We start from the raw sequence: 57,671 nt of genomic DNA on the forward strand, positions 1-57,671 counted from the left end.
TCTAGCAGGTCAATTCAAGTAATCTTGAAGAACACAAGCTAATGACTCTGCAAACAGGAAGTATTGGACTTTACGCTCCATTAGGAGCTAGTCCAATGCTTCTTTGTTTTGTTCTATTCACGAAGTTATGCGCCTTCACCTTGCCATTGCTCCGTGTACAGATTCGTGTACTTCTCATAATAATATAGAACACGCTGCACGTAATGACGCGTTTCCCCGAATGGGATATCACGGATGTTGTCTTCTGAACCGTCCCATACATGACTGTTTTTCCATTTATTCACATTACCTTGACCCGCATTATACGCTGCTATGGCATAGATTAGATTCCCATTATAATGCTTAATTAACCAATTCAGATACCATGCTCCCAAATAAATATTAATATCGACGCGAAGCAGATCTTCTTGTGTATGAGGACCTAAATTCGAGGATTGGGCAATCCAATCCGCGGTGTCTGGCATCAATTGCATAAGCCCTACAGCGCCTTTGCTTGATTCTAAATGATATTTATAATTCGTTTCGACGCGAATAATGGCAGCAATAAGAAAAGGATCTATATTGTGTTTCGCCGCGCTCTGCTTAATCTCCTGCTGATAGTAGATGGGATATAGCTTTCTGCCTATAATTGCGCTATTCATGAAGAGAATCATGACAAAAGCGATAAGCAGAAGAGCAAACATTCGTTTTTTTCGAAAGAACGTCATGCCAATCCCTTCCCCACCCAGAACAGCTCCACCCTCATGTTGGTTTCTTCCCAAGTTCCGCTATTATCAATTACGATATCGGCTAACTTTCGTTTCTCCTCAATTGACATCTGAGCATCGAGTCGAAGCTGGGCCGTCTCTTCTGACAAGCCATCTCGCTGCATCAGACGTTGCAATTGCATGTGACGCGGAATATAAACTACCATGATCTCCTCAAACATCGAGACCAGATTCGATTCTATGAGTAAAGGAACATCGACCACCACCAGCTTGGTGGGGTAGTCCCGTTCATACAAAGTCATTAGTTCGCGCATTCTCGCCCGAATAGGGGGATGCAGTAAGCCTTCGAGTTGCTTTCTCGCTTCAGGCGATCCGAAGATCATTTCACCAAGCTTCTTACGCTGCAAAGATCCGTCGGGGCCAATCACCGCTTGTCCAAAATGAGCAGCAACCTGTTCAAGAACAGGGCTGCCAGGCTCCACGACATCACGTGCTATCTGATCGGCATCGATTAAAAGGGCACCACGGCTAACCAGCATTCGGCTAACCGTACTTTTTCCACAGGCAATACCTCCTGTTAAGCCGATATTCATAAGTGCTTCTCTCCTAAAGGTTCATTGTGAGTGAACTATAGCATTTTCAAAAGTCCCATGACAATAAGTACACAGCCTGGAAGAATAGATAACTTCTTCATCCAGTCCATTTCGGCATAACGGAAACCAATCCGTAAGCCAACAGCAAGCAAAGATCCACTTGAAATTGAAATGACAGAAGCCGTCAATAACGGCACGAAACCGATAAGCGCAGCCCCAATTCCCGCTCCGAAGGCATCCAAGGAGAGCGCTAAGCCAAGCAATGTAGCCTCTGAGGCCGAAATATTGCCGGACTTATCTACATCCGCTATAGATGGCGTTCGTAGTATTTGAATCACAAGCCCAAACCGCTTCAACTCAATACTGAGGATCTCCTTGGTCCGCTGCAACGTATCGAACGTCACCGGTTCCAAGTAACCCGAGTTACGAATCTCTTCGTAGGGCATAGAGCTAACCATGGCTTGATCAGCCGCAGGGGCTGATTGTTCTTGTTGCGTTTGGTTTTTCTGCCCTTGTCTCATCTGTACAAGAGCCCATACGCCAATACCGATTAAGATGATTGCCCCGATACGTTTGGCAACCTCAGGTGACATGAAGGAAGACATCAAAACGCCGATCTGCATCGATGTAAAAATAATGATACCAGACCAAAGCGATATAATTCCAATTGAGAGAAGTGGAATGCGGATTTTGCGTAACCCATACATCACACCAACACCGAAACCGTCCAAAGAAACTGCGAATGCCAAAATGAGCAGAGATATGACAGGAAGCATACAAACCCTCCTAAGCGTTTTACCCAACTAACAGGCCTAATGGGCTGTTACCTAGGCTAAGTACTCCATATCATATGGGGAGGGTACGCTTCTCGTGCCTATTTCTCAGACTTCTTTCGCGACCGCTTGGGCTTCAAAGGTTGACAGGTGAGACATAGGTGTGTCCCTCTGCCTCCCACGACGGTCTTCACAATCTCCTGTCCGCACGTTTTGCACGGCTGTGATTGCCTGCCATAAATGTTCAATTGGTGCTGGAAAAGTCCGATTTCACCTTGTCCATTCACATAAGATTTAATCGATGATCCACCAACCTCAACAGAATCTTGAAGTGTACGAATAATCGCCTCATGCAGCAAACCAAGCTCTATCTTACTCAGCGAAGATGCTTCCCGTTCAGGATGAATCCCCGCCAAGAAGAGGGACTCGTCTACATAAATATTCCCAATACCCACGATATATGCTTGATTGAGCAGTAGCGGCTTGATCTTCGTAGCTCGATGCCCAATCACCTTGCGAAATGCTTCAAGGGTGAAGGCTTCATCGAGCGGCTCAAGACCTAGCTTCACCAGAGGCGGCTGCGTGAGCTCTTCGCCCTTGGGGAATAGATGCATCGTGCCGAATTGCCGCACATCCTTGTACCGCAGCTCACTCCCATCCGTAAATCGGAACAACACATGGGTATGCAATTCGAGAGGATCATCACCTGCGTACAAGCCATAGCGGCCTTCCATGCGCAAATGGGAAACCATCACATAGTCTGTGAGCACGAATCGCAGAAACTTCCCTCGACGTTCAATCGTTTCAACGGTTTGCCCTTGCAAGAGCGTTTCAAACTGCTGAATATCGTCAGGTTTCTGGATGATACGAGGCAGCCTTACCTCAACACGGGCGATCGTTTTCCCTGTAATGAGCTCATTTAGTGTTCGTTTGACGGTTTCGACCTCGGGTAGCTCAGGCAAGGTGTTCACCTCCTTCTTGAAATTGGAAGCGGCAATTCATGCCGCTCCCCACTTGCTACTTGGCATCATACCAAGTTAAACCGAAATCAACGTCCGCACGTAAAGGAACGTCCAGCTTCAATGCAGATGCCATGACTTCAGGCACGAGCTCCTTCATCGTTTCCAGCTCATCGGCTGGTACTTCGAAGACAAGCTCATCGTGTACTTGCAGCAGCATGCGGCTCTTCAGTCCTTCTTTCGCTAATCTGTCAGCCATTTGAACCATAGCTAGCTTGATAATATCTGCTGCGGTCCCTTGAATCGGTGTATTCATTGCAGTACGCTCTGCGAATGAACGTATATTAAAGTTTGAATGTGTAATCTCAGGTAATAAACGTCGACGTTGAAGCAACGTAGTGACATATCCATCACGACGAGCATCCTTGACGATGTCATCCATATAGCGACGAACCCCTTGGAACACCGCGAAATACTGTTCAATGAACTGAGCGGCTTCCCGGCGGGTAATATCCAGGTTCTGAGAAAGGCCATAGTCGCTTATGCCGTATACGATTCCGAAGTTAACGGCTTTCGCTTGACGGCGCATATTGCTGTCAACCGCACTTTCCTCCACGCCGAAGACGTCCATCGCCGTCTTCGTGTGAATGTCCATATTCTGAAGGAACGCTTCCTTCAGCTTCTCATCCTGCGAGATGTGCGCTAGTACACGCAACTCGATCTGAGAGTAATCCGCTGCAAGCATGTACCATCCAGGCTCGGATGGAACGAAGACCTTGCGGATCTTGCGGCCCTCCTCCAGACGAATCGGAATGTTCTGGAGGTTCGGGAATTGAGAGCTGAGGCGTCCCGTCGCGGCAATCGTCTGCCGGTAATACGTATGCACCTTGCCGGTTTCCGGCCGCACCTCTTTGAGCAGCCCTTCGACGTACGTCGACTGCAGCTTCGCTAGCGAGCGGTAGTGCAAGATCTGCCCCACAACTTCGTTGTAAGGGGCCAGACGTTCCAGCACCTCGGCATCCGTCGAGTAGCCGGTCTTGGTCTTCTTCGAAGCTGGCAGCCCCAGCTTCTCGAACAGAACCTCACCGAGCTGCTTCGGTGAGTTGATGTTGAACTCGACGCCGGCGAGCTTGTAGATGCTGGACATGATCGTGTCCAGCTGCTTGCCAAGCTCCACGCCGAGCGTTTTAAGCCCTTCGGCATCGACAGCGATGCCGCGCATCTCCATCTCCGCCAAAACGGCGGAGAGGGGCAGTTCAAGCTCGTAGAAGAGGCGATGCATCTCGCCCTTCTCTAATTCATCGCGCAGCACGGGAACCATGCGCGCCATCGCCATCGCTTTACGACCCACGTGGTCGCTAAGCGCAGCGAGTTCCGGCAGGCGAAACTTCGCGCCTTTGCCGAACACATCCTCGTCTGCCTTCACAGATGGCAGTCCGTACTTCACCGACAGGGCGCTTAAGCTGAGATTCGAATCCGTCGGATCGAGGAGGTAAGCGGCCAGCAGCACATCGAAATCCACCCCTGCAAGGTGGATGCCCTGCCAAGCGAGCGCGAGCTGCGCGCGATGCAGGTCGAAGAGCTGCTTCTTCTTGGAAGCATCGCTGAGCCAGTCCCGCAGCGGTTTGCCTGCATCGCTTTGCAGCAGTGCAAACGGCACGTAATACGAGGTGTTGTCAGCTCCATCATCAATAAACCAGACAACCCCAACCATCACAGCTTGATGCGGATTCTCCCCAATTGCTTCCACATGAATGGCCGCGTGGTCATCTAATTGCTCAATCAACTTACCGATATTCGCTTCTGTTACCGCAACAGCTTCCAAACTCTCGACAACGAGATCTTCGGCCTCAGCGCTAACTGCACCGAAATCTAACTTCTCTAACAGCGATTTGAATTCTAGCTTGCGAAACATCGTGGACAATGCTTGTCCATCAAAGCCATCATAGCGGAACGAATCCCATTCGGTTTCCATCGGAACCTCACGATAGATGGTCGCTAGCTCTTTACTCATAAGAGCGCTCTTCGCATGCTCCTCCACTTTCTCTTTCATCTTGCCTTTCAGGCTTGCTGTGTTAGCCAATACTTCTTCCACAGTGCCGAAATCATGCAGCATTTTGAGTGCAGTCTTCTCGCCTACGCCGGGAATCCCCGGAATATTATCGGACGTATCGCCCATTAGACCTTTCAAATCAATGATTTGATGCGGCGTAAGCCCGTATTTCTCTTTAATAGCTTCCGGATCAAAGCGATCCATTTCGCTGATTCCCTTGCGGGTAATCGCAACAGTAACCTGCTCAGAAGCAAGTTGGAGCATATCTTTATCCCCAGACACGAGGAGCACTTTCTCTCCTCTTGCATCTGCCGCTTTCGTCAACGTTCCGATAATATCATCCGCTTCATAGCCGGACAGCTCGAATTGCGGGATTTTGAAAGCCTTCAACAAATCTTTAATTAACGGGAATTGTTCAGAAAGCTCTGATGGCGTTTTCTGACGACCACCTTTGTACTCGCTATATTCTGTATGCCGAAACGTAATTTTCCCGGCATCAAATGCAACAAGAAAATGAGTTGGTTTTTCTTCTTCAATCAATTTCAACAGCATGGTCGTAAAGCCGTATACCGCATTGGTATGTAAACCACTTGAATTGCTGAGCAGCGGCAACGCATAGAAAGCACGAAACGCGATTGAGTTCCCATCAATAATTATAAGCTTATCCATAAGTTCACCCCAATTTTAGACATACTTCCATAATCATAGCATACGAAATTAAAATAAAAAAACGGTTCCCTACATAAACATGTAAGGAGCCGAATTTTTAAAAAGTCAGGACGGTCAGGTCTTCAGAGGGAGGTTCTCCGTATGAGTCCTTTTTTCTCACCCACACGTAAAAAGCTTATTTTTTTTGATATGAATAATACGATTCTAGATCGCAGACAATGCTTCGATTCCGCTTTTCTTGAAGTTATGCAGGATTTCACGGCACGGTGGGAAACAGAGGATTCGAAACTGACCGCGCAAGAAGCGCTGCTTAGCTATAAGGCTGAGTGGAGCCGTCATCGCAAAACACCTATTCGAAGTCCCATCTCGCCAGATGAGTTGCGGCATATTTGTTTAATTAAAGCACTCCATCCCTATCCGATGAGAGTAAGTACAGCGTTCACGCGAACCTTTTTCCATCAAATCGAAGAGAAAGAAGATGGTTTCGTCGCTTTATTTCCAGGGGTAGAAGATACACTAGAGGTGCTGTCACGTCAATATAAGCTGGCCATTATCAGTAACGGGAATCGCAATCGACTGCAGCGTAATTTGGAGAAAATGAAGTTAACTTCCTGGTTCGACCAAGAACGTTTGTTTACAACAGAAAATGATGGACCACGAAAGCCGCATCCTGCGATTTTTGAGGGAGCCCTGAAATCGATGAACACGGCTGCGAGCCAGAGTGTGATGGTTGGTAATTCGTGGCGTAACGATGTGGTAGGAGCGGCTTCTACCGGGATGGATGCGGTCTGGATTCACCCTGCCAATATTAAGAAAATCTCTGAGAGGCGCATCGGGAAGCAGAAAGTAATTATCGTTCGTTCCTTTAAACAATTAATCTATACGTTCTGAAGCTTATCTGAAATCTGATACCAAGAAGATTAACCGATTGTTTGAAAACAATAAATACTGCCTTGATGCGCTTTGGCTTTCTTTTTGAGCCCAGCCGCCGTTTGAGAAATATAGTCTAGTGAAATAGGGGACTCACAGCTGCAGATGACTAAGGATAAGGACACCGTGACCCCTTCGCTTTTCACTTGTTGACCGCCTCGATCCACGACATACTCCCATTCTTCGCCTTCATAGAACATACGGACTCCGTCTTCAAACCGATGGATGATTTCCTCACATAGGCGTTTCGGCGACAGTGAAGAGGATATCGCAATAAAATCATCGCCGCCGACATGTCCGACAAAATCGGTTGGAGTTCCATAGAACGCGATCGCTTGCTGCATTAAATCCGCCATATATTGAATTAATTGATCTCCTTTTTGAAACCCAAAGCGATCATTGTACCATTTAAAATAATCCAAATCTGCATAGATCACATGGAAAGGTACTCGTGCCGTTATTCGTTTGTTCAATTCCCGATTAATTTGCAAATTCCCCGGAAGACCTGTTAACGGATTCGCGACGCGAGCTGACTCCATCTTTACATTCGTAATACTCTCTAATATCGCTCGTATGGAAGCTGCTCCTGCCATTTTCCCCTTACTTGTAATAATGACAAGATCGTATAAATGATGAATCGCACGTGAAGTTGCTAACTGAGACACCTGCTCCACAGGCGTTAACTCGTCGACGATTAGGGGGGACGCGTCCATTACACTATCAATTGTCCGGTTCCAGTACAGCGAATAGGCATATTGACCCGCTAAATGCTGGAATAAGCGCTCTCGCATCATAAGGCCGCGAGGTTCATCATCATGGACAATGACAACCCCGACAGCCTCTTGATTCCTTTTGAAAAACTCGGCAATTTCCGATATTTGCACTTTCGTATGAAACACCCCAACAGGTGCTTTCAGCTCGCCTATATGCCAAGTCATCGTGCCTCCCTGTACGTTGCGATGCTGCCATATGGTCATTTTATATGTGTCTTGCACTGTCGCAGTGGCTGTTGATGGTCTTCCCAGTAAAAAACCTTGCGCATAATGTACACCCATTTGAGTGACTTTGGCTAACTCCTCGACTAATTCAATGCCCTCAGCGATCAACGAAATGTTCATTTTCTGAGCAAACGTAACGAAGGTTTCAAGAATATAGGCTTTTACTTTATTCACGTGAATATTTTCAATCAATGAACGATCGATTTTGATAAAATCAGGCTGCAGCTCGGCAATCGCTTGAAGCGAAGAATATCCCGCTCCCGCATCATCAATCGCAATCCGATAACCTTGTGTCCGATAATGAGCTAGAATTTTCTTCGCCAACGTGAAGTCCTCGATGGAGCTTCTTTCCGTAATTTCGAACACGACATTGCTCGGACGAAGTCCATATTTCTGCAGAATCTCAAGTGTTTTACCAGGAATAAAGCTAGGATCCTCTAGGACGTGTGACGAGATATTAATAAATAACATTTGCTGTCCGTGTTCCAATATAGAGCCTTGAATGGCTTTCTCACGCGCTAGACTCTCTAGGCGATATAGCTCCCCTTGCATCTCCGCATATTGAAACATCGCCAGCGGCGAATGAAAAGGACCGTCTACCGGACCGCGAGTTAACGCTTCATACCCCATCACTTGCCCATCTTGCAAGGATACAATAGGTTGATATACGGAAGAAATCCGTTGTTCTTCTATCAATTTACGAAACTGTATCGCGACTTCTGACTGAGTAAGCATGTCCATCATCCTTATCTTTTTCTACATTACTTCAAGTCTACCAGATCAAATGATAGGTAAGATTAACCATATGTAAAATGTGTGTAAAGACTTTAAGAAAAAAAGAGGGAATTACACTTTTTCCTCGAAAAGGTGAGATATGGATTGTAGGTGCGTATAGCAGATCTTGTGCGGAAAGGACAACCGATGGAACAACAAGTAAAAATCTTGGCGGTAGATGATCGCTATGAGAACTTGCTGGCTCTGAATAGCATTCTGGCCTCTTCTTCCTACGACGTTATTTCATTACAATCAGGGGAGGAAGCACTTCGCTATTTATTAAAAGAACCCGCTGACCATATTGCGGTAATTTTGATGGATGTGCAGATGCCAGGGCTTAGCGGTTTTGAAACCGTTGAATTAATAAAGCAACGTAAGGCCTGTCAGGATATCCCTATTATTTTCTTAACAGCTCTAAGCACCTCGATAGAGCATGTATTACGTGGGTATCATGTGGGATCAATTGATTACTTATTTAAACCTGTTCATCCCAAAATGCTGCGCATGAAGGTAGATGGTTTCGTCAATATGCATCTAAACCATCAGAAGCTGAAAGCTCAAAGCGAGCTTTTACATAAACGCACATTAGATCTAGAAGAAACGAATCGCAAGCTCGCAGAAGCTGAGGAGAAATTAATCGAGCAAAACTTACTTCTCGAGAATTGGGTTGAAGAACGCACATCGGAGCTCGTTGATGCCCACGAGAAACTTATGAACTCGCAGGAACATTTCAAAAAAATGTTTATCCTCTCACCGTCCTTAATGGCCATTCGCCGACTGCCTGAACTCACCTATCTGGATGTTAATGAAAGCTGGAAGCAACATACGGGCTATGGAGACGAAGTTATTGGCACTGCCTTGAATATCATGCGGGATGATGCCAATAACCCAGCCAACTATGGCGATATTGTCCGCAATGAGAAGGTTCGCTATGTTACCAAATCTGGCGATATTCGAACTGCGCTTCTTTCCACAGAAATTATCGATATTGAGGATGAAAAATGCTTGCTGCATGTCGCCGTTGATATTACGGAAAGTCTTCGATTCGAAACCGAAATGGCACGCCTTGCTCAATTAAACCTAGTCGGCGAAATGGCCGCGGGGATTGCGCACGAAATTCGGAATCCGATGACGACCATCCGCGGCTTTCTCCAACTCTTCCAAGAAAATGATCGGCATATGCAGAAAGAATATATCCCCATCATGTTGGAAGAATTGGATCGGGCGAACGATATTATTACGGAATATCTTTCCCTTGCCAAAAATAAGCAATCCTATCAACGTCCTGAGAATATCAACCGTATCATTGAAAGCTTATTGCCTCTCATCCAAGCAGAAGCTGTTATGTCAGGCAAGCATGTGAATGGTCAATTCGGCTATTGTCCGGAGATCCAGCTGGATGACAAAGAGATGCGTCAGCTTATTCTGAACATGTGTATGAATGGTCTTGAATCCATGAACATTGGTGGAACATTAACCATTGAAACCTATCAGGATCCGGAACACGTTGTTCTCTTGATTGCTGACGAAGGCAGCGGCATTCGGACAGAGCATTTAGAGAAGCTTGGTCGCCCCTTCTTCACGACGAAGGATGAGGGAACTGGACTTGGATTAGCTATTTGCTATAGTATTGCTGCCAGACATCACGCTACGATTGAAGTGAGTTCTACCCCGAATGGGACAACCTTCTTAATTCGCTTCCCGCTTCATTCCACATGAGAAAGGGCCATCTCCTGAAGTCGATGCTTCTAGAGACGGCCCTTATTTATATCACTTACACGTTGAGGTCTTTACGTTTTCCTGTAACCATATAGATGACGCCTTCACCGATATTCGTCGTATGATCTGCCACACGCTCTAAGAAGTGCGCAACAAATAGCAGGTGGGTCAATTGACGATTTCTATGATAATCCGTTCCCATCAACCCCATCAGTTCCTGCATCACCATACTGAATAACTTATCAACTCGGTCATCCTTCTCAGCTAACGATGCTGCACGATGTACATCGCGTTCCGTATAGGATAGAAGGCTCTCATGCAGCATTTCTATAGCAATTTCTGCCATTTGCGGAATGACTTCAAGCGGCTTCACCAGTTCTTCACCTGCGAAACGAATCGTGATCTTCGCAATATCAACCGCATGATCCGCGATACGTTCTAAGTCTGTCGCAATCTTAAGCGCGGTTCCAATAATACGCAGGTCACTAGCCATCGGTTGTTGAAGTGCAATCAATCGTAGGCATAGCTCATCTATGGTCGTTAAATAGTCATCAATGAGATCGTCCTTCTGGATGACTTGCAGTGCGGCTTTCTCATCCAGCTTGGCAAGGGACTCTACGGATTTGTAAATTAAATCCTCCACACTTTCTCCCATTTGCTGTAATTCTTTCTGCAATAGTGCTAGTGACTGATGAAACCCTGGTCTTGCATCCATGTCGATCTCTCCCTTTATTTGTTTTAACCGAAACGTCCGGTAATGTAATCTTCTGTACGTTGATCATTTGGATTCGTGAAGATCTTATCGGTTTGATCGGTTTCAACTAAATAACCGTTCAGGAAGAAAGAGGTTCGATCTGAGATTCTCGCTGCTTGCTGCATGTTGTGGGTCACGATGATGATCGTATATTTCTCTTTTAAGGTTTGTGTTAGTTCTTCTACCTTCAGGGTTGAAATGGGATCCAATGCCGAAGTCGGCTCATCCATTAACAGTACATCTGGCTCTACAGCGAGTAGACGGGCGATACATAAACGTTGCTGTTGTCCACCGGATAATCCCATCGCAGACTTATTCAGCCGATCCTTGACTTCGTCCCAAAGCGCAGCTTGTATAAGACTGCGTTCCACAATCTCGTCCAACACAGCCTTTTTCTTAATGCCATGAATCCGCGGGCCATAAGCGATGTTATCATAGATACTCATTGGGAATGGATTGGGACGTTGGAATACCATGCCTACACGCTTACGGAGCGAAACAACGTCAGAATCTTGACCATAGATATTGTGTCCGTCCACAGCTACATTCCCCGTAATACGTACACTATCAATAAGATCATTCATGCGGTTTAAGGTACGTAGGAAAGTTGATTTCCCACAACCGGAAGGTCCGATTAACGCAGCAATTGTTCCTGTTTCAATACTTAAATCTACATTATGAAGCGCCTGATTATCTCCATAGAATAAATTTAATTTCTCTGCTTTAATTTTATACTTCGTCGCAATAGCCATATGTTATTTCCCCCCGGAAAGTCTTTTTTGTAAGATTCGACTTGGTATCGAAACCAGCAGATTAAAGATTAATACAACGATTAATAGAAGAGCAGCACTGCCTTTAGCAATTTCTTTCGCATCTGGAACAAGCGATTCTGCACCGATATACCAGAGATGAACGGAGAGCGTCTCTCCCATTTTGAGCGGATTGAAATCAGGGAAAAAGCGTGAAACGGACAACCCGGCTGTGTAGATGAGAATAGCAGATTCACCAAGTGCACGACCGGCAATCAAGGTGATCCCGGTAATTAAGTTAGGTAATGCTGCTGGAATGAGCACCTTACGGATCGCCTGCCATTTGGTTGAGCCCAGTGCCAAGCTTGCTTCCCAGTAGGAGTCAGGCACAGTGCGGATGGCTTCTTCTGTAACCCTTACCATGACGGGTAGATTCAACAGTGCCACGGTGGCCGCGCCACCAATGATTGAAAATTTGAGCCCCAGTAAATTAGCGAATAAGAGGAATCCGAAAAGACCAAAAACGATGGACGGTACGGAAGAAAGGGCCTCAACCGATATTCTGACGAGATCAGTGAACCAGTTTTTTTGTGCATAAATCGCTAAGTAAATGCCTGAGAACAAGCCGATAGGAATTGAAATTACGAGCGATAAGAACAGAACGTAGAAGGAATTGAAGAGCTGTGGTCCTACCCCGCCGCCAGCTTTAATTTCTTCCGGTTGACCGAAAATGAAATGCCAGGAGAGGTAAGGCAGGCCATCACCTAATATGCGAACGAGAAACCATGCCAGAATCCCGATAATGATAATACCCGATGCCCAGAAGTATAGGGTGGCGATCCGATCCGTTGTTTTACTTGTCATTTGAGTTCACTCCTCTTAGCTACGATACGAATAATAAGAATGAGAGATAAGGAGATGACAAGGAGAAGCAGCGCCATCAGATAAAGCGCGTTGTTCCAAGTTGATCCGTAATTCGTATTTCCCATATCTTTCACGATCGCTGTTGTTAATACCGTCGTGGAGTCAAGCAGCGATTTGGGCATTTGAGGCGAGTTCCCAATAACCATGAATACGGCCATCGTTTCACCAATTGCGCGGCCCATCCCAAGGATGATTGCTGTTAGAATACCAGGTCTTGCCGCTGGCAAGAGTACACGCCACATCGTTTGCCACCGAGTTGCTCCCAGTGCCAGTGAAGCTTCTTCCAAACGACCAGGAAGCGAACGAATGGCATCTTCGGAAATGGACAGAATAGTAGGGAGAATCATAATGGCTAAGATGATAGAGGCTGGTAAAATACCGTAAGCCACATTACCTGTCATTCTGCCTAATGCCGGCACAATGACGGTCATTCCGATCAAACCATAGACAACGGATGGAATGCCGACGAACAAGTCTGTTGCAGGGCGCATGATCTCACGCATCCATTTGGGAGCGATTTTCGCCATAAACAACGCGCCAGATAAGGCAAGCGGAACGGAGATAACGACCGCCACAACTGTCATAAGCAATGTGCTGTACAGAAATGGAAATGCACCGAATTTATTTTGACCAGGCGTCCAGTCGGTTGAGAAGAAAAACTCGAGAGGACTCACACCTTGAAAGGTCTTGATCCCTTGCATACCAACAAAAACAATGATAGAGAAAATGATGGCAGAAACCAATGCAGCACTACCTACAAACAACCATCTCATTATCCTATCCTGTCTATGCTGTCTTTGGGTCCATTTGGTGATGACTGGACGATTCCTAGCGTCCGCTTTGGCGCTGGTTAATTGATCTACTATGGAATTCACTTCGTGATTCCCCTTTCTCTGCATTAACACAAGACTTACTATTATCATAGAATATGAATGTCATTGGATCGTAAATGATTTGTTAAGGGAATGTAAAAGTTTCGCGGTGCGAATTCGACATAGAAAAAGAGCGCCCGCATGTATATGCAGACGCTCTTGATGAGATATCTTATTTTTTCAACAGGTCAGCTGGCAAGAACTTCAAATCACGCACTTGTTTAGCTTGGAATTCTTTGCTTTGAATATAAGCGATGAATGCTTTCGCAGGATCTTTCGCTTCGCCTTTTGTGTACATATGCTCTACGCCAAACAATTTATAAGTGCCGTTCTTGATGTTGTCTTCTGTGAAAGCTACGCCATCAATTTTCAATGCTTTAACAGTATCATCGATGTAAGGTGTATCTACATAACCAATGGAACCGGATTGACCTACTACTGCTGTTTTCATTGCACCACTGTTTTCTTGTGTGATACCGTCTTTCGTGAATTCTTTGCCATCCAAAATAATTTGTTTAACAAGTGTACGGGAACCTGAACTATCCGGACGGTGAACAAGAACGATTTTCAAATCATTACCGCCAACATCTTTCCAGTTCGTGATTTTACCCATGTAGATGTCAGTCGCTTGTGCTTTTGTCAGGTTGTCTACTTTCACATCTTTGTTCACGATGAAAGCAAAAGGTGCGATAGCAACTTGATGGTCCACAAGACCTTTATCTTTATATTCAGCAGCAGGTTCTACGTCGGAGTTACCGATATCGGATGTTCCGTCTGCTACGTTTTTAATTCCTGTACCTGAACCACCAGCAGTAACGTTAACCGTTACTTTTGGGTTCTTTTCCATAAATTCTGTTGCTGCTTGTTTAACCAATGGAAGAAGTGCGCTGGAACCGGAAGCTGTTATTGTACCGCTCAACTCTGTTTTAGGTGCATCCGTCGGCTTAGCAGAAGCTGAAGCTGCTGTCGTTGCTGCCGTTGTTGCTGCTGCGTTGTTCGTCTCTGTTTTTGCGCCGCAACCAACCAAAGTCCCCATCATTAATACCGCGGATAGTGTAAATGTAATTCCTTTTTTCGACATGAAGTTAAACATAGTTAACATGTCCTCCTTTGAATGTATGTGCTGGATTTGGTTAAGTTCGATCCCCATCTTCTTGTGTGTCGAACGACCTTACTTCCCTATGGTAACAAGCGAATGTAAATTACAAACCCACGAAACGTTAACGTAATGTAAAACTTTTAATTTACAAATCGTTTACATAGTTCGACGCTTTAGTTAATAGAAGTCCCCTATATTAATAAGTAATTAGACGCATGGTGTGTCTGAGCTATTTATAGGAGGTATACATATGGGTAAAATGTTGTTGTCCAACTTCTCTATGCGTGCAAAATTAATTGCAAGCTTCAGCGGCGTGTTGTTCATTTTCTTGGCCGTGGCCCTGTTCAATCTACATCAAGTGACGCAAATTAAGCAGCATATGACCGATCAGAACAATAAAGTTGATCTCAAGGTGATGGCCCTAGAGCTTAAGAATCTGGTTCAGGAAATGAACATCATTGCTTCTGGTCTGGAAATCTCCAAGAAACCGGAATTCATTGAGAAGTACAATGCTAAACGACAACCCTACAATGACTTCATTAAGAAGATAGGCGATACGGCAAGCACTCCTGATCAGCAAAAATGGCGAAGCCAGTTAATTCAAGCATCAGTCGATTACATAAACAATTTCGATTCCGCAGCTAAAATGGTTCAAGACACGAGCATCAAGCCAAACGATCTCCAGATTAACCTGTTGTACTTATATAGTGAATCGCAAGAGTTGAAGGATAACATCTTTGGATTAGTTGATAAATTCTACATCACCTATGCTGACGGCGCAGCAGCTGCAATTGCAGACTCCTCCAAGGCACTCAATAATAGCCGTACCATCATGTTAATTGCTTCTGCTTTCGTTTTCTTTCTTACCTTGACTATCGCTTTTCTCATTATTACCTCATTCACACGTCCGATTTCGGTTCTACAAAGAGCCGTTGCTCGCATTGCATCTGGAGATTTAACCCACACTATTAATTCCTCTGCCAAAGATGAGCTAGGGCAATTGAGTAATAGCTTTGACCAGATGATACGGCAAGTTCGCCTCATGCTTGGTGCAACTAAGGGCATCGCTTCATCACTATCTGCTCACTCGCATGAATTTCATCGCTTCTCCCAACTGACGGCTTCGGCGAATTCCGATATTCTCAAAGCGATTCATGAGATATCAACGGGCGCGGATGAACAAGCGATGAAAACAGAGAGCAGCTCGATGCTCATTGCCGAACTAGAAGAAGAGATCCGCGATATCAACGCGTATACCCATGAAATGAAACGCAGCAGCGACGCGGCTGCCTTCGATACGCAGCAAGGTACTGCCTCCGTGCAGGCGCTCAAAGCGTCAACTGCGCAGTCGCAGCTCCTGCTGGAGAAGGTCGATGCGGCGATGCAGACGCTCAGCGCCAGCTCCAAGCAGATCGGCGCGATCGTGCGCTCGATCATGGAAATCTCAACGCAGACAAATGTCCTAGCGTTGAATGCCGCGATCGAAGCGGCAAGAGCCGGCGTGCACGGCCGCGGCTTCTCCGTGATCGCGGAAGAAGTGCGCGAGCTGTCTCTGCAAACGAACGGATCGTCGAAGACGATCAGCGGTATCATCGGGACGCTGCAAGGGCAAATCCAGGAACTGCAGCTTTCATTGGTCGATGCGCGTGAGTCTGCTCTGACGCAAAGCAGCCACGTAGAGATGACCTTCGGTTCTTTCCATCGAATTGAGCAATCGACCTTAGTCATCCGTGAGCAGATTGAACAGATTCATCAGAAAATCGAACAAGCCCAATCCAAAAACGATCATCTCGTCGATTCCGTTCAGTTCGTTGCTGCGATTGCGCAAGAGACCGCCGCAGGCGTGGAAGAAGTGAACTCAACCAGCATTGAGCAGGACGCTTCGATCCGTCGAATTGCTGAAGAGTCTGATGATATATTGGAGCTGGCTCAGCAGCTTTTTGAGGAAATTAGTAAGTTTCAGATTGCGGAGGTTATTCGGGAGGATGAAATCGTAGAAGTAGAAGTCCCTGCTGCTGAAGATCCAATCGTGGAACAAATTGTGGAACAAATAGCAGCAATTGAACAGGAATTGAACGTAGAGCACGCAGTTGAACCAAAACGTGACGTCGCTCAACAACAACCGGAGCATAAAGACGAGGAACAGCGTCAAGAAAAGAAAGAGTTAGTCGGGGTTAAGTAACTAATACATATAAGGAATAGCTGTTGCAACGTAACACTGCTTGCTGCTTGCCGCGATTGAGATCGTTTCACCCTTGTAAGTCGATTTTTTCGACTTACGGGTGCCTTTTCGCTCCGCCGGGGCTCTGTAAGTCGATTTTTTCGACTTACAGGTGCCCTTTCGCTCTGTTCGAGCTCTGTAAGTCGATTTTTTCGACTTACGGGTGCCTTTTCGCTCCGCCGGGCTCTGTAAGTCGATTTTTTCGACTTACGGGTGCCCTTTCGCTCCGCCGGAGCTCTGTAAGTCGATTTTTCCGACTTACAGGTGCCCTTTCGCTCTGCTCGAGCTCTGTAAGTCGATTTTTTCGACTTACGGGTGCCTTTTCGCTCCGCCGGGGCTCTGTAAGTCGATATTTTCGACTTACGGGTGCCCTTTCGCTCCGCCGGAGCTCTGTAAGTCGATTTTTCCGACTTACAGGTGCCCTTTCGCTCTCCTCGAGCTCTGTAAGTCGATTTTTTCGACTTACGGGTGCCTTTTCGCTCCGCCGGAGCTCTGTAAGTCGATTTTTTCGACTTACGGGTGCCCTTTCGCTCCGCTCGAGCTCTGTAAGTCGATTTTTTCGACTTACGGGTGCCTTTTCGCTCCGCTGGAGCTCTGTAAGTCGATATTTTCAACTTACGGGTGCCTTTTCGCTCCGCTGGAGCTCTGTAAGTCGATTTTTTCGACTTACGGGTGCCTTTTCGCTCCGCTGGAGCTCTGTAAGTCGATTTTTTCGACTTACGGGTGCCTTTTCGCTCCGCCGGGGCTCTGTAAGTCGATTTTTCCGACTTACGGGTGCCTTTTCGCTCCGCTGGAGCTCTGTAAGTCGATATTTTCGACTTACGGGTCCCTTTTCGCTCCGCCGGGGCTCTGCTGGGGCTCTGTAAGTCGATATTTTCGACTTACGGGTGCACACCGCATCGCATGGAATCAAACAATAAGAGCTAAGCGCTTACCAAGCCGCTTAGCTCTTTTCATTTACAATCCATCGTTTATTTCGCTATCTCATCCGTTGCTTTTATATTGCGTAGGATGCTCACTTCTACACGGCGATTCGTGGCCCGGCCTTCAGTTGTAGCATTATCAACGATAGGGCGATACTCGCCATAGCCAACGGAGGAATATGAGGCTGGTTGAATCTTAGTATTGACGAGCAGCAATTTCATAAAGTTCACGGCACGCTTGGCACTCAAATCCCAATTCGTCTCGAAATCTGCCCGGTGAATCGGAATATTATCCGTATGTCCAGCAACCTCGACTTGATAGCCAGGATATTCCCCCAATAGATTCGACATGGATGTGGCGAGTTTCTGAGACTCCTGCTTGATGGTAGCCGATCCGGAATCGAACAGTGCTCGATCACTAATGGTAATCGTCAACTTTTCATTATCCAATTTGGTCGTCAGCTGCTCACTCATGTTATTCTCTTTGATGAACGCATCCATGCTTTTCTTCAATTCTTCCAGATCCTTCTCTTCCTTCTGAAGCTTAGCGGCCAGCTGGCTCTCGATTTTGTTCTCTTCTTTAGTAGGAGGATTCTGGTTCTTAAAGTTATTTTTAGTTGAACTCGCAGCATCATCAATTGGAATTAAATTTGACATAGCGAATGGCGCTTCGCCACCTGTGAAAGCATTATTTAACGATCGCATAATGGAGTCGTATTTCTTCGAGTCAAGTTGACTTGATGCAAATAAAATGATAAAAAGGGCCAGTAGTAAAGTCAATAAATCCGCATAGGGAATCAGCCAGGATTCATCGACATGTTCTTCATGATCCTCATGCTTCTTTTTTTTACTCACTGTGCAGCTGCCCCCTCCGCACCTTCTTCATAAGACGCTCGATCTTTATTCGCAACAAAGATCATCATCTTCTGCTTCACAGAATTGGCAGACACACCAGACTGGATGGAAAGTAACCCTTCTACCACCATCAGTTTAATTTCAACTTCTTTCTTGGACTTCTGTTTCAGCTTGTTAGCAAACGGGTGAAAAATAACGTAACCCAAGAAAATACCGAACATCGTTGCAACGAAGGCAGCTGAAATCAAGTGTCCCAACTTCTCGACTTCACTCAAATTACCAAGTGCAGCAATAAGTCCGACAACCGCGCCAAGTACCCCTAATGTAGGCGCATATGTACCTGCTTGTGTAAATATACTCGCATATTTCTTATGTCTCGTTTCCATTTCAGCAATATCTTCAAGAAGTACATCGCGCACGAAGTCAGGGTCATTCCCATCAATAATGAGTCGCATGCCACTTTTCATGAAAGGATCAGAAAGCTCTTCAGCTTGCTTCTCCAAAGATAGCAGTCCTTCCCGACGTGTGATGCTCACCCAGTTAATAAACGTCTCAATCAATTCTTTCTTAGGCATTAGTTTCTGTTCGGTAAAAATAATTTTTAATAAGGCCGGAATCTTCTTGATCTCATCCATCGAGAAGGCTATGAACAGTGCTGAAGCTGTTCCTCCGAAAATGATTAATGCAGCCGCCGGATTCAATAAAGCCGCTAGACTTGCACCTTTGAGCACCATACCAAAGCCAATGGATACTGCAGCCAGCACGATTCCAATAATTGACGATTTTTCCATCCTTCATGCACCTCTTCAAGTAATCGATTTATGTATTTCAGCTTGTTTGACCAAGCTTTCGACAATAACTGAGCCCTATATTCATAATAAGATTAATTGCGATTTACCACAATCCTTTTTCCGTAAATATATTGGGCCGAAAGACCCAATTGTTCATCATTTCGAAGCAATTTGGTCGAATTCTGACGAAGAACTTCTCCTCCTTTAATTATATGGAGGTGCATTGGATTCCTTCTTAAATCGCTCTCTTTCGAAATTCAACACTTGTAGTAAAATTGGTATGTCTTGGCATCCATTTTGGGAACGATAGGATTGAATAACTTCAGCATGCCACTGTAGGAGGAATGATTGGATTGGAACAACGACCTTTTGGCCAGACGGGAGCCCATTTCCCAATACTAAGCTTTGGTGCACAACGTATTGTCGATGAACATAATTGCACGGAGGATGAAGCGATCCACATTGTGAATCGTGCGATTGACGAAGGGATTACTTACTATGACACAGCCCCGAGCTACTCGAAAGGGCAGTCTGAAGAGCGATTAGGCAAAGCACTGGCGCTCCATAATCGTCGCAACGACGTATGGATTGCAACCAAAACCAATGACCGTACGCGAGACGGTTCCTTGCGACTGCTCGAAGACAGCCTGAAACGGCTGCAGACAGATCATGTTGAAGAATGGCGCTTACATAACATTATGAAAATGGAAGAGCTTGATCAGTGCTTTGCCAAAGGCGGCGCACTCGAAGCATTAATTGAAGCCAAGGAACAAGGCATGATCAAGCATATTTCGATCAGTGGGCATACGAATCCGCATGTCCAATTGGAAGCGATTGATCGCTTTCCTTTCGATAGCGCACTTGTTGCTCTATCCGCTGCCGATCACCTCGTCTATAGCTTCGCTCACGAGTTTCTGCCCGCAGCCAATGAAAAGGGCATCGCAGTCATCGGTATGAAAGTTATGGCGCTTGGCCAATTGGCACCATGGTACGAGAAAGCTTTGCGTTACACATTGTCTTTACCGATTTCTACGGCTATCGTTGGTATGGAGTCTATGGAACAACTTGAGCAGAATCTGGCGATAGCCAAAAACTTCAAGCCGATGACCGATCTCGAGCAACTCGATTTCCTGAAGGAAATCATGCATTTGGCCAATCCGGATGTGCTGAAGTGGAAATCGACAGACTGGGTGTCTGGCGAGTGGTATGTCCGGTAGAAACTGAAACAAGGGGCTTACCCCAAGTAGAATCACCTACTTGTGGCGTAGCCCCTTGTTTAAATGTTTATGTAGACTTGAAACAATTCTAGGTATTACTCTTTGGAGTCGAAGTAGAAATGCTCCGCCTTCCATTGCTCCCCTAACTGGAGAATGCCATACGAGTAGCGAGGCTGTCTTCTTTTATCCGTAGGCGAACCTGGGTTAAACATCATCGTTCCTTGAACAATTTGAAGAAACGGAATATGTGAGTGTCCAAAGATCACCATGTCGGGCCGCTCAGCCTCGAACGCCTCCCGTGCTCTTTCTTCGGTCGTTTTCCGGAAACCATCCCCATGGATAAGCCCTATTCGGAAATTACCGAAGGTTAACAGTTTCTTTTTCCCGAATCGCTCTACAATATCTTCCCCATCGTTATTCCCAGCCACAGACTCACATGGTGCGATCTGCTCGACAAGTTCAATAACATGCTCACTCACCCAATCTCCTGCATGAAGGATAAGATCGACACCTTGCAGCCCTGCTACAAGCGCATCGGGCAGCTTCGTGGCACGGTAGGATAAATGCGTATCTGCTATAACCCCTATTCGCATCCCTTATACTCCTTCCCATTTCAACTAGTTATTAAGGATATACTAATCAGGAAAAAGTAGGAATGCAACTATATGTTGGGAGCGACACGACATCCCATGCATTTCACTTTACTGCGTAACCACAGCATCATCAAAGCTAGCAGTAGAAGAAGCCATGCGGTAACCAACTTTGCCTGTGCTCAGCTCCGTTGTTCCATTCGTATAGTTAATCAGCTGCGTACCATTCACCGAGCCGAGGATATTATTCCCGGTTACCTTCACCTTGAGGTCATACCATGTGTTAATTGTTGAGCTGAAAGAAACACTCGATAGCAAGGTCAATGTCCCGCTTACCTTTTTATATAAATCAAGGGCATTCGTGCTGTTGTTGATGCGCAGCATATAGTAGTTGTTTGCATCTGTGACACGGAAAAGCAGTCCTGCGTTAGCAAAAGCATTATTTAGTTTCACCTTCGAAGAATAGGTGTAGTTCGTCCAAGCGCTCCCAGCAAAAGCAAGAGCCTCACCAGTAACCAAGGACTGATTAAACACTTTACTGCCGTCCGTGATTACGCTCCACGTACCGCCGCTTGTCGTCCAACTACTGGAACCACTTTCAAAATTATCACTAAACACAGTAACCACTGGCGGGGAACCGATCCCCACACCTTCGTATGCCCCACGATCTGTTACACTGCCCGCCAGTACTGCACTGCCCCAATAATCCTTACCACCGTTGCTGCTAATTGCAACACCGCTATCGATGGCAGGTGAACCCGTCTGCAGCTTATAGCCATCCACACCTATTAGACTCGTCCCCGTTCCAGGACTAACTAGAAGCGGATTCGTTGTAAGCTTGTTCGCATCGCTAGGCTCAGAACTAGGGTGATTGCCATAAAAAACATTAGAATCAAAGACCGTATTCGTACTGCTTCCCATGATATATCCGCCGCTGCCTAGGTTGTAGATAATATTATTTTTAAAAGACGTATTGCTCGCATACCCTCCCCAATCGTTGATTAATAGAATATGGGTACCTGCTCCCGCGCCAATATAGATCGTATTGTTATAAATACTCGTATTGGTGACTGGACCTGCCAGTTGAAAAATACGAGTACCATCGTTCTGACTGATGTTATATCGCACAATCGTGCCATTGTTGAAATTACTTGTGCCGTTATTACAAATCAGAACGAAACCGCCTTCGTTGTCATGGCTATAGTTATATTGAATGATCGTTCGATTGGAGTCATAATCGGAGTCAAATCCTTGACCGTCCAGACTCCCATGCGTGCTATAGGCTTCATTGTATTGCACAAGTGCATCGTCTGTATTGAACGGCCAGATGGCGACCCCCTCAGCACCAGAACGCACATTCGCATGATGAACAACATTGTACTGGATAACGGGTGCCGAACTTACTCTAACCAGAATGCCATCACGTCCGATATCATACACGGTGTTATATTGAATAAGCACGTTCGTAAAGCCCGACCAAGGACCAGAATCAACCATACCGCCCCTGTTCATCCAGCGGGAGTGCGTCTGAATACCGGTTGAATCCACCGTGTAGACCGTATTTCCTTCGATGCGCACGTCATTCCACTTCGTCGATACGGAAGTTCCTAATGCCTGCACAGCGATGCCGCCGTTTTTCTTATCCGTATTGATCCCATTCACATCGTGCACAGTAAGGTTGGAAATATGAATGTAGTTGGCCGTTCCATAATCCGAAGCAACCACATTGACGCCTAAACGTTTGGCAGCAGTCGCTCCCTTATTCGTCACTTCTAGGTTCTTAATTTCCCAGTACTCTTGATTGTACAAATAGACAGCCGATCCGCCACTGCCATCCGCATTCATCGTTAGCCCGTTCCCATTAATAAGCGGTTTACTTCCGCTGCCGTAGCTGGAAATGACGATCGGGCTGCCAGACACACCTGATCCCTTCGGATATAACTGCCCTGTCCACGTACCGCCTGATTTAAAAAGGATCTGGTCGCCAGCTGCGAACGTTGTCGCATTCACCTTGGTCAAACTTTTCCAAGCTGTCGCTGCGCTTTTCCCATCTCCACTGTCATCCGATCTCGAAGAATCCACATAATAAATAGTACCCGCAGCCATAACGGCTTTAGGTATTGCTCCTAAGAAGGAGAGCATGATAACAATAGCAGCGAAAATAGTGAATAACTTTTTAGCCAAATACATGAATCATTCCCCTTTGCATGTTAAATTACAATTCTTGTTAACGCTTTCAATAATTTTCATTCCAAAACTACGTTTCTTTCACTTGAACATTCATCACTACAGGCAGTTCACCTAATGAAGCTATGTCTGTCATCAGGTAAGTTTCACTTTTTCACGCAAATGCGGCTCTCTCACCTCCCTTCAAGTATCCTCGAAATCGTAGAGACTGGAAACCAGCCTTTGCCGATCTTCGATTTCATATGTTATTACAAATGCCCAGAGATCGCTGCGTATAGCCGCTGAGCAATCTGCTCCATTCCTGCCTGAGACGGATGTACCAAATCGAGCGTTTGGTTCTCTGGTTCCAATAAATCCCTGCCAGGAATACCTATCATACCCGAATGATTTCGCATACTGACGGCTTGTTGAACAATAGCTCGAAATAGATCAGCCTTCGGATCCCCAGATGCGTCCATGGCAAACCAGAACATGTCCGTGACGAATACCTTGCGCTCGCCAAGACCAGCGACTAATCTGTTTAGAAACATATCAAGCGCATCGCGAAACGCTTCTGCCGTCCAGTCATACACCACATTGATCCCAAGCTCGACAGTAGCGATCTCCCAGCCTTTCAGCTCCATCAAATAGTCCGCCATTTGCGGTTCAAGCTTTGCGCCGCCTGCTAACCCGAAATTACGTAATTCCAAACCAAGCAATTGGGCCAACCGGAACGCATACGTTCCGGTCGGCGACCACGCTGAAGCTCCATGAGTAATGGAGGAGCCGTACGCTAGATAGCTACTGCCAGGGATCTTCAAGCTGTACGGTGGCTCTACTTCACCTTCTACAGAAGAGAGATACACCTTCCCTTGATAGGGAAGCACGAGTCGGTACAGCTGCCTATCGTAGGCAGTCTGTAGGGGAATCATTTCTAACTCCGGTAGTAACTCATATCTCTTGATGACGATTCGGTTATATCCCCTCTGTACATAATAAATCTCAGCCTGCAAATCACCTATAACAAGGGATGCCATTGTCGTAATCGGGGTTTCAAGATGCGGCTCCCACCATAGCCCGATCTCTGCGCGATCGCCGATCATGCGGAATCGGATTTCAGAGCCCGCAGTGCTCTGAGCGTTTCGCTGAGCAAATTCATTCAGCGTCAGCCGCAGCTTCTCTGGAATCCGGCATAATCGCAGCCCTTTGATTTCGTCTTCCACCCCTTCGGTTACATGGTGAAGTTCCACCTTGGGTTCCTTAAGCGGATATAGCATCGTTGCCCTCCTAACGATCAACCTTTAACCCCTGACATCGCAACACCTTGAACAAAGTATTTTTGGGCAAAAATAAACAGAATGATCGTAGGCAGCACAGCTACAGCAGCTCCGGCCATTTGCAGCGCATAGTCAGCGCCCGCTTCAGTCTGGAAGTAGGATAAGCCTACCGTTAGCAACTGCTTCTTCATGTCCGTTATGAATACAAAAGGCGAAGCGAAATCGTTCCACGTCCACAAAAAGGTAAACAATACCATTGTGACAAGCGCCGGTTTAGCCAGTGGTAAAATAATCCGATAATATACTTTATAATGCGAACAACCATCGACAATGGCCGCTTCGGATATTTCTTTGGGAATACTAATGAAGAATTGTCTAAGCAAGAACAGGAAGAAGACATCAAATGCCGCCGGTAAAATAATCGCCCAATGTGTATTATTCAAATGAAGGTACTTATACAACAAGAACCTCGCTACAATGGTCGTATCGGATGGAATCATCATCTTGGCGATCAAGATCATGAAAATGACATTTTTAAAGCGAAATTCAAGCCTTGCGAAGGCATAAGCCGCCATGGTTACGAGCAGCCCCCTTAACAGAAGAACGCCCAGTACGACTTTAATGGAGTTCAAATACCAGATGAAATAGGTTTTGTGCTTGAAGATGGTTTCGAAATTGCCCATAAACGGATCGCTGATCAGAAGAGAGGCCGGATGCTGTGTCATCTCAAGCGGTGTTTTCAGTGAAAAGGAAATCATAAACAGAAACGGGATGATCATCACAATGCCGATGAGAAGCATCACGCAGGTAAGCACTAATTTCGGTTTTAATAATGCACCCATTTTTTTTGCCCCCTCCATTGAATGATTGTAATAACAAGAATGATGGCGAACAAAAGAATCGCTTGAGCGGAGGCAAAGCTGTATTTGTTGTAAGCAAAGGCTTCTTCGTAAATATTCAATGAAATAACGCGCGACGAAGTACCTGGACCGCCATTGGTCAAGTTACGGAAAATCGCATAGTTTTGAAAAGATCCGATAATATTGGTAATCACCAGGAAGAAGGTCGTTGGTGAAATCAGAGGCAGTGTCACGCTCATAAACTTCTTAAATCGTCCTGCCCCGTCAAGTTCCGCTGATTCGTACAAATCTTTGGGCACTCCTTGCAGCGCCGCTAAGTACACGATGGTTGGGAAAGCGACTGAATGCCAAACTTCAACGCCAGCAATCGTTGGCAGCGAGGTGTGAATGCCTCCCAACCACAATGGGGGATGTTCCACGCCTACAGCTACGAGCAGTTTGTTCACAACGCCATCATAGGGATTAAGCAAAATAGAAAACACAATCGCGATCGCCACTACGTTCGTTACATATGGCAGCATAATCAACGTCCGTGCTAATGTTCTTAAGTGAAAGGTCGCATTAAACAACATAGAGAGCAGCAACGCTGCAATAATCACACCCGGTACATAACAAATCATGAACAGGAAGCTTCTCCCAAATGAACTTATAGCAATGGGATCCTTCAAGACAGCGATATAGTTCGAAAGCCCGGCAAAGTGCAAGTCCGATAAGCTTTTAAAGCTGTTGTAATCTAATACGCTGATGACGAAAGCGTAAAGCGTAGGCAGTAAATAAAAAAGTGCAAATCCCGCCACGAAAGGCGTAACAAACCAGAAAGCAACTTTTTCTTCATTCGTAATCCGCAGCATGCTCCATTCTCCTCTTGTTAGGAAGGAGGACACCACTAGGATGTCCTCCTCCAACACATCTCATTTATTGTTTGCTAGCCGCTTGAATCGCTTGGTCTTCTCTTTGTTTAATGGATTTAACGGCATCGTCCACTGATTTCTGTCCAGCAAAGTACAATTCGGATTCCTGCATAATAATATTGCTATACTCACTCATCGCACTACCTAGCAATTTCTCTTGCGTGAAGCCAAGTCCGTTATCCAGCAAGGCTTTGCGAAGGTCATCAGCAGTTACACTGCCTTGTGATTTATCAGCAATATTTTTCAGTACCGCATTCATTTCATCCTTGCTCAAATTTTTCTGTGCAGGGAATTCGCCTCTTTCTTTATAGCTATTCTCAGCAAAGAACGATAGGAAATCGAATGATTCTTTCGGATGCGCAGATTTTTTATTAATCGCAAGCGCAGAGGTAACCCCGATATTGTTATTGCCTTTGCCATCATCAGGTGTAGGAGGTTGAACAACGCCCCATTTCCAGTCACGCGGATATTTCTCGAAATTGTTCAATGAACCCAAGTACCATGTTCCGATAAAATGCATGGCATACTTGCCTTCTAAGAATCCAAGATTAGATAACTTTTTCGTCTTAAACTCAATCCACGACGGCTGAATTTTGTGAACTGCACTCAGATCGTTGTACCATTTAAGGGCATCTTTAAATGCAGGATCATCATAGTTGGAAGTGCCATCTGCTTTGTAACCTGACACATTTTTTTGTCTGGATTGCAAGTACAAGTAGTTATCAAAGGTAAGCATGTAGGAACCGTAGACACCTTTTTCCGGCTTTGTTAATTTCTTCGCTGTTTCAATGTACTGGCTCCATGTCCAGTTTCCTGTAGGGTAAGGAACACCTGCTTCATCAAATAGCTTTTTATTATAAAAGACAGCCCACATCGATAAATTCATCGGCAAATAGTACACTTCATCTTTGTATTTCGTGAGTGAGTCCCCATATATTTTGTCAATATCGTAATTAGCCTGTTTCGCTAAATCTTTCATCGGATACAAGAAATCTCTGGATGCATACTTGTTCTGATCGATTGGATTCGAAAGGCCAATAATATCCGTCTTGTCGCCAGAGAGCATCGCAATGTCGATTTTCTTCATGGCTTCATCCAATGTACCTGGTAAAATGTTAAGTTCAAGCTTGTTCCCTGTTTTGGTCTCCCATTGCTTCTTTAATTTATCGTTAGGGGTACCATCTTCCCACTCCTTCTGACCTGCTGAAGTAATGAACATGGACAATGTTACAGGATCAGCCTTTTTCGGCGCAGCACTTGCAGAAGCAGCCGCTCCTGTTTCTTTCTTCGTCGTGGTAGCGCTACCACATCCGCTCAAAAGACTTAACCCAACAATTGACGACAAACTAATTAATGCCCAATTTCTCTTGAACCCCTGCATAAAAGCGCCTCCATTTTTCGTAATTCCGAATGTATTGTGTAGCTACGAGTTTCATTGTAGAGTGACTGGCGTCAAAAAAATAGGGGATGGTTTTTGGATTAGGTTTGATCTTTTTGACTCTTGTCGATTCTGATCGGAAGTTCTCTATAAGTTGCTTTACATGAAAAGAATGCATGATTATTATAGAGTCAAAGGAGTGAGTCCGATGAACGATACTTATAAAATGATGATTGTTGACGATGAATTCGAGATTCGGGAAGGTTTAAACTCCTTTTATTGGGAACGCTTTCAATTTCAGGTGGTTGGCCTAGCCGCCAACGGCAAGCAAGCGCTCGACCTGATGCAGCGCAGCGATGTGGATATCGTCCTCACGGACATCAAGATGCCCATTATGGATGGTATCGAACTCAGTAGGGCCATTTCCGTGCACTATCCTCATGTCAAAATTGTTATTTTATCCGGATATAAAGAATTTTCGTACGCCCGTGACGCGCTGCAAGCAGGTGTATCCGAATATTTGTTGAAGCCCGTGGACTTGAAGCACCTCGGTGAAAGTATGATGAAGTTAAAGCATTTATTGGATACTGAACGACAATCATCGCAAAAGCTTCAATCCTACGAAAACCAGTTGGCGAACAGCCTTCCTGCCGCCAGAGATCACTTTTTCCAGTCACTACTAGAAGACCTCTTACCTGAGTATCATGAGGCCAAAGAGAAAATGAGCTTATTAGAGATTGAAATGAACGCGACCTATTATTGTTGCGCAGCTGTGAAGATTCAATGGCGTGATCAACCTGACGGTAGTCTAACAGATGCGAATAAATTAGCGAAGGCTACAACGATAATTGAACGTCATCTTGAAGCAAGTCAATGTCATAGCTATACGCTTAAGAGAAAAGCAGGTGAACTGGCGATCTTCTTGAATCTGAACGCGACAACGGTTTCACCACGCAAATCACTTTCCTTGCTTTTTGATCACATCATTGTTGCGATTGAAGGGGAACTAGGTGGCCGATCCATCATAGGTTTAGGTGAAGTTTATCAGAGTTTACTCTCTTTCCCTGATTCCTACAAGCAAGCAAGAAGTATTATGGAACGCCATATTTTCCGGGAACGCAGCGGATTGTTTCAATGGGATCCTGCCGACAGTCTTCACATGGAACGCAAAGAATATCCCTATTCGGTTGAAACAAAGCTTCTTGATGCAGTGCTTGAGGGGAATAGCGGTAACAGCACAATGTATTTCCAACATTTCTGGGACAGTTGTGGCCTAGACTCCGAACACGCGGAGCTCCCCCTCGTCTTGAGATACTTGACGCCACTCTTCACAATGCTAGAACGAAGATTGGATCTGCACGGCGCTTCCTTTGAAACAATGGCCAATCTCCACATGCCTTTCACCGAGTATGTTGAGCAATTCCAGACATTATCTCAGTTAAAAATCGCGCTGGATCGCTTAATTTCAGACATTACGCTGCATATTAGAAAATTAAATGACGTCGTACAAACGACTTCACATTCCGCAGTCCAGCAAGTAAAAAAATATATCGAAGAGCATAGCAGCGAAAAAATCACGTTGAATCAAATGGCAGATCTCGTTTACCTCAATCCCAGCTATTTCAGCATTCAATTCAAAAAAGAAACCGGCATTAATTTTATCGATTATTTGAAGTATTGCCGAATGGAAAAAGCGAAAGAATTGCTGCGCCGCATCGATCTCAAAGTCTATGAAATTGGAGAATTAGTCGGCTATCAAGACCGTAAGTACTTCGCTACGACGTTCAAAAGTTACACCAAACTAACGCCGCTTGAATACCGTCAATCCTTCATCACATACTGAAAGCGGTGTCTATATGGAACGGTTGAAACTGCTTCTCAAAAGCTTTCTCTACCAACATTCGATTCGTAAAAAGCTGATGTTCTGTTCAATTCTGCTCACATTGATGCTTGCAACAACCTTTTATTGGTTATCTGAAGCTTTCGTGAGTCGGCTTATCGTGCAAGAAAAAGCGGAATACCAAGTGAATGAATTTAAGCAAACAGCCAATTACTTCAAATCACTCTTTGCAGACTTAGATGCGAATACGAATAAGTTGGTAAACACCACTTCGGTACAAACAGCCGTCAATGACCCGTTCCAGCAAAACGATTTCATCCAAATTGGACAACGGGTTCAGCGATTGACGAGCGAAATTAATGATACGTTACTGTATCATGATTATATCGACAAAATCATGATTTTGGGTAAAAACAACCTGGTCTATCTGTATGAATATGATAATGGCGGCAAATACGCGGGAACTGATTTTACCTTTTCCCATTGGCTGAATGAAAGTGCAGCCTATCTCTATAAACAGCAAGAAGGTGTTCCATTCTATTACAATCCTTCGGACCAACCTCTCTTCAAGGCCAAGGACGAACAGACGTTAGCGCTCATGCTCCATCAAAAAATAGCGTATTACCGTCCCATCCTTTTGGAAAATGAAACGATCGGTACGATGGTCGTGACGTTTAATATTCCTGAGTTTGCGAAGGAAGTATTCTATAGCTCTGATGTGGATGAGACACTTCAATTGCTGACCAATCAACACTTGCCTATTTGGAGCAACAAGCCTTTCCCCTTGGATAAGGAACAGGACACTTCCTCCTTGCAATCGGATGATACTTCTTACAACATCATTCAAAAAAACGGAAGTAAAGTGCTCGTTACTCACTTTCAGCTGTCCTCCTATCCATTTGAACTCATGAGTGAATTCCCAATTGCATCAATCTTAACAAGTAGAGACGGAACGCATTCCTTCCTATTTTTTTTCGGTCTGGGCTCCCTTTTATTTGTCCTGGTTTTGTCGTTCTGGTTTGCCGGGACATTATCCAAGCCGTTATTTGAATTAACACAAGGGTTGTCCGCTGGATTTGCTGCAATGAACGAACGCGAGCCGGTTGAACCACGCATCGTTTTCCCTAATTATCGTGTGCGTTCGAAGCTAATTGCTTATTTTGTCCTAACAACCTTTGTACCCAACTTGCTGTTTGTCCTGTTACTGACTTACGTACATTATGACAACTATCAGAATAAGGTCATTCAACTTACAGAAAGTACGATCCAACAAGTTAAACGGAATATCAATTACAGCTTGAAGAACTACGACAGATTAACGCAACAGTTAATTTATCATCCTGAAATCCAGCAAACGATGCGCAAATCAGAAACGACTACTTTACTGCCAGCGGATAACATGATGCTTGAGCTTCAATTTGGTAACATGAAACAACGGAAAAGAGAGTTTCTCTCGATGGAGCTCTACAATCAAACCCGTGAACGAATCTATACAGGGATGTACGCGGGTACCGTTCCCATATCGAAGACCGATCCACGTGTCTTTGAGAAGCTGGATCATAGCTCAGGAGAGCTGCTGCTCATCGGTACCTATCGCAATCTGTATATGACACCGGTACTTACATTTGCTAGGAAAATTAGCAGTTCCAGCGAGTCCACTCTCGGCTCACAGCTTGGTTACTTAATTGTCAATGTTGAACAAGACATGCTGAACAATATCTTTCGAACGATTCGCATCGGAGATTCTGGTTATTTCTTTCTGATGGATGCGAACGGCACGATTCTATCCCACGACAATGACGAGCTTACCTCGCATGTGCTTACTAAGGAAGACTCCCTCGCAACTGAGATGATGCAACAGACGAGCGGTTCCTATTTTAAACATGCAAGCAATAAAAAGTATATGGTCTTCTACGATACTGCCTCCTACTTTGGCGTCAAAATGGTCGGTATTGTCCCTTCAGACGAATTGAAGAAGAAAGTGCTTACCCTAGTATGGTACAGTGCAGCTTTCTTCGTTGTATTCGGCATTCTGATTATGCTGATCGCAACATTGATCTCCAGTTTAATTAGCAAACCGCTGCGAAAGCTGCAAGACTTGATGCATGAAGTGAATGAGGGCAACTTTGAAGCACGAATGAATCACAAAGGACGAGACGAAATTGCCAGTCTAGCCCGCCATTTTAACAATATGATCAAGCGTTTGAACGAGTTAATTACCGAAAATTATCAATCGAAACTGCGTGAGAAAGAGCTCCTGTTCCTGGAGAAAGAAGCCCAGCTTCATGCCTTGCAGCAGCAAATTAATCCACACTTTCTGTACAACACACTGGAGTCCATCAAATGGATGGCTTTCAGACAAGGCGCCAACGAAATCGTTGAAATGACAACTGCATTGGGGCAATTTTTCCGAGGCAGCATTAGTAAAAAAAGCGGTCTAGTTCGGATGTCAGAAGAGCTTGACCACCTGGACCAGTACTTACGGATTCAAAAAATAAGAGCAAGAAATCGTTTCATTGTCATTTGGGATGTCTCAACGGAATTGCAACATTTCCTGACGGTTAAATTGATCTTGCAGCCCATCGTAGAAAATGCGATCATCCACGGCCTAGACACAATGGAGGCTGACGGTTTACTGATGATTAAGGGCTATATCGATGGTACCCATATGCATATTGAGATCCTCGATAATGGCACAGGGATGACGGAGGAACAGTTACAGCGTTTGCGATTGATTGAAGAGGAATCACGAGAAACCAATCAATCTGGTATCGGATTAATCAATGTGTTTCAGCGATTGCATTTATATTTCAGTGATCGTTTTGCTTGGGATATCGATAGCAAACTAGGAGAAGGAACACTTGTACGCCTCCATTTGCCCTTACTTTCTGAGGATGAAGGGTGATGGGTAATGGGTAACATCCTTGCACCAACATGAAAACAGCCGCCCCACTATATACGTGGGACGGCTGTACGTGTATGCGCGGCTAATCCAATTGACGGACTTGCACGCCTTTGTCGCGAATGCGATCTAGCGATTCCTTGCTCGTGAGTCGATCTGTTATGACATGTTGAATCTCCGACCAACCCGCAACTTGTGTTAGAGCCTGCGTGCCGAACTTACTATGGTCTGCGAGCAAATAGGTTTCATCAGCAATACTAATCATTTTGCGCTTAATCAACGCTTGAAGTTCATTCGATTCGGAGATGCCGCGCTGTACGTGAACCCCTTTGCAGGAGAGAAACAGTTTGTGCGCATGATACATATCCAAGGATCGCTCGGATAATGGACCTACGAAGGATAGGGACTTCGGAGAAAGCAAGCCGCCTGTGGAGATGACTTGAATCCGCTCTTTGCCGCTTACCTCCAAGGCAACTTTCATCGAATTGGTGATGATCGTAATCGCCATGTCGGGAATCATTTTGGCCATATACCAAGCTGTGGTACTCGCATCGAGAATGATGCGGTCCCCTTCCACAATATGTGAAATAGCTTCCTTGGCAATGCTATTCTTAAAATCCGCGTGGGCCGTCTCCCGCTCCATGAAAGGAACTTCGGTCTGGGCTTCCTTCACGCTCACAGCGCCGCCGTGGCTGCGCATGAGCTTGCCATCGGCTTCTAACCGATCCAAGTCACGTCGAATGGTTTCTTCCGTTACTTGGCACAGTTCACTCAACTCAGTTACGCGAATGCTTCCTCTTTCATTAACCAATTGAACGATTCTCTGCCATCTTTCTGCTACCAGCATCGTTACCCCTCATTTCACCGTCGATCGGGAGGCCACTTTAAGAAACGCTGCATACGCCGCCTGCCAACCCGCCTCATCCTGAGGATGATACGTCTTGACTGGGAACGAACTCCGAATCAGCTTTCTGGCTTCGCGCAAATTCGCGATCACCCCTAATGATATCCATTGTACTACAAGGTTACCTAGGGCACTACCCTCTACTGGTCCAGCCCATACTTCACGCTGAATAGCACTCGCTGTAAACTGGCACAACAGCTCATTCTGGATGCCGCCACCTACGATGTGAAGTCCACGGTATGTTTTGCCTGAGAGCTGCTCCGTACGCTCAAGAATAAAGCGATATTTCAGCGCTAGGCTTTCCATGATACACCGTATAATTTCACCATCCGTTTGAGGAACAGCCTGATTGGTGTCACGACAATATTGCTGGATTTGCTTTGGCATATGAGCAGGATTTAAGAACATATCATCATCGGGGTCAATGAAGAATTGGAATGGCTTCACAGCTTCTGCCTGCTTCACGAGTTCCGCAAAGCCGACTGATTTCCCTTCCTTATCCCATGCACGTTTGCATTCATTGATGAGCCATAAACCCATAATGTTCTTTAATAACCGATTCGTTCCGAACACGCCGCCTTCATTCGTGAAATTCCAGGCCAACGCTTGTTCCGTAAGTATGGGCTTCTCTGTTTCTGTTCCTAACAAAGACCACGTCCCGCAACTTAGGAAAGCGAAGTCATCATGGAGCGCAGGAACCGCTACAACTGCTGATGCGGTATCATGCTCGCCAACAGCGATAACAGGAATGGAAGGAACATCCAATTCCTCGCACAGGGCTGGGCTTAGTGAACCGACACGCGATCCCGAAGCGACAGGCGGCAAGAAAATTTGTGCCGGAAGATGCAATTGCTCGATGAGCGATGCGTCCCATGTGAAACTTGTGGCATTAAACAACTGCGTTGTTGTCGCATTCGTGAATTCGCTATGCTTTTCACCCGTCAGGAAATAGCGAAGCAGGTCTGGAATCATGAGAAATGTTGCTGCGCGGTCTAGTAACTCCGGATTGTTCTTTTGAATCGCATACAGTTGGAAGATGGAATTGAATTGCAAGAACTGCAATCCTGTAAGGGCATACAGTTTTTCACGGCCGACAATATCCATGACTTCGCTCATGATCCCATCTGTGTGATGATCCCGGTAATGATACGGATTTCCTAATAGCTCCCCATTTGCAGCTAATAGACCGAAATCCACTGCCCATGAATCAATTGCCAAGCTCTCAATATGGGAGTAGCCCAAATGCTTTGTTTGTAAAATACCTTGCTTCAGCTCATGAAGCAGCCGCAAAATGTCCCAATGCAGGTGGTTGCCCACCTGCACGGGATCATTGGAGAAGCGGTGAATTTCCTCGATCGTGATCTGGCCCGCTTCAGAATCAAGGCGTCCGACGATCGCTCTGCCGCTGCTTGCTCCCAAATCAAAGGCTAGAACTGTCGATGGATTACTCACCAGCTTGCACCACCTTTGCCACGCGCATTGATTTTCTCGTCGTAGCCACTTGCCAAGTAAGCTTTCATCGGATCAACTGGCACACCGATTTCCTCACGTACCGCTTGAAGCAGAGGCGTTACATCGAATTCAAATGCTTTACGAACCGCATCTTCGGCACCAAGAACATCTTGGTTCGCTTGTGCAGCACGAACTTCTTCAAGGTTAATCAGAAGCGCTTTCGCGTATTGCGTTTGTACGTTTAGTACGGAACGCAGCATCGCTGGGATTTTACGCTCAATGTTATGGCTTTGGTCGATCATGTACGCAATATTATCAGCAGCTTGACGAATTTGTGGGTTCTTGTCGTTAGCAGCATCAATGATTTGGTAGAAAATCAGGAACAATTCATACGGATTCACTGAACCAACGATCAGATCGTCATCCCCATATTTACGGGAGTTGAAGTGGAAACCGCCTAGTTTATTTTCATCCAACAAGTACGTCACGATGTGTTCGATGTTCGTTCCTTGCGGGTGATGGCCTGTATCAACAAGCACTTCCGCTTGCGGACCTAATTTGTTCGCCAAATTGAAAGCCATACCCCAGTCAGCTAGATCTGTGTGGTAGAAAGCTGGCTCGTAGAACTTGTACTCGATCAACATGCGCATGTTAGGTGACATTGCGTTGTACATTTCTTTCAGTGACTCATACATCCATGCTTTACGAGCGCGAATATCTACTTGTCCTGGGTAGTTGGAACCGTCTGCGAACCACAAGCTTAATACGTCGGAGCCCACTGTTTTGGCAATGTCCACGCACTCAAGTAAGTGATCTGTAGCTTTGCGGCGAATCGCTGCATTCGAGTTCGTTACACTTCCGAAGATGTAATCATCTTCTTGGAAAAGGTTCGGGTTCACCGCACCGATGGAAACGCCTAGATCAGAAGCATGTTGTTTCAGCTTCGCATAGTCATCCACTTTGTCCCACGGGATGTGGATCGCAACCGACGGGCAAACACCCGTCAGTTTGTGCACTTGCGCAGCATCTTCGAATTTCTCGAAGGGATTACGCGGCACACCTGTTTGTTGGTAAACTTTGAAGCGTGTTCCAGAATCTCCGTAACCCCATGAAGGTGTTTCAACTTTCAGTGCTTTTAGCTTTGCTTTCACTGCTGCTATATCAATGCCTCTCAGGGCTTGTTGCTCTTCGAATAATGCGTAGGCTTTGTCACTCATCGGTTTGTTGCCTCCTATTAGTTGAATTAGCGTGTGAAGGCAGCTGGTACGCCACCATCAACTGTGATCATGCAGCCTGTTGTTTTAGCTGCTTTGGATGATGCGAAGTAAACGATCGCTTCTGCCACGTCTTTAGGGAAAATGTTAACAAGCAACGTCGTTCTTTTACGGTAGTGCTCTTCCAACTGATCCGGTTCGATCCCGTATGCAGCCGCGCGCTCATTACGCCAGCCGGAGTTCCAAATCGCAGATCCTTGAAGAATAGCATCTGGCAATACAGAGTTCACGCGGATACCGAATTCGCCGCCTTCTGCCGCGATACAGCGAGCCAGGTGAATCTCAGCCGCTTTGGCAGTGGAGTATGCGGATGCATTTTTCCCAGCAAATACGGAGTTCTTGGAGCCTACGAATACCATGCTGCCGCCGATTGTTTGCTTTTTCATAATTTTAAACGCTTCTCTAGCTACCAAGAAATATCCTGTGCTAAGTACGTTCATGTTCAGGTTCCACTCTTTAAGGGATGTTTCGTCAAAAGGACTAGAAGTCGCAAGACCTGCATTATTCACGATAATATCGATTCCGCCGTAGCTAAGAATAGACTCACGGAATGCTGCTTCCACTTCTTCTTCCTTCGTTACGTCCATGCGAACAGCAATGGCTCTGTTTTCGCCATATTGTTCGTTAAGTTCTGCTGCAAGCTTCTGCGCACCTTCAAGGTTAAGATCAGCTAGGACTACGTGTGCGCCATCTTTCAAGAATTGACGAGCGGTTACACTTCCGATACCACCAGCGCCACCAGTGATGAACGCGATTTGACGGGAGAATTCAGCTTCTGCAGGAGCAAGTGTTAATTTGTAAAGCTCAAGCGGCCAGTACTCCACGTTGAAAGATTCGTTCTCGCTAAGGGATACGAACGTTCCAAGAGCCGTAGCGCCTCTCATAACGGAAATCGCACGGTGGTAAAGCGCCCCGCTGATTTGCGCCATTGCCCAGCTTTTGCCTGTGTTGATCATCCCGATACCTGGAATAAGGATAACACGTGGAGCAGCTTCATTGATAACGTCGCCTTCATTTTTGTTGCGGTCAAAATATGCTTTGTACTCTTCTTTGTATGCTTCGATACCAGCTGTGAGTGCTTCTGTTAAGCTTGCTGCGTCGCCAGTTGTCGGATTCCAGTCGATATATAAAGGCTTCATTTTCGTATGAACCAGGTGATCCGGGCAAGCTGCTCCAACTTGGGAAAGGACTGCTGCATCACGGCTGTTTACAAATTGAAGCACATTGTCTGCACTGTCAATGGTGAGGATCATTTTCTTCTCGTTGCTTACGGCACCGCGAACGATTGGCAGAACTTGAGCCAATAGATCCTTGCGTGCTTCGCTGCTAAGAGTTTCGTATTTGGAACCGCCATATAGGTTCGCTTCGTTCACGCGAGCTTCAATGAAGCTAGCTGCTTCGTTAATGATAGCGATTGTTTTCGCGTAGCTTTCTTCGGACGTTTCGCCCCAAGTAACAAGACCATGTTTCTCCATAAGAACAAGCTCAGCCTTAGGATTGTTGCGAACGCCATCTGCGATCATTTTGGAAAGTGTGAAGCCAGGACGTACATATGGAACCCACACGAATCGGTCGCCGTAGATTTCTTTCGCAAGCTCACGTCCATTGTGTGCGCAGCACAGCGAGATAATCGCGTCCGGATGCGTGTGATCAACGTTTTTGAAAGGTAAAAATGCATGTAGAAGCGTCTCAATGGAAGCACGCGGGTGCTTGCTGTCGATCATGCAGTTAGCAAGGTAAGCAACCATGTCTTCATCCGACATTTCGTCACGTTCGATCAAAGGACGGATATCCTCCATACGAAGACCTGTGAAATTCTTTGCTTTCATCGTGCCAAGGTCAGAACCGCTACCTTTCACCCACATCACTTCAACATCGCGACCTCGGAAATCTTTCTCGATTGTTTTGTAAGAGGTGTTGCCGCCGCCCCAGTTACATACAGCACGATCTGTGCCTAATAGATTAGAACGATACACAATTTCCTCTACGCCTTTCGATACTGCATTCGCTTTTGAAGCTTCCCATAAATTCGCAACCATGTAAGTACCCTCCTAAGTTTTATATCCCATGTGTATGTGTTTGTTTTTGATGGTTTCATCTTATCATATCTTTGTTTATTTTTGAATAATTATTTTTATGTTTGTTTATACAGGGTTAAAAGACAGATCTCTCTGTAAATTGTAGGTAAACGAAGAAAATTGTTTGGGTTTATGAGGCACTTTCGATGATACATGAAATTTAGGCGTATATAATACTACGTTTATCTGTATATGCGTGGGATCTTTTCCGAATCACACTTTGAATCTGAGTGCAACTCAACAACGATACTCTAGCTGAGCAATAATTTCAAATAACTGGAAAACCTACAGCTAATTATGCGAAAATCAGCATTTCTGCGACATTAACTGGAAAACCTACAGCTATTTTGGGCTGAATGGGCTGATTTAAGATAAATCCTCATTAATAACTACATGTTTTCCATCTAAATCAATTTTCCGAGCGAAATGCTGCATTTTAACTGTATATTTTCCATTTAATTGGGTGGATGGATGTTGGAGAGATGTTCTTTGAGTAGCTATGGTGTACGGGGCAGGGTCGGATTTGTTGAGTAGCTATGGTGATAGGAGTAGGTTCGGATTTGTTGAGTAGCTATGGCGATAGGAGTAGGTTTGGATTTGTTGAGTTGTGGTGAAAGGAGTAGGTTCGGATTTGTTGAGTAGCTGCGGTGAAAGGAGTAGGTTCGGATTTGTTGAGTAGCTGCGGTGAAAGGCGCAGGTTCGATATTTGTTGAGTAGCTATGGCGATAGGAGTAGGTTTGGATTTGTTGAGTAGCTGTGGTGAAAGGAGTAGGTTCGGATTTGTTGAGTAGCTGTGGTGAAAGGAGTAGGTTCGGATTTGTTGAGTAGCTCCCTCCTTCGACTCGGAATCTGGAGTTCGATTCGGCCACGACGCTCCAGCTGAGCAATAACTGGAAAAACTACATCTAATTCTGCAGAATTCGCCTCTACCAGGACATTAACTGGAAAACCTACAGCTATTTTCTGCTGAAATGGCTGATTCAGGTTAAAAGCGAAAGATTAACTACATTTTTTCCATTCAAATCAATATTTACGGCAAATCCACGTCATATAACTGTACTTTTTCCATCTAATCGAGAGGAGATTGGATGCGGAAGGGTGTGTGGATACCGACAGATAAAATGAAAGACGATAGGGACGCTAAATGTCAGGTGAAACACTAGACGTCAGGAGGAAGACTGGACATTAGGTAGGCGACTAGAAGTCAGGAGGAAGGATAGATGCCAGGTAAGCGACTAGACGTCAGGAGAGAGGGCCGATGACTTGAGGACGCTAGTTGCCGCGTGCCCCCGCCTAAATGTCATCATCAAAATGCCACCTGTCGCCGCCACTGACTGAATCACCAGGCATGTCATCCGTCACATCACCGCCGTAATCTCCGTGCTCGTCTTCGGCAACATTTTGCAAATCAAAAGCATTGATGGTTATGATCGGATAGGTGTGATGCGCAGCGATTTGAGCAGCCTGCAATTTCATAAATTTCGGTGAGCCCTCCGTCTCCTCATCATAGACCAGCAGAATGCCGTCAGAGTTTCGGAGGAGGAACTTGTCCCTCTCTTTGAACTGCCACGGGCCTTCATATTTGGTCTTCGTTATACTGTTGACGTAATTGGCTCGCTGCATAACGCTCGTGTAGCATCCTTTTTTATCATCGCTCCACTTCTCTTCTTGCTCCAAAAAAGGCGTAATCACTGCCAGCTTCAACTCTGGATAGGTACGCTCTCTCAGATCTAGCACAGCCTCTGCCGCCCATAATTCCACTCCCCATTGCCCACTTACAACAACCCATTCGAGCCCGTCGTCGATTAAGGCGATGATCCGCTTTTGAATCGCTTTTTTGATAATCGGAATGCCAGGATGCTTCAATGAAAAAATACCAAGTTCATTTGCTTTGTAGCCTGTAATCAGCACGCGTTTCAACGGGCTCACCCCCTTATTGATCTTCTTAAAAGGTTAGCACAGATACTTCTAATTTGATAGAAGTTCTGACCAAAAACCTATGTCATGCCAAGCCATTTAATGTTAGTTAACATAACATTAATATTCACAACATTTACTTAAAGACAACTTTTTGACTGTTTTTATCAAAAAAATGATTGAGTTTATGATTATTTTACGATATTCTGATCTTAATACAAATAATAATGTAAATTTACCTGACATTAAAAGGAGCGGATTCGATTGAATATTGCACTCGTTGCGCATGATGTGTACAAAAATTTACTCGTGGACTTTGTAATTGCTTATAAACATATTTTCCAAAAACATCAGCTCTATGCAACAGGAACTACAGGAAGAAGGATTAGTGAGGCAGCAAAATTGGACGTGATTCGATTACGTTCGGGCCCATTTGGTGGTGATCAGCAGATCGGGGCTATGATCGCCATGGATGACATAGACTTGCTTATTTTTTTCCGTGATCCAATCTCAGCATTAGGTCATGAACCCGATATTACTGCGCTCCTTCGCCTCTGTGATGTACAACAGATCCCTCTCGCAACCAATCTTGGAACAGCAGAAATGCTGATCAGAGCTATGGAAAACGGCTTCCTCTCTTGGCGCGAAGAAATTCGCAAATATGATTCCCCACGATTGAATGGTACGGAGAACATATAAGACTACCTGAAATTGTAGTAGATTCCACTGCATTTCACCTATTGAAATAATAATATTCTTATTAACTAGCCTCACGACCAAGCCAGTCCACTATGATTCGAATACGTTAATATCATCTCTTCTTGAAAGGATGATTAGATCAATGGCAAGAATCAAACAAGGATCTAGCGGCCCCGTACAGTTCAGACATCGTATGGAGGGCTTAACGTCACGCGTACAGAATCATCGGCATTCCTTCGGTAATTTAAGTGATATCGTAATCCCGGAGGACGGCAGACATCGTCACACTTTCCAAGGCATTACAACGACTGCTGACGGGCATCGTCATTCCTATTCGGGCCGCACTGGCCTCAACATCGGTGTGGGCGTGAATCATTTTCATCGTTTTCAAATAGCAACAAACATAGCAGATGGGCATCGCCACATCATTTCCGGAAGAACAACAGGCGTCATCCGTCTCGGCGTTGTGGTTGGACACAAATTGATCATTGAGAGTATCGTCCGTCAGAAAGTGTAAGATTCCCTCCCGCGAGAATTTCCGTACTCTTATATAACAAAAAGGCTACTGAAAAAGTTTTCAGTAGCCTTTTTGCACTTGTATTCGATTCAATATCCACTTATCTCTTCAAAGCCTCAACCAACCATGGATACGCCTGACTCCCATTCACTTCATGAACACCATCATAGAGATGTACGCCTAGTTTCTCATTTGCTCCCGCCAATCCATACGCTCGCTCTAGATAGGAAACCGCCGCTTCCACCCCATCTACAGGAAAAATGGGATCCCCTTTCCCCGAAGCAATGAATAGTGGACGGGGAGCTAGCAAACCAATTAGTTCGGGAAGTTCCGCGAATTCGAGCGCGCCAGGCAGATAGTTATCAATGCAATGCCGCACCCCCATGATGCTGCGCTTGAATGTATTGGTGAAGGCACACAGAACCGAAGCCTGAACGCGATCATCTAATATGGCTGTGTAGGCGGCAAGCAAACCGCCACCTGAGAATCCAAAACAACCGATTCGACTCGCGTCAACTTCCTCACGTGTCACGAGGTAATCTAACACGCGCATCGCCTCATGCACGCGAACCCCAGCTATTGACATCCCATATAGCATAAAGTGAGAAGCAAGTGTCTGGCAGGAAGAGTTCCCCACTTGTCCTTCCTTCCTGTCTTCCTCCAAACGCCGATCACCGAAGCCTAAGATTTCAGGGACTACAACAACGAAACCACGCCGCACCAACTCAAGGGCATAGTTGCCATGAAGATCCCATTCCCCCTCAAGCTCAGATCCATCAGCGTTCAAGCCTACGATTTGCCTACTTCCATAACCATGACCATGCAGAGCTAGTACGGCAGCGCGTTTATGAGAATCTCCTTTTGGCAACAGTACATATACAGGAACCCGAAAACCCCAAAATGTCCCGATTTCAATGCGTTCTCGGACATGATCCTCAAGCTCGACACGATCAAGAAGAACAGGACGAAGATCGTCCTGTTCTTCCATGGTCACCGCTAAGGAGTCCGCCAAGCGCTTTTTCATATGAGCTTTTGCATGTTCAGCCCATTCCGTACGACTCTGCTCGCGTTTCAATTCGAAAGCACGATAGAGTTGATCCATGCTCGCGTCAGGACTCCACATTTAGCTCAACCTCCACAGGTTAAAATTTCACAAGCTTATCTACAGCAACTGGCTGCCCTGTACGCAATGAAATATTGCCAGCAATACCTGTAAGAATGGACATTGCTCCATCCACATGGGATGCCGCGCGGTTGAAACGATCATCGGATGGCTTGTCAAAAATATCTTTCAGCAGAATCGGATCGCCACCACCGTGACCACCAACGCCTTCTTCGATTTCAACTTGATACGGTGCCGCAAACATCGGGAATACCGTAATCGTTTTCGCTTTCAACGCACCTTCATCCGCTTTGTCGCCACCAGAATTCACGTAAGATTTCTCGACGACTTTCATTTCGATACGTCCCTTGCTGCCGTTAATATTTACATTGAAACCTTCCCAAGGTAGATACGCATTCAAGGAATAAGTAAGAATCGCTTTGTTTTTATATTTGACCATTACACCCATTGTATCTTCAATAGAGATTCCGTCGCCGAATACGCTCTGATCACGTTGGTAACCATCCTCATGTTCCGCATCCAAATATAGACCTTTGAGGTGCGCATTGGAATCCAAATGCAGTGCGAACGGATCATCCTTGGCATACTCATTTCCGGTAGCACGTTGATAGAACTTCGTTTCGCCGCGTTTCTCTGCGTTCGCTTTCCCGTAGAACATGAGATCTCCCATGGCAAAAACCGTCTCTGGCTGCGTCCCCAACCAGAAGTTAACCAAGTCAAAGTGATGCGTTGACTTATGCACAAGCAACCCGCCACCATTGCGTTTATCACGGTGCCATCTGCGGAAGTAGTCGGCGCCATGCTCTGTATTGAGCAACCATTCAAAATGAACCGAATGAACATCACCAATGGTTCCATCCATAATTAACTCACGAATTTTCGTATTGTGCGGCGCATAACGGTAGTTAAATGTAACACGAAGCTGGCGGCCTGTGCGCTTAATTGCATCCAAAATTTCTTGACATTTCTCTTCATCAACCGTCATCGGTTTCTCCGAAATAACATCACAACCAAGTTCCATCGCACGAATAATGTACGTGTGATGCGTACGATCCACAGTTGTTACGATGATCGCATCCGGTTTCTCTGTACGAATCATTTCTTCGAATTGATCAGCTTTATAGGTAGGAACAGCATGATACTCATACTTGCCAGCAAGCAAGTCATTCGTAAAGTTCATGCGGGTTTGGTTAATATCACAAATAGCAACAAGCTCAGATGTATCTTGAAAATCTTTTACCATGGAGCCATAGAAGAATTCTGCTCGTCCACCAGTACCTACAATCGCATAACGTGTTTTCATCAGTTATTGCCCCTCTCGATTACAAAGTATTTCATCTCATAATGCAAGATTAATACAATATTTGTTGCGTTTCTATTCAAATATTACCTAATCACTTTATTTCCTTGCATATCTTGCTGTATAATAAGAAGACAGAAATTACACCAGAGAGGGTGTCGATGTTGTTTCATTACGAGATTGAGCGAATTCGCAGAGATCAACCCTACACAATGCTCGCAAACCATTTTCATGACCATTATGAAATTTATTATTTACTTAGCGGTAAGCGCAATTATTTCATTCAAGACCGCGTCTATGCCATGCAAGAGGGTGATCTTGTACTGATCGACAAACACACCCTTCACAAAACGTTAGATGCCGACGATCGTCCGCACGAACGCATCTTAATCAATTTCGAAGAACGTTGGCTCGCCATGAAAAATGATGAGACCTATGCGGTTGCGTTATCTCCTTTTCGTCCCAAGCATTATATCGTCTCACTTTCCGGTGCAAATCGCACACTTGTTGAGAATCTACTCTTCAGCCTATTGCGGGAAAAACAACAGGAACTGCTCGGTTGGGAGCTAAATAGCAAAGCATTGCTTACACAACTGCTGATATTCTGCTCAAGACTCATGGATCATTCCGAGACGCTAGACGAGCATCCGCAGGCATATAATCCAAAGATATTTGAGATCGTCACCTATATCAATGAACATTTCAACGAACGACTAACACTTGCGCTGATCTCCGAAAAGTTTCACATAAGTCCGAGTTACTTCTGCCGATCATTTAAGGAGACGATCGGCTTCTCGTTCGTCGAGTATTTGAACAATCTGCGCATCCGTGAGGCGCAACGACTCTTACGAGAAACGAAACTCAAAGTAATCCATATTGCTGAACAAGCTGGCTTTGACAGTGTCGCTCACTTCGGACGCGTCTTCAAACAAGTTACGTCGCAGACTCCGTTGGAATGTCGGAAGATGATGCATCCAGGGCTCTAATCAAGTACGATTGTGATCCTTGGATCTACCAGTTACTTCATATAACGGGAAAATGTACAGCTATTTCGAAGAGACCTCTTTAATTTTTCCATTTAGATGGAAAATCTACATCTAAATTGTTGAGATCGGATCCTATTAGCGATTCTCTACCCAATTACCTGTATAAAATCCATCTATTCCACATTTTCGCAATAAAAAGGTGATAATAACTGCATAAAATCCATTTATTTGAAAAAATTACCACTTCTCCCTCACCAAACCAAGCCCTCTCATCCCCTCACACGCCTTTCCCACCGACGAACAGCCCACCGTTAGTCTCCATCAAAAAAAATAAACGGCTACGCCGTCCTTTGAAGGACAGGAGCGTTTATCTAGAAATTCATCATAATTAGTAAGTAAAACTTATATATTCTGATATTTTAAAAAAACCTTCGTGCAAGCTCACGCTCGCACAAAGGTTCGTTGGTTAGAAACTGAAATATTGCTTCGCATTGTTGTAGGAAATACCTTGAACCAACTGTTTCAACAGTTGCTCGTCGTTCGGGAACTCGCCTGCTTCCACCCACTCACCGATCATGTTGCACAGAATGCGACGGAAGTAGTCATGACGTGTGTAAGACAAGAAGCTGCGGGAATCCGTTAGCATCCCAACGAAACGGCCAAGCAAGCCGAAGTTGCCTAGGGATTTCATTTGGGAGATCATGCCATCACGCGTATCATTGAACCACCATGCCGCGCCTAATTGTATTTTGCCAGCGATGCCATCGCCTTGGAAGCTGCCCATCAAGGAAGCAAGAATCTCATTATCGCGCGCGTTCAAGGAATAGAGAATCGTACGCGGCAAGGAATCCGCTACGGCAAGTGCGGACAATAGTCCTGTTAAGGCACCGGCAACAGGGCTATCACCAATAGAGTCGAATCCTGTGTCTGGACCTAGCTTAGCGAATGCTTGTCCATTGTTGTTACGGGATGCATTGATATGATACTGCATCGCCCAATCTAATTTCTTGTAGATGCCACCAAGGAAGATGAGTGTGAATGCTTTGTACTTCTTCTCGTCTTCCAGACTCACAGGTTGACCAGCAAGACCTGCTGCGAAGATCGCGTCAACTTCTTCTTTGGTCGCTGCCGCAAAAGGAACATAATCGAGCGCATGGTCAGATACTTTGCAGCCAACAGAGTCGAAGAAGACCGCGCGGCTTTCTAGACCAGCCAATAAATCATCATACGTACGGATTGGTGTTCCTACCGCTTTCTCTAATTGCGCAATCCACGGAAGGAACGTAGCCCGATTGATTTCGAGCGCCTTGTCCGGACGGTAAGAAGGCAATACTTGCGTATCGAATCCTTCAATGTCTTTGATGAGGATGTGGTATTCCAAGGAATCCACAGGATCGTCCGTTGTACAAATGACCGTTACCTTGGAGTTTGTGATCAGGTCGCGCGCGCGGGATCCGCCTTCAGCCAGCTTAGCATTCACCTTTTCCCAAATTGCTGGAGCATTCGCCTCATTAATGATATCGTACACACCGAAATAGGTTTGCAGCTCCATATGGGACCAGTGGTACAACGGATTGCCAATTGCCATAGGAAGCGTGGATGCCCATGCTACAAAGCGATCATAATCACTGGCTTCACCTGTAATCTTGGACTCTTCGATACCGTTGGCACGCATCATCCGCCATTTGTAGTGATCACCATATAACCAAGCTTCCGTGATGTTGTTAAATTGTTTATTTTCATAAATTTCCTTTGGGCTTAAGTGGCAGTGATAGTCAATAATCGGCAGCTCTTTCGCATATTCATGAAAAAGATGTACAGCAGTTTCATTGTTCAATAAGAAATTCTCGTCTAAAAACGTTTTCATAAAGAAATTTCCACCCTTCTCAAGCTGAATGATCTGCCCTCTATATTAGCAAAAAATCAGCTCAGAAATCTTGCGATTTCGTGCTTTTATTTCATAAAATATGCATATCTTGACTTCGAGAAGGGGCCCTAGTAATTAAGGGAGTGTATTCTTTACATTTGAATTCGTTTCAATTTCTTCTGGAATCGCTTCTGTTGCACCGGGAACATGACGAGCTTTGAAATTAACTCCCTCCGAAGAAGAAATGGAGATATGGACCGATCCGGACAATACATGCGCGCGAATTAATACGGGCTGATTATAATCATTTCTGAAACTAAAATCTGGCCCTCCCCAATTCACCGTAGCATCTCTTCCATGGGGCACATAAGGAACCGATCGGCTGTGGGAGTACCTTTCGAGAATGGTAAGACCTGCACGGTCAGCCGCATTGAATAAGGTAGAAGATATCTGACAAATACCACCGCCAATTCCCTCGGAGAATTCTCCCCGCACAATCACCTTTGCGGACATATACCCCCTGCTTGGAGTTCGAACACCTACAACCCGATTGAATGAAAACGTCTCATTCGGCTGAACAACATAATTATTGATCGCCTGTGTGGCTAACTTGAGATTCGTTACGCGATGACTATTGCGTGAATTAAAATAGGTAACATAATAGCCGATTGGGCGAACTCGTATGCTGGCAAGCAGCTCACTATCTACTTTGGGATACAAGGTTTGCAGCGGTAAGGCCACATTCATCGGTCCCTCAGCATAGAATTGACCATAGAACTCATTGAGAAAAGCACGTCGATTCAGTCGAGCGCCTGCACTCTCTTTCACAATGCCCCCGCTGTCGCTAATGGTAGCGTTTATCGGCTTTCGGTATATCGATTTGTCAATTTGCTCGGCAAGCCGATTTAATTTCTGTGTATCAACCAATGGAATATCCAAGAGATGGGTCGCAACCGATTCTCGTTTGATCTGAGCCGTCTTCTCTCCATTCGGGTTATCCGATAGTTGAAAAGGCAATTCTTTGGGCTGGGCAATCAGCAACAGGCCCAATAGCCATTCATAGCGCATGAACGCAATTCACCTCCTTGCCACTAGTGTAAACAAATGTCATAATTCCATGCAATGACATCACAGATACATTTTGATAACATCGTGACTTCAACGGTAAAAATTATTTGACAGTCGAGCAGCAGAGCGATAAACTGCAAACAAGACGAAGAAAAAGGAGGATTACTCTAATGACGTTTGAACACAATCTTGAGAAATATGCGGAACTGACTGTTCGAGTTGCACTCAACATTCAAGGAGGTCAATCGCTTTGGATTAATGCGCCAATTGGGCATCCTGAATTCGTAAGACTCATCACTCGTAAAGCATACGAAGCTGGCGCTAAGCATGTACATATTGAATGGCAGGATGAAATCTGCACCCAAATCCGCTATACGCATGCCCCCGCTGAATCATTCAATGAATACCCAGCATGGCGTGCGCAAGCACTAACTGAGTTAGCTGAAAACAATGGTGCCTACTTATGGATCGACGCGGACAACCCGGAGCTCCTGAAGGGCGTGGATCCTGCTCGCATCTCAGCGAATGCGAAAGTGGCGGGCCCTCTGCTGGTCAAATGGCGTGAATACATGTCTTCTTACAAAATGACATGGTCCATCATAGCTGCCCCTTCCCTAGCTTGGGCACAGAAGGTATTCCCTGATCTCGAAGATCAGGCTGCGATTACTGCCCTCTGGAATGCAATCTTTGAAGCTACCCGCGTAGATCAAGAGAATCCCGTACAAACGTGGCAAGATCACAACGCTACACTGCGCAGCAAACGGGAACAATTGAACCAGCAGCAATTTCACAAAATCCATTACCGCGCTCCTGGCACAGAGCTTACTGTGGAGCTTCCACCTCAGCACATTTGGCGAGGCGGTTCCGCGACGAACGAAAGTGGCGGCTTCGATTTCAATCCGAACATCCCGACAGAGGAAGTGTTCATTTCCCCGAACCGATTGGGAACGAATGGGACCGTGCGCAGCTCCAAGCCGCTGAGCTACCAAGGCAGCTTGATCGATAACTTCTCGATCACCTTCGAGCAAGGCCGTGTCACTCACTACACAGCGGAGCAAGGTTATGAATCCCTGCAAGCCATGATCGAAATGGATGAAGGTGCTCACTACCTGGGTGAAATCGCCCTTGTGCCACATGTCTCTCCAATTTCGAACACCAACTTAATCTTCTTCAACACACTCTATGATGAAAATGCTTCAAACCATCTGGCCCTCGGCCGCGCCTTCCCGACTTGTATTGAAGGCGGTACGCAGATGTCCAAAGAAGAACAGCTGCAAGCAGGACTGAATGACAGTCTCATTCACGTCGATTTCATGATCGGTTCCGCCGAGATGGATATTGACGGTGAACTCGCAGATGGCACCATCGTGCCGATTTTCCGTCAAGGAAACTGGGCGTTTTAATAGAAAAGAGGGTCCCTGAGCCACTGCTGTGGCGGGGGAACCCTCTTTTTGCGTATAGGTGACTGAATTAATTTTTCAATAGCTCAATTTTACGAATGCGATTTACGTCTCTTTCACGTACGATGAATGTCCAATCCTGATATTCCCACTGCTCATCAATTTTCAATTCGGACTGCTTACTGTATAGCCAGCCACCGATTGAATCGACATTCTCGTCTATAATGTCAAGTCCCAATCTCGCATTTAACTCAATAATCAAGGCATTACCATCGACTATATAGTGTCCTTCCGCTAGCTTGTCAATTTCTTGCAGTTCATCTTTATCGAACTCATCACGAATCTCCCCGACAATTTCTTCGAGAATATCTTCAATCGTAATTAACCCGGACGTCCCGCCATACTCATCCATCAGTAGGGCAATATGTACGTTTTCACGCTGCATCTTTCGGAGCAAGGACTTCACAGGCATTCCTTCGGGAATGGTCATGATCGGTTGAAGCAAGCCTTTGAAATTAAAATCTGGATTGGATATGTAACTTAAGAAGAATTGCTTCGTATTCACGAAACCAATGATATGATCTTTGCTCTCTTTGGCTACGGGAAAACGCGTGTATTGCTCTTTGATTATAATGTTCATATTCTCTTCCAGCGGCTTATCTGCATAGAGACAAATCATATCCGTACGTGGGACCATGATTTCACGCGCCAACAATTCATCGAAAGAGAAGATGCGATTGACAAATCCATATTCGGTCTTATTGATTTTTCCACTCTCAAGACTGTCTGATAAAATAATTCGGATTTCCTCTTCGGAATGAGCCTCTTCGTGTTCGCTTGCTGGCTTGACGCCAAATAATTTAACAAGCTGCGTTGCTGAACCATTTAGAACCCATATGAACGGATACATCACTTTATAGAAAAAAATAATGAATGGAGCTGTTAGAATGGAAATTGCTTCAGCTTTCTGGATGGCTAACGTTTTGGGCGCTAGTTCACCAAGAACTACGTGGATATAGGTAATGGATAAAAATGCAATACCAAACGATAAAATGTGTGAGAGTGTCTCACCTACACCAATGCCTTCGAACAAGGGACCGAGGAGCTTCTCGACCGTGGGCTCTCCTAACCAACCAAGACCTAGAGCCGTAATTGTAATGCCGAGTTGACACGCGGACAAGTAACCGTCCAGATTGGAGGTAACGGTTTGAACAGCTAGTGCATTTTTCTTGCCTTCAGCAACCATTTGATCTACGCGGCTTGGACGAATCCGAATAACGGCAAATTCTGTCGCGACAAAAAAAGCGGTAAGAACAATCAGTACTGCGATTAAAACCAAATTGATTAACATGGTAACCTACCTTCAGCGTTTAGTTTATCACTCTAAGTTTAACTTTCTTGGCCGAACTAATCAATTTCTGCGAAGCGTAATTATCATGGAAATAAAATAAGGCTCGGATTGTAGTGAACTAACTACGATCCAAGCCTTTTTCCAATTTCTACTTTCTATACTGCCAGGTTCTCTACTCTTACGTTCACTTTCAGAACGCGAAGTCCTGTCAAATTTTCCACTTCCGCCCTAACGTTTTCTTGAAGCTCCTGACATACGTTATGAATCATCATGCCGTAATTGACGATGACACGTAAATGGATGACGACATCCGCTTCCATGACCTCGACTACTACGCCTTTTTTGGCACTTTTTCTACTCAAGCGCTTCGTAAGTTCCTCAGAGAGGCCTCCCGACATGGAATCAATACCAGGTGTATGCAGGGTAGCGAATGCAGCTATGGCAGAAATAACACCGTCTGATATACGTATGACGCCAGATGGTAATTTCTCGAACACAAGGATCAGCTCCCATTATCGATGCTTTTGAGAATGTGTTTAAACGCATGAAAGTCTTTAATTAAGTAATTAAGCCTCTTTATTAATTGACTAGCGATATCCGATGTACCAGCAAATCCAATCTCGTCAATAAGCTCATCTAATTCACTCGCCAATACGATGAAATCAATATTATCCTTTTCTTTACTTATCTTCATGTTGATGTCATTCGCTAATGCTTCGCCAAGCTCTCTCCTGTGTTTCACTTCAAGATGTTTTGTCATTTTCACCAATGGAGGGGTATAATCCTTTCGAAAATCGATGCCAGGAACTTCCTTCCAAAAGGTATTCCACTCTTGAATTAGTCCCGCTTTGTAAAACAATAATTTCAGGTAGCCGCATAACCAAGATGTGCAACTAGTATTTCTATTCAGACAGCCCACACCGTCTACTAAGTAAGAACAAGCGCGGCAACAAGAACCACCATTTTGAATACACACCTTACAAATTTGATCTGCCCCTAAACCGTTTAACTGTCTCATACCATAATCGATCAGATACTTTCTTGAAGCAACATATAATTCATCGTCAATTAACAATCATACCAGTTCCTTACTTTCAAATAACAATATATTTGATTTTTTTAAATATTACACTATACTATAACTGAAGAGTAATCAATAGCGCAAAGGATTTTAAAACCTGCTTCCATACATGCTGGATTATGTTATGATATTCTATATATTCAAATGTTCGAATATCGATAGTAGAGGAGAACCGTATGTATCAAGAAATACAGCATTTTAAAGCTGATTTTTTCAAGGCATTAGCACACCCATTGCGTATAAGAATCCTTGAAGTTTTAGTAGATGGCGATAAAACCGTGAATGAGATACAAACGATATTAGGCAGTGAAGGTTCTGCCGTTTCACAACAGTTAGCCGTGTTACGAAATAAAAATGTTGTCCATGGGATCAAAGACGGAACCTCTGTGACCTACTCCCTGACAGATCCTTTAATTAAAGACCTGCTTATTGTTGCCAAGCAAATATTTGATAACCACCTTGTGAATGCGATTTCCATGTTAGAATACATAAAGAATCAGTAAGTACTTCTATTTTCACAAAAAGGAGTGAATCGGGTTTAATCGTCTCGATTTATATCCTTTTTTTTGTTGTGATTTCCTAGCAGAAATATCAAATTGACACCCCTATGTTTTAGATATATGATTTTATATATATTCAAATAATCAAATATTTAAGTTGGTGGGATTCGATATGAAACTTTCTTTTAGAGGCAGATTCCAAGGTTACAATAAAAAAAAATTTCAACAGGACTTGGTTTCAGGTCTGATTGTCGGAATTGTCGCCATTCCATTAGGAATGGCGTTTGCAATTGCTTCAGGCGTAAAGCCTGAGTACGGATTATACACAACTTTTGTAGCAGGCATCCTCATTTCTTTATTTGGTGGTTCCAAGTTTCAAATTGGCGGTCCGACAGGCGCATTTATCCCCATCATCTTCGCGATCGTTATGCAATATGGGTATGAAAACTTACTTATTGCAGGTTTTATGGCTGGCGTTATTTTGTTATTCATGGGGATTTTCAAATTAGGCGGGGTCATTAAATTTATTCCGCGTCCTGTCACGATCGGCTTCACAACTGGAATTGCCGTTACCATCTTCACAGGACAAATTGCCAATTTCCTTGGCTTGCACGATCTTCAAAAACATCAAGAATTTCTTGCCAATATGAAGGAATTAGGCATACACATTTCAACAATCAATATGTACAGCATTCTAACTGCTGTGATTTGTCTACTACTTGTGCTTCTCACACCACGCCTGTCCACTAAAATCCCTGGCTCCTTAGTGGGATTGTTGATTTCTGCGGTTATCGCTTCCCTCTTCTATCCCGACAAGGTTGCAACCATCGGGTCAACCTTTGGCGCAATTCCGAAAAGTTTACCAAGTATACACGTCCCTGAACTTTCCATGGAGCGTATGCAATTTCTAATTAAGCCCGCGCTTGTCATCGCGATGTTAGGCGGCATTGAATCCTTGCTTTCTGCTGTCGTTGCTGACGGGATGTCAAGAACCAGACATAACAGCAACCGGGAATTAATTGGTCAAGGTATCGCCAATATGATAACCCCATTGTTTGGAGGTATCCCTGCAACCGGGGCTATTGCCCGAACGGCAACAAATATTAAGAGCGGTGCGGAGTCTCCTTTCTCAGGCATCTTCCATGGTATTGTCGTGCTGCTAGTCTTGCTCATATTTGCTCCCTATGCTTCAAGCATTCCGCTTGCAAGTATGGCCCCGATCTTAATGGCCGTTGCTTGGAATATGAGTGAACGCAAAGCCTTCGCTCACGTCATAAAAACCAAAACTGCGGATTCAATCGTTTTGCTTATTACCTTTCTTCTTACTGTGTTTAAGGATCTGACAACTGCAGTCGAAGTTGGAGTACTACTATCTGGTATCCTTTTTGTGAAACATATGAGTGACTTACTCAGTACTACCAAAGTATTACCCAACCCGTCTGATAAGCATGAACACGTAGCCGCACATATCGTTACTGACCAACATAATTGTCCTCAAATTAGTATCTACACCGTGGAAGGCGCTCTATTCTTTGGGGTTGCCGATGCGTTTGAGAAATCCATTATGGAAGAAATCCATACCAGCCCCAAAGTTTTACTTTTGAAAATGAGAAATGTTCCTTATATGGACACAACAGGGGCAACCTATTTATCACGTATTATTAAACACTGTAGCCAGCACGGTTGCACCTTCATCATTTCTGAAGTGCAAAATCAACCACGCCGAATGCTACGCAAAACAAGATTGGACGATTGGATTGGGCAGGAACACTTCTTCGATACAACAGGGGACGCCGTTAACTTTGCCTTAACGAAACTGAACCACTCTCAATGTTTAGGGTGCAAGCACTTTGCATTCCGCGAATGCAAACACCTGTCTGACCCACGAGTTATTAATGTTCGAACGCCCTTTGATTGAATATCGATTTCAAAAACAAACAAGCTGGACGCAGATCCGCCCAAGCTTGTTTGTTTTTTTATAACCTCACACAAAAAGGATTTCCCAAAAGAACAAAGAAAATATAACGTCATATCCTATAGAAGGATGGTTACACGCAGATTGGGAATGTTAGTCAGAGGAGTGTGGGCCGGAGGATTTATTGTCACCATTATCCATCAGAAGGAGTTGATCCGATGAGTATCCCACCAAAAATCGCTGCAATCCGTGTCAATTTTGATCTAGGAGCAGGTCGCCGAGGTGCAAGTCATGGGCCTAACGCCATTTTTGAAGCAGGACTACTTCCCACCTTACAGCAAATGGGCTATAGCGTTGATCATGTTTCAGATTTGCATCTTACGGAGAATCTCCCCCCCCTGGATGCACAAGTGGATACCACAAATCTCAAGTATTTCCCAGAAGTTCTTAATATAAATACGCGATTGGCCCAACAACTATCTGACGTCGTAACACAAGATTATTTCCCGCTCGTTATCGGTGGCGACCACAGTATTGCCATCGGTACAATCGCAGGCTTGGCTGGTCATTATAAGCAGCTGGGGGTCATTTGGATTGATGCCCATTCGGACTTAAATTCACCAGAAACAAGTCCTTCCGGAAACATACACGGAATGTCGCTTGCCGTAAGCCTTGGCATTGGGCATCCCTTGTTGACCCAGATCAACGGGATCTCTCCCAAAGTGAAACCTGAGAATATTGTGCTCATCGGAGCCCGTTCGTTGGATGAAGGGGAGAAGAAGCTGATTCGTTCACTAGGTATCAAATGTTATACGATGTACGATATTGACCGCAAAGGGATGGCCCTTGTGATGCAAGAAGCGATTGATTATATTAAAATAAGAACAGATGGTGTCCATCTTAGTTATGATGTTGATTCCATAGATCCCACCGAGGCACCAGGGACAGGAACAACGGTCAAAGGTGGTCTTCAGTTCCGCGAAGCTCACCTCGCTATGGAGATGCTGCATGAAGCGGGCATTGTAACGTCAGCTGAATTCGTTGAGGTCAATCCATTACTGGATGAAAGTAATAAAACCTCCGAACTCGCCCTAAGCCTTATCAGTTCATTCTTCGGTGATCAAATTTTATAATCGATTGCGTAGGAGGGAATCTTATTCCGATTATCTCAGGGGCAACACCTATCTTCCGAATGTTTGATGAAGCGAAAGCCAGAGAATTTTACTTTGATTATTTAGGGTTTACCTTGGCTTGGGAACACCGTTTTGAACCTGATATGCCCCTTTACATGGAAATTACCTTGGATACACTCACGATCCATTTATCCGAACATCACGGGGATTGCAGTCCTGGTGCTGCTATTCGCGTTGAAATGGCAGATATCGAAGCTTTTCACAGCCAATTGGCAGCGTATAAATCAAAGTATTCTCGCCCCGGCATCCACAAGACACCTTGGGACACACAAGAAGTCACTGTGACTGATCCTTTTGGTAATAGGATTATCTTCTTCGAAAGACTGGCGCTGTGACGCACCAAATACCCCCGATCTCATCCATTGAGATGGGGGTATTGTTCGTTGTTACCTTAATCTGCGGGGCGCAGCAGTCTGTCGCCAGCGATACCTGGCGTGGTCATCTGAATCGGATTCAAGATTTCTTCAATTTCTTCGGTTGTCAGAAGTCCTCTTTCTAAAATGAGTTCCTTCAAAGTTAGACCCGTCCGCACCGCCTCTTTCACCAACTGCGCGGCGACTTCGTAGCCCAGGTGTGGATTTAATGCAGTCACGATGCCGAAGCTTTGTTCCACGTAATTCTTACACCGTTCACGGTCGGCTTCTAGGCCTTCTATGGCGAAGCGCTCGAATACGCTGGCTGCGTTTCGTAATATTTTGAGTGATTGCAAGAGATTGAAGGCTAAGACTGGCCCCATGACGTTCAACTCGAATTGTCCCGCTTCACAAGCAAGACAGATCGTATGATCATTGCCAATGACTTGGAAGGCCACTTGATTGACTACCTCAGGCATCACCGGATTTACTTTGCCTGGCATGATGGATGACCCTGGCTGTCTAGGCGGGAGCTTCAACTCACCTAGTCCTGCACGCGGTCCGGAAGCCATCATCCGGATATCATTGCAGATTTTGGAGAGGTTCACTGCACATACCTTGAGCGATGCAGATAGCTCGGTATACGCATCCATGTTTTGTGTGCCATCGACGAGATGCTCAGAGATTTCAACTGGAATGCCTACAGCCGTTTTCAAATGGAACATCACGCGCTCCACATACTCCGGCTTGGCATTGAGCCCAGTACCAACGGCCGTTGCTCCCATATTAACGATGAGAAGTCCACGCATCGCCTGCTTGATACGATTGATATCACGCATCAGTACACGCGCATAAGCGCCAAACTCCTGCCCCATTCGGATCGGAACGGCATCTTGGAGGTGTGTTCTCCCCATTTTGATCACATCATCGAATTCAATTTCTTTCCGTGCGAAAGCACTTTGTAAGGAAGTTAAAGCTTCTATTAATTGCTCCGACAAGCGGTAGGCAGCTATTTTAATTGCAGTTGGAATAACATCATTCGTCGATTGAGACATATTCACATGATTGTTCGGGTTGCAGTGGAAGTAGCTTCCTTTGGCCTCACCCAAAATCTCGAGGGATCGATTGGCCAGCACTTCGTTCATATTCATATTGATCGAGGTACCTGCTCCACCTTGAATGGAATCAACAATAAATTCCTCGACGAGGCTTCCCTTGCTCACTTCTTCTGCAGCTTGTACTAAGGCTTCACCAATTTTCTTAGGCAGCATGTGAGTATCCATATTCGCTTGTGCCGCTGCACGCTTCACTTCTGCTAACGCTGTAATCAGCTCAACATGAATGGTAACGCCTGTGATCGGGAAATTTTCGATTGCTCTCATCGTTTGAATACCATAATAGGCATGAGATGGGACTTGCTTTTCTCCTAAAAAGTCTTTCTCGATGCGATACGTCATTCGACTACCATCCTTTTTCACTTCATTTTTCATTCTCCAAGCGGAAATTCAGAACAAACCGGTACGACCATAAGTCCATGGTTATTTTTTGCTTAAAAATGAGGGATATGCACAGATTGCAAATTCTCGCCTATTTTTCAATTATATACTCGGGAAGTCATCGTACGCTAATAATAGAATACAATGAAGTACAACTTGAAGAAGCTAGGACCTAATGACAGGAGGAATTCACATGGTTAATCAAAGCTCCTATATCATTAAGCAAACGGAGAAATATGGTGCACGTAATTACAACCCACTGCCTCTGGTGATCTCCAAAGCCCAAGGTGTTTGGGTAGAGAACCCCGAAGGTCAGCGATTTATGGACATGCTGAGTGCGTATTCTGCTCTGAATCAAGGACATCGCCATCCGCATATACTGAATGCATTAGTTGAACAAGCTGGCAAAGTGACTTTAACCTCCAGAGCTTTTCATAGCGAGATCCTAGGACAGTTTTATGAGAAGTTGGCGTTATATACAGGTAAACCCATGATTTTACCTATGAATACGGGGGCCGAAGCGGTTGAAACCGCGATTAAGGCGGTACGTCGATGGGGGTATGATGTTAAAGGGATACCCGCTGATGAAGCGGAGATCATTGTGTGCGAAGGCAATTTCCATGGCCGAACCGTGACAATAACATCCTTCTCCTCGTCACCGGAGTATAAGCGCGGCTTCGGCCCTTTCACACC

At 45.2% G+C, this 57,671-nt stretch carries 48 protein-coding genes (2 of these 48 running past the window's edge); 16 read left to right on the forward strand and 32 right to left on the reverse strand.

The window, feature by feature from the left end:
* Positions 1 to 22, forward strand: partial view of an alpha/beta-type small acid-soluble spore protein gene (locus tag A8708_RS06310; RefSeq protein ID WP_068662656.1) — the end only. It extends 197 nt beyond the left edge of the window; 22 of the gene's 219 nt are visible here — the last part of the coding sequence; its start codon lies off the left edge, out of view; it ends in the stop codon at positions 20 to 22.
* Positions 23 to 125: 103 nt separating this feature from the next.
* Here A8708_RS06310 and A8708_RS06315 read toward each other — a convergent pair whose 3' ends face one another.
* The 5 genes from A8708_RS06315 to polA form a co-directional block, all read right to left on the reverse strand.
* Positions 126 to 683, reverse strand: coding sequence for a lytic transglycosylase domain-containing protein (locus A8708_RS06315; protein ID WP_338044184.1), 558 nt, complete (start codon positions 681 to 683; stop codon positions 126 to 128).
* A 20-nt stretch (positions 684 to 703) separates the two neighbouring features.
* On the reverse strand, positions 704 to 1,300 hold the full coding sequence (coaE, locus tag A8708_RS06320) for a dephospho-CoA kinase (protein WP_068662658.1): 597 nt from the start codon (positions 1,298 to 1,300) through the stop codon (positions 704 to 706).
* Positions 1,301 to 1,335: 35 nt separating this feature from the next.
* Positions 1,336 to 2,076: an MntP/YtaF family protein gene (locus A8708_RS06325; protein WP_068662659.1), complete on the reverse strand. Its 741-nt coding sequence runs from the start codon at positions 2,074 to 2,076 to the stop codon at positions 1,336 to 1,338.
* Between the two features lie 98 nt (positions 2,077 to 2,174).
* The gene (gene mutM, locus A8708_RS06330; RefSeq protein WP_068662660.1) at positions 2,175 to 3,035 is read right to left on the reverse strand and encodes a DNA-formamidopyrimidine glycosylase; all 861 of its coding nucleotides are present in this window, start codon (positions 3,033 to 3,035) and stop codon (positions 2,175 to 2,177) included.
* A 55-nt stretch (positions 3,036 to 3,090) separates the two neighbouring features.
* Positions 3,091 to 5,754: a DNA polymerase I gene (gene polA, locus A8708_RS06335; RefSeq protein ID WP_068662661.1), complete on the reverse strand. Its 2,664-nt coding sequence runs from the start codon at positions 5,752 to 5,754 to the stop codon at positions 3,091 to 3,093.
* 141 nt (positions 5,755 to 5,895) lie between these two features.
* Here polA and A8708_RS06340 point away from each other — a divergent pair, with 141 nt between their 5' ends.
* The gene (locus A8708_RS06340) at positions 5,896 to 6,645 is read left to right on the forward strand and encodes an HAD family hydrolase (protein WP_068662662.1); all 750 of its coding nucleotides are present in this window, start codon (positions 5,896 to 5,898) and stop codon (positions 6,643 to 6,645) included.
* A 29-nt stretch (positions 6,646 to 6,674) separates the two neighbouring features.
* Here A8708_RS06340 and A8708_RS06345 read toward each other — a convergent pair whose 3' ends face one another.
* A complete protein-coding gene (locus A8708_RS06345; RefSeq protein ID WP_068662663.1) occupies positions 6,675 to 8,417 on the reverse strand; it encodes a GGDEF domain-containing protein in 1,743 nt (580 codons plus the stop codon).
* A 186-nt stretch (positions 8,418 to 8,603) separates the two neighbouring features.
* Here A8708_RS06345 and A8708_RS06350 point away from each other — a divergent pair, with 186 nt between their 5' ends.
* Positions 8,604 to 10,175, forward strand: coding sequence for a response regulator (locus A8708_RS06350; RefSeq protein ID WP_068663006.1), 1,572 nt, complete (start codon positions 8,604 to 8,606; stop codon positions 10,173 to 10,175).
* A 55-nt stretch (positions 10,176 to 10,230) separates the two neighbouring features.
* Here the strand turns inward: A8708_RS06350 and phoU are convergent, their stop codons facing one another.
* The 5 genes from phoU to A8708_RS06375 form a co-directional block, all read right to left on the reverse strand.
* Complete coding sequence (gene phoU / locus A8708_RS06355) at positions 10,231 to 10,890, reverse strand: phosphate signaling complex protein PhoU (RefSeq protein WP_068662664.1); 660 nt, start codon at positions 10,888 to 10,890, stop codon at positions 10,231 to 10,233.
* Positions 10,891 to 10,913: 23 nt separating this feature from the next.
* Positions 10,914 to 11,681 (reverse strand): phosphate ABC transporter ATP-binding protein PstB, encoded by a 768-nt coding sequence (gene pstB / locus A8708_RS06360; RefSeq protein ID WP_068662665.1) that lies wholly within the window; start codon positions 11,679 to 11,681, stop codon positions 10,914 to 10,916.
* 3 nt (positions 11,682 to 11,684) lie between these two features.
* The gene (pstA, locus tag A8708_RS06365; RefSeq protein WP_068662666.1) at positions 11,685 to 12,542 is read right to left on the reverse strand and encodes a phosphate ABC transporter permease PstA; all 858 of its coding nucleotides are present in this window, start codon (positions 12,540 to 12,542) and stop codon (positions 11,685 to 11,687) included.
* Positions 12,539 to 13,477, reverse strand: a complete 939-nt coding sequence (gene pstC, locus A8708_RS06370; RefSeq protein ID WP_068662667.1) for a phosphate ABC transporter permease subunit PstC — start codon at positions 13,475 to 13,477, stop codon at positions 12,539 to 12,541. Before pstC ends, pstA begins: the two co-directional genes overlap by 4 nt.
* 169 nt (positions 13,478 to 13,646) lie before the next feature.
* Positions 13,647 to 14,567, reverse strand: coding sequence for a phosphate ABC transporter substrate-binding protein (locus A8708_RS06375; RefSeq protein ID WP_068662668.1), 921 nt, complete (start codon positions 14,565 to 14,567; stop codon positions 13,647 to 13,649).
* 256 nt (positions 14,568 to 14,823) lie between these two features.
* Between A8708_RS06375 and A8708_RS06380 the strand changes: the two genes are divergently transcribed.
* Entirely contained in the window at positions 14,824 to 16,755 is a 1,932-nt protein-coding gene (locus tag A8708_RS06380) for a methyl-accepting chemotaxis protein (protein ID WP_068662669.1), read from the forward strand.
* Positions 16,756 to 17,765: 1,010 nt separating this feature from the next.
* Here A8708_RS06380 and motB read toward each other — a convergent pair.
* Positions 17,766 to 18,572 (reverse strand): flagellar motor protein MotB, encoded by an 807-nt coding sequence (motB, locus tag A8708_RS06385; protein WP_068662670.1) that lies wholly within the window; start codon positions 18,570 to 18,572, stop codon positions 17,766 to 17,768.
* The gene (gene motA, locus A8708_RS06390) at positions 18,569 to 19,363 is read right to left on the reverse strand and encodes a flagellar motor stator protein MotA (RefSeq protein WP_068662671.1); all 795 of its coding nucleotides are present in this window, start codon (positions 19,361 to 19,363) and stop codon (positions 18,569 to 18,571) included. The genes motB and motA overlap by 4 nt, the downstream gene beginning before the upstream one ends.
* 353 nt (positions 19,364 to 19,716) lie before the next feature.
* Between motA and A8708_RS06395 the strand changes: the two genes are divergently transcribed.
* Positions 19,717 to 20,580 carry an aldo/keto reductase gene (locus A8708_RS06395; protein WP_068663007.1) on the forward strand — a complete coding sequence of 288 codons (864 nt, stop codon included), beginning with the start codon at positions 19,717 to 19,719 and terminating at the stop codon, positions 20,578 to 20,580.
* A 95-nt stretch (positions 20,581 to 20,675) separates the two neighbouring features.
* Here the strand turns inward: A8708_RS06395 and A8708_RS06400 are convergent, their stop codons facing one another.
* From A8708_RS06400 to A8708_RS06425, 6 genes are all read right to left on the reverse strand, one after another.
* Positions 20,676 to 21,173 carry a metallophosphoesterase family protein gene (locus A8708_RS06400; protein WP_068662672.1) on the reverse strand — a complete coding sequence of 166 codons (498 nt, stop codon included), beginning with the start codon at positions 21,171 to 21,173 and terminating at the stop codon, positions 20,676 to 20,678.
* A 108-nt stretch (positions 21,174 to 21,281) separates the two neighbouring features.
* Complete coding sequence (locus A8708_RS06405) at positions 21,282 to 23,360, reverse strand: family 16 glycoside hydrolase (RefSeq protein ID WP_068662673.1); 2,079 nt, start codon at positions 23,358 to 23,360, stop codon at positions 21,282 to 21,284.
* Between the two features lie 245 nt (positions 23,361 to 23,605).
* Positions 23,606 to 24,613 (reverse strand): GDSL-type esterase/lipase family protein, encoded by a 1,008-nt coding sequence (locus A8708_RS06410; RefSeq protein ID WP_068662674.1) that lies wholly within the window; start codon positions 24,611 to 24,613, stop codon positions 23,606 to 23,608.
* Positions 24,614 to 24,630: 17 nt separating this feature from the next.
* Positions 24,631 to 25,455 carry a carbohydrate ABC transporter permease gene (locus A8708_RS06415; protein ID WP_068662675.1) on the reverse strand — a complete coding sequence of 275 codons (825 nt, stop codon included), beginning with the start codon at positions 25,453 to 25,455 and terminating at the stop codon, positions 24,631 to 24,633.
* Complete coding sequence (locus tag A8708_RS06420; RefSeq protein WP_068663008.1) at positions 25,440 to 26,324, reverse strand: carbohydrate ABC transporter permease; 885 nt, start codon at positions 26,322 to 26,324, stop codon at positions 25,440 to 25,442. The genes A8708_RS06415 and A8708_RS06420 overlap by 16 nt, the downstream gene beginning before the upstream one ends.
* Before the next feature lie 64 nt (positions 26,325 to 26,388).
* The gene (locus tag A8708_RS06425) at positions 26,389 to 27,765 is read right to left on the reverse strand and encodes an ABC transporter substrate-binding protein (protein ID WP_068662676.1); all 1,377 of its coding nucleotides are present in this window, start codon (positions 27,763 to 27,765) and stop codon (positions 26,389 to 26,391) included.
* A 205-nt stretch (positions 27,766 to 27,970) separates the two neighbouring features.
* Here A8708_RS06425 and A8708_RS06430 point away from each other — a divergent pair, with 205 nt between their 5' ends.
* On the forward strand, positions 27,971 to 29,605 hold the full coding sequence (locus A8708_RS06430) for a response regulator (RefSeq protein ID WP_068662677.1): 1,635 nt from the start codon (positions 27,971 to 27,973) through the stop codon (positions 29,603 to 29,605).
* Between the two features lie 13 nt (positions 29,606 to 29,618).
* The gene (locus A8708_RS06435) at positions 29,619 to 32,507 is read left to right on the forward strand and encodes a cache domain-containing sensor histidine kinase (RefSeq protein WP_068662678.1); all 2,889 of its coding nucleotides are present in this window, start codon (positions 29,619 to 29,621) and stop codon (positions 32,505 to 32,507) included.
* An 82-nt stretch (positions 32,508 to 32,589) separates the two neighbouring features.
* Here A8708_RS06435 and A8708_RS06440 read toward each other — a convergent pair whose 3' ends face one another.
* The 5 genes from A8708_RS06440 to A8708_RS06460 all read right to left on the reverse strand — a co-directional run bounded on the left by A8708_RS06440 (position 32,590) and on the right by A8708_RS06460 (position 40,132).
* On the reverse strand, positions 32,590 to 33,351 hold the full coding sequence (locus A8708_RS06440; protein ID WP_068662679.1) for a DeoR/GlpR family DNA-binding transcription regulator: 762 nt from the start codon (positions 33,349 to 33,351) through the stop codon (positions 32,590 to 32,592).
* Between the two features lie 9 nt (positions 33,352 to 33,360).
* Positions 33,361 to 34,863: a rhamnulokinase gene (gene rhaB / locus A8708_RS06445; protein ID WP_068662680.1), complete on the reverse strand. Its 1,503-nt coding sequence runs from the start codon at positions 34,861 to 34,863 to the stop codon at positions 33,361 to 33,363.
* Positions 34,857 to 36,077, reverse strand: coding sequence for an L-rhamnose isomerase (gene rhaI, locus A8708_RS06450; RefSeq protein ID WP_068662681.1), 1,221 nt, complete (start codon positions 36,075 to 36,077; stop codon positions 34,857 to 34,859). Before rhaI ends, rhaB begins: the two co-directional genes overlap by 7 nt.
* Before the next feature lie 26 nt (positions 36,078 to 36,103).
* On the reverse strand, positions 36,104 to 38,173 hold the full coding sequence (locus A8708_RS06455) for a bifunctional aldolase/short-chain dehydrogenase (protein ID WP_068662682.1): 2,070 nt from the start codon (positions 38,171 to 38,173) through the stop codon (positions 36,104 to 36,106).
* Between the two features lie 1,332 nt (positions 38,174 to 39,505).
* Positions 39,506 to 40,132 carry an SLOG family protein gene (locus A8708_RS06460; protein ID WP_068662683.1) on the reverse strand — a complete coding sequence of 209 codons (627 nt, stop codon included), beginning with the start codon at positions 40,130 to 40,132 and terminating at the stop codon, positions 39,506 to 39,508.
* Positions 40,133 to 40,393: 261 nt separating this feature from the next.
* Here A8708_RS06460 and A8708_RS06465 point away from each other — a divergent pair, with 261 nt between their 5' ends.
* Both A8708_RS06465 and A8708_RS06470 read left to right on the forward strand, forming a co-directional pair.
* The gene (locus tag A8708_RS06465) at positions 40,394 to 40,828 is read left to right on the forward strand and encodes a methylglyoxal synthase (protein WP_068662684.1); all 435 of its coding nucleotides are present in this window, start codon (positions 40,394 to 40,396) and stop codon (positions 40,826 to 40,828) included.
* A 142-nt stretch (positions 40,829 to 40,970) separates the two neighbouring features.
* Complete coding sequence (locus A8708_RS06470; RefSeq protein WP_068662685.1) at positions 40,971 to 41,345, forward strand: YmaF family protein; 375 nt, start codon at positions 40,971 to 40,973, stop codon at positions 41,343 to 41,345.
* A gap of 100 nt (positions 41,346 to 41,445) precedes the next feature.
* Here the strand turns inward: A8708_RS06470 and A8708_RS06475 are convergent, their stop codons facing one another.
* On the reverse strand, positions 41,446 to 42,468 hold the full coding sequence (locus A8708_RS06475; RefSeq protein ID WP_068662686.1) for a dienelactone hydrolase family protein: 1,023 nt from the start codon (positions 42,466 to 42,468) through the stop codon (positions 41,446 to 41,448).
* Positions 42,469 to 42,487: 19 nt separating this feature from the next.
* Positions 42,488 to 43,774 carry a Gfo/Idh/MocA family oxidoreductase gene (locus A8708_RS06480; protein WP_068662687.1) on the reverse strand — a complete coding sequence of 429 codons (1,287 nt, stop codon included), beginning with the start codon at positions 43,772 to 43,774 and terminating at the stop codon, positions 42,488 to 42,490.
* Between the two features lie 155 nt (positions 43,775 to 43,929).
* Between A8708_RS06480 and A8708_RS06485 the strand changes: the two genes are divergently transcribed.
* Entirely contained in the window at positions 43,930 to 44,754 is an 825-nt protein-coding gene (locus tag A8708_RS06485; protein WP_068662688.1) for a helix-turn-helix transcriptional regulator, read from the forward strand.
* 466 nt (positions 44,755 to 45,220) lie between these two features.
* Here the strand turns inward: A8708_RS06485 and uxaC are convergent, their stop codons facing one another.
* Positions 45,221 to 46,621, reverse strand: a complete 1,401-nt coding sequence (gene uxaC, locus A8708_RS06490) for a glucuronate isomerase (RefSeq protein WP_068662689.1) — start codon at positions 46,619 to 46,621, stop codon at positions 45,221 to 45,223.
* A 135-nt stretch (positions 46,622 to 46,756) separates the two neighbouring features.
* Complete coding sequence (locus tag A8708_RS06495) at positions 46,757 to 47,689, reverse strand: VanW family protein (RefSeq protein ID WP_068662690.1); 933 nt, start codon at positions 47,687 to 47,689, stop codon at positions 46,757 to 46,759.
* A gap of 170 nt (positions 47,690 to 47,859) precedes the next feature.
* Here A8708_RS06495 and A8708_RS06500 point away from each other — a divergent pair, with 170 nt between their 5' ends.
* Positions 47,860 to 49,092 carry an aminopeptidase gene (locus A8708_RS06500; protein WP_068662691.1) on the forward strand — a complete coding sequence of 411 codons (1,233 nt, stop codon included), beginning with the start codon at positions 47,860 to 47,862 and terminating at the stop codon, positions 49,090 to 49,092.
* Between the two features lie 67 nt (positions 49,093 to 49,159).
* Here the strand turns inward: A8708_RS06500 and A8708_RS06505 are convergent, their stop codons facing one another.
* The 3 genes from A8708_RS06505 to A8708_RS06515 form a co-directional block, all read right to left on the reverse strand.
* Positions 49,160 to 50,440 (reverse strand): hemolysin family protein, encoded by a 1,281-nt coding sequence (locus A8708_RS06505; protein WP_068662692.1) that lies wholly within the window; start codon positions 50,438 to 50,440, stop codon positions 49,160 to 49,162.
* Between the two features lie 155 nt (positions 50,441 to 50,595).
* Positions 50,596 to 50,937 (reverse strand): Asp23/Gls24 family envelope stress response protein, encoded by a 342-nt coding sequence (locus A8708_RS06510; protein ID WP_068662693.1) that lies wholly within the window; start codon positions 50,935 to 50,937, stop codon positions 50,596 to 50,598.
* 5 nt (positions 50,938 to 50,942) lie between these two features.
* A complete protein-coding gene (locus tag A8708_RS06515; RefSeq protein ID WP_068662694.1) occupies positions 50,943 to 51,515 on the reverse strand; it encodes a hypothetical protein in 573 nt (190 codons plus the stop codon).
* A gap of 182 nt (positions 51,516 to 51,697) precedes the next feature.
* Between A8708_RS06515 and A8708_RS06520 the strand changes: the two genes are divergently transcribed.
* From A8708_RS06520 to A8708_RS06535, 4 genes are all read left to right on the forward strand, one after another.
* Positions 51,698 to 52,024, forward strand: coding sequence for an ArsR/SmtB family transcription factor (locus A8708_RS06520; RefSeq protein WP_068662695.1), 327 nt, complete (start codon positions 51,698 to 51,700; stop codon positions 52,022 to 52,024).
* Positions 52,025 to 52,193: 169 nt separating this feature from the next.
* The gene (locus tag A8708_RS06525) at positions 52,194 to 53,939 is read left to right on the forward strand and encodes a SulP family inorganic anion transporter (RefSeq protein ID WP_068662696.1); all 1,746 of its coding nucleotides are present in this window, start codon (positions 52,194 to 52,196) and stop codon (positions 53,937 to 53,939) included.
* 215 nt (positions 53,940 to 54,154) lie between these two features.
* On the forward strand, positions 54,155 to 55,069 hold the full coding sequence (rocF, locus tag A8708_RS06530; protein ID WP_068662697.1) for an arginase: 915 nt from the start codon (positions 54,155 to 54,157) through the stop codon (positions 55,067 to 55,069).
* Between the two features lie 32 nt (positions 55,070 to 55,101).
* Positions 55,102 to 55,464 carry a glyoxalase superfamily protein gene (locus A8708_RS06535; protein ID WP_068662698.1) on the forward strand — a complete coding sequence of 121 codons (363 nt, stop codon included), beginning with the start codon at positions 55,102 to 55,104 and terminating at the stop codon, positions 55,462 to 55,464.
* Between the two features lie 56 nt (positions 55,465 to 55,520).
* On the opposite strand, the gene A8708_RS06540 is transcribed toward A8708_RS06535, so the two are convergent.
* Positions 55,521 to 56,939 (reverse strand): aspartate ammonia-lyase, encoded by a 1,419-nt coding sequence (locus A8708_RS06540; protein ID WP_082927302.1) that lies wholly within the window; start codon positions 56,937 to 56,939, stop codon positions 55,521 to 55,523.
* Positions 56,940 to 57,171: 232 nt separating this feature from the next.
* Between A8708_RS06540 and A8708_RS06545 the strand changes: the two genes are divergently transcribed.
* Positions 57,172 to 57,671, forward strand: partial view of an ornithine--oxo-acid transaminase gene (locus A8708_RS06545; protein ID WP_068662700.1) — the 5' end (the start) only. It continues 700 nt past the right edge of the window; 500 of the gene's 1,200 nt are visible here — the first part of the coding sequence; the start codon lies at positions 57,172 to 57,174; its stop codon lies off the right edge, out of view.

The sequence above is a fragment of the Paenibacillus oryzisoli genome, assembly GCF_001653565.1.
Taxonomy (GTDB): domain Bacteria; phylum Bacillota; class Bacilli; order Paenibacillales; family NBRC-103111; genus Paenibacillus_E; species Paenibacillus_E oryzisoli.

Excerpts from the sequence above, each read along its gene's own strand:
- A8708_RS06315 (WP_338044184.1), bottom strand. The coding sequence starts at position 683 with ATGTTTGCTCTTCTGCTTATCGCTTTTGTCATGATTCTCTTCATGAAT.
- coaE (WP_068662658.1), bottom strand. The coding sequence starts at position 1,300 with ATGAATATCGGCTTAACAGGAGGTATTGCCTGTGGAAAAAGTACGGTT.
- A8708_RS06325 (WP_068662659.1), bottom strand. The coding sequence starts at position 2,076 with ATGCTTCCTGTCATATCTCTGCTCATTTTGGCATTCGCAGTTTCTTTG.
- polA (WP_068662661.1), bottom strand. The coding sequence starts at position 5,754 with ATGGATAAGCTTATAATTATTGATGGGAACTCAATCGCGTTTCGTGCT.
- A8708_RS06340 (WP_068662662.1), top strand. The coding sequence starts at position 5,896 with ATGAGTCCTTTTTTCTCACCCACACGTAAAAAGCTTATTTTTTTTGAT.
- A8708_RS06345 (WP_068662663.1), bottom strand. The coding sequence starts at position 8,417 with ATGCTTACTCAGTCAGAAGTCGCGATACAGTTTCGTAAATTGATAGAA.
- A8708_RS06350 (WP_068663006.1), top strand. The coding sequence starts at position 8,604 with ATGGAACAACAAGTAAAAATCTTGGCGGTAGATGATCGCTATGAGAAC.
- phoU (WP_068662664.1), bottom strand. The coding sequence starts at position 10,890 with ATGGATGCAAGACCAGGGTTTCATCAGTCACTAGCACTATTGCAGAAA.
- pstB (WP_068662665.1), bottom strand. The coding sequence starts at position 11,681 with ATGGCTATTGCGACGAAGTATAAAATTAAAGCAGAGAAATTAAATTTA.
- pstA (WP_068662666.1), bottom strand. The coding sequence starts at position 12,542 with ATGACAAGTAAAACAACGGATCGGATCGCCACCCTATACTTCTGGGCA.
- A8708_RS06375 (WP_068662668.1), bottom strand. The coding sequence starts at position 14,567 with ATGTTTAACTTCATGTCGAAAAAAGGAATTACATTTACACTATCCGCG.
- A8708_RS06380 (WP_068662669.1), top strand. The coding sequence starts at position 14,824 with ATGGGTAAAATGTTGTTGTCCAACTTCTCTATGCGTGCAAAATTAATT.
- motA (WP_068662671.1), bottom strand. The coding sequence starts at position 19,363 with ATGGAAAAATCGTCAATTATTGGAATCGTGCTGGCTGCAGTATCCATT.
- A8708_RS06400 (WP_068662672.1), bottom strand. The coding sequence starts at position 21,173 with ATGCGAATAGGGGTTATAGCAGATACGCATTTATCCTACCGTGCCACG.
- A8708_RS06405 (WP_068662673.1), bottom strand. The coding sequence starts at position 23,360 with ATGTATTTGGCTAAAAAGTTATTCACTATTTTCGCTGCTATTGTTATC.
- A8708_RS06410 (WP_068662674.1), bottom strand. The coding sequence starts at position 24,613 with ATGCTATATCCGCTTAAGGAACCCAAGGTGGAACTTCACCATGTAACC.
- A8708_RS06415 (WP_068662675.1), bottom strand. The coding sequence starts at position 25,455 with ATGGGTGCATTATTAAAACCGAAATTAGTGCTTACCTGCGTGATGCTT.
- A8708_RS06420 (WP_068663008.1), bottom strand. The coding sequence starts at position 26,324 with ATGCTGCGGATTACGAATGAAGAAAAAGTTGCTTTCTGGTTTGTTACG.
- A8708_RS06425 (WP_068662676.1), bottom strand. The coding sequence starts at position 27,765 with ATGCAGGGGTTCAAGAGAAATTGGGCATTAATTAGTTTGTCGTCAATT.
- A8708_RS06430 (WP_068662677.1), top strand. The coding sequence starts at position 27,971 with ATGAACGATACTTATAAAATGATGATTGTTGACGATGAATTCGAGATT.
- A8708_RS06435 (WP_068662678.1), top strand. The coding sequence starts at position 29,619 with ATGGAACGGTTGAAACTGCTTCTCAAAAGCTTTCTCTACCAACATTCG.
- A8708_RS06440 (WP_068662679.1), bottom strand. The coding sequence starts at position 33,351 with ATGCTGGTAGCAGAAAGATGGCAGAGAATCGTTCAATTGGTTAATGAA.
- rhaI (WP_068662681.1), bottom strand. The coding sequence starts at position 36,077 with ATGAGTGACAAAGCCTACGCATTATTCGAAGAGCAACAAGCCCTGAGA.
- A8708_RS06455 (WP_068662682.1), bottom strand. The coding sequence starts at position 38,173 with ATGGTTGCGAATTTATGGGAAGCTTCAAAAGCGAATGCAGTATCGAAA.
- A8708_RS06470 (WP_068662685.1), top strand. The coding sequence starts at position 40,971 with ATGGCAAGAATCAAACAAGGATCTAGCGGCCCCGTACAGTTCAGACAT.
- A8708_RS06475 (WP_068662686.1), bottom strand. The coding sequence starts at position 42,468 with ATGTGGAGTCCTGACGCGAGCATGGATCAACTCTATCGTGCTTTCGAA.
- A8708_RS06485 (WP_068662688.1), top strand. The coding sequence starts at position 43,930 with ATGTTGTTTCATTACGAGATTGAGCGAATTCGCAGAGATCAACCCTAC.
- uxaC (WP_068662689.1), bottom strand. The coding sequence starts at position 46,621 with ATGAAAACGTTTTTAGACGAGAATTTCTTATTGAACAATGAAACTGCT.
- A8708_RS06495 (WP_068662690.1), bottom strand. The coding sequence starts at position 47,689 with ATGCGCTATGAATGGCTATTGGGCCTGTTGCTGATTGCCCAGCCCAAA.
- A8708_RS06500 (WP_068662691.1), top strand. The coding sequence starts at position 47,860 with ATGACGTTTGAACACAATCTTGAGAAATATGCGGAACTGACTGTTCGA.
- A8708_RS06505 (WP_068662692.1), bottom strand. The coding sequence starts at position 50,440 with ATGTTAATCAATTTGGTTTTAATCGCAGTACTGATTGTTCTTACCGCT.
- A8708_RS06520 (WP_068662695.1), top strand. The coding sequence starts at position 51,698 with ATGTATCAAGAAATACAGCATTTTAAAGCTGATTTTTTCAAGGCATTA.
- A8708_RS06525 (WP_068662696.1), top strand. The coding sequence starts at position 52,194 with ATGAAACTTTCTTTTAGAGGCAGATTCCAAGGTTACAATAAAAAAAAA.
- rocF (WP_068662697.1), top strand. The coding sequence starts at position 54,155 with ATGAGTATCCCACCAAAAATCGCTGCAATCCGTGTCAATTTTGATCTA.
- A8708_RS06540 (WP_082927302.1), bottom strand. The coding sequence starts at position 56,939 with ATGACGTATCGCATCGAGAAAGACTTTTTAGGAGAAAAGCAAGTCCCA.